Consider the following 57,671-nt stretch of genomic DNA (forward strand, 5'->3'; position numbering starts at 1 on the left):
GGCACAGCCAAGTTGCTTGAGACTGAAGTGGCTGTATTGATTTAGCGGTTTTTGTTTATTAGCGGTTTTTGTTTAAAAATAACAAAAGTGTATTTTAAAAGCCAAAGATGTGAAGTTGAGAGTGTTATGAGTCAACAGCCTGAGCGGGTCGAAACAACGAAAAGAGAGAGTAGAAAGGCGTCTTTTGCTTTAACGCCTAATGCATCTACATTGTTTTGGGCGGATTTTAAGTGGCTACTGACTTGGGTAATCATTGGCGGTATATCTGGATGGTATCTAAACTCTCTTGCTTGGGGCATCGTTGCTGGTATGCTCTGCTTTTATATTTGGCGTGCCTATGCTATGGAGCAATTTTATAAATGGCTTAGTGGCTCGTTGACGCTCCCACCACCTGATTTTTCAGGTAGTCTCTCTTTTGCTGCCAGTCAATTGTACGAAAGTAAAAAGCAGGAGCAGATTACCCATCAAAAAATGATGGGGTTGGTCAAAAAAATACGCAGTTCGCTATTAGCTCTGCAAGATACAGTGATATTACTAGATAGCAATGACAGGCTTGAGTGGTGGAATCAAGCTGCTGAAAACTTGCTTGAATTACGTTCTGAGGATCAGGGGCGTAATATTCTTGAACTCATCGAAATTCCCGAGTTCCATGATTACTATACTACCGTTACCTCGCCAAATGAGGGGATTAGATTAACCTCGTGGCGAGATTCCACTCGGTTCTTACAGTGTGAGGTTACTCACTTTGGTAGTGAGAAGCTGCTAATTATATATGACGTAACCCGTTTGCAGCATCTGGAGCAAATGCGTAAAGACTTTGTGGGTAATGTATCGCATGAGCTACGTACACCGCTTACAGTACTTATGGGTTACATTGAAACTTTCTCAGATCAGCCAGACTTAGATCCAAAGTGGCGCCGTGGATTTAAATTAATGACTCAGCAAACTCGGCGCATGAATAGTATTATTAATGATTTACTGCTGCTTTCACGCTTAGAGAATGAGGAGATATCTAGTGAAGCCTGTGTAGATATTCCCCGTCTATTAACTCATATTTTTGATGATGCCCAAGTATACAATAGAGAGTATGGTCATTTAATTGACTTACATATCGATTCTCAAAAAAACCTATATGGTTCAGAGACTTATCTGAATAGTGCATTATTAAATTTAGTGACCAATGCCATTAAATATACCCTTAAAGGCGGCGAGATTAGCATTTCGTGGCAAGAGGTTAAAGGGGGATGTCTGTTTTCAGTGAGTGATAATGGTATTGGTATTGCCGAAGAGCACATTGAACGCTTAACAGAGCGTTTTTACCGAGTAGATAGTGGTCGTAGCCGAGCGACAGGGGGCACAGGCTTAGGTTTAGCCATTGTTAAACATGTGCTGTATCAACATGGTGCAAAGTTGACTATTGAATCGACATTAAATAAAGGCTCAACTTTCCATGCCTTTTTTCCAGAAGAGCGGGTTTGCGGTGAGAGCATTACTAATTCGCAGTAACGCTATAAACATTCAGTAAAAACGTATTAAATCGTACCAACGTTAAGCTTCATCAGCCCTAACCGTAACAAAGATAAAAATACAAAGACCTAAAAAGAGCCCATCCAAGTAGGACGGGCTCATCTTTATTTCACATATATCATATAGGGTTTCATGCTTATATCTTCATATCAATGCTTCAGCTTTTACTGGCAGTGGGCTGAGGATTGGTATGGAAATTAGTGTTGAACGCCACCAGCACCATGTACATGACCATGGTTTAATTCGTCTTCAGTGGCTGCACGCACTTCAACGATTTCTACGTCAAAGCTAAGGGTTTTGCCAGCTAATGGATGGTTTGCATCAACCGTTACCGTTTCGTCATTGACATCAGTAACGGTTACTAGCATCACTTGACCTTCAGCTTCTGATTGGAACTGCATGCCAGGTTGGATATCGTCAACACCTTGGAAGTTTGAACGTGGCACTTTTTGTACCGCTTGTTCTTGGTATTCGCCATAAGCATCAGCAGGCGCTATAACGGCAGTTAATGATTCGCCAGCAGACTTCCCTTCAAGCTCTTTTTCAAGACCGGGAATGATATTGCCATGGCCATGAAGGTAGGCTAGAGGCTCGCCTTGCGACTGGTCGATAACATTGCCTTGGTCGTCTTTAAGCGTGTAGTTAAAACGTACTGCCGTATCTTTTGCAATTGTTGTCATAAAAAATCCTAAATTATAAGAGTTCGGTAAATCATTAAAAAAACACAATAAGTAAGGGTTCACACACGCACTGCCATACCTTTTTTATTGCCTTGTTTAGTAGATTGTGATGCAGGTTAACGGTTTCAAGTCTAATATTCAATAAAATTTAAAAAATATTGAGTTTTTAAGAGAATGAATAAGTCATTGATTAGTTAACATTGAATAAGAAGGACATTTAGCCGTATTAGATAAGTTGCACTTTACCGAGTGTGGACTTACTATAAATACAGCCCTAAGCTATTTAAGCCTTTTTAACTTAACAAATAAACATAACATTTATATGAATCAAACCTTATGATAACTTCTAATAAAACATTAGCTCACACCCAACCGATAAGCTATCGTTTCGACTTTAGCCGATTTACCCAACATCTGGTCGATGTTACCTTAACGTTTGTCGCTCATCAAGACGCACCAACATTATGGTTGCCTGCTTGGATACCGGGTAGTTACTTAATGCGCGAGTTTGCACGCAACATCACCGCGGTTCATTTCCAAACTCACAAAGACGATAAAGGTCAGCTTGGCAATCTCTTACGCGCGAACAAGCTAAGCAAAAACGAATGGCAGTTAACGGATCTGAAGTTTGGAGAGACCGTAGAGGTCACTTACGAAGTGTACTGTTATGATTTATCAGTACGCACAGCCTATGTCGATCAACAGCGCTTGTATGGCAACTTTACCTCACTTGCGCTAGCGGTAGAAGGGCTAGAGGATTTGCAAGTTAACGTTACATTAAGTGTTCCTCAAGCTTTCTATGACTTACAACATGATAGTGACAATCAAAAACAAGTCAAAATCGCTTGTGGACTAAAACATACTCATATCCATAACGATGCCCAGTATTATTATCATCTTGAAGCCGATAATTATGCCGAATTAATCGATTATCCGTTTGAGATTGCCCCACAAGACGAGTTTGATTTCATCATACATGATGACAGTCACAACACCATTGCCCATCGTTTTTATATTGCAGGCAAGCACACAGCCAATATGGGCAGACTGCAACAAGATGTGAACCACATCTGCCAAACCTATCTAAATTGGTTAGGTGATGCCCCTTTTAAAGACTACACCTTTATGACCTATGCCAGTGGCAACGACTATGGCGGGCTAGAACATATTAACTCAACCAGCCTTGTCACCCCACGTAGCGACTTGCCAACGCAACAAGAAGCCGATGAACCTAGCGAGGCCTACCAACGCTTTTTAGGCTTATGTAGTCATGAATATTTCCACTCATGGTGGGTGAAAACCGTTCGTCCTGATGTGATGCTTGACGTTGACTTACGCCGTGAGGCATACACACCACTACTATGGGTATTTGAAGGCTTTACGTCATACATTGACGACTTTATGCTACAAGCCTCAGGCGTGGTCAACAAAGACAGCTATCTTAAATTGTTGGGCACACAGATTAACCGCTACACCCAAACTCATGGACGTCATTTGCAAAGCGTCGCAGAGTCCAGCTTTGATGCGTGGATTAAGCTATACCGAGCCGATGAAAATACGGGTAACGCAGGCATTAGCTATTACAACAAAGGGGCGCTAGTTGCCTTATGTTTAGACCTCACGTTGAGGCAGCATAGCGATGGCAAATACCGTATTTTTGATGTGGTCAAAGCCTTCTATGCCAAAGCTAAAGCTGAAAATAACAAACGCATCGGTATGGACAATGATAATCTTGAAGCGGTCATTGGTCAGTTTATCGACAAACAAATATGGCAAGACTTCAAAGCCCGTTATGTTGACGGCGTAGAAGAGTTACCAATCAAGCAGCTACTTGAGGCCAATGGCGTTATTCTTAGCGTTGACGATAAAGACAACACCTTAGCGTGGGGCATTGCGGTTAGCGAAACCTCAGAGGGGTTAAACGTCAACAAAGTATTGCGTGATAGCGTGGCCAGTGAGGCAGGGTTATCAGCGAAAGACATCATAGTTGCGATTGACGGCGTTAAAGCGACCAAAAAACAACTACAAAGCGTTGCAGAATCGAATCTTGAAGCTATTGAGTGTCATGCGTTCCGCCGTGATGAGCTAATGACCTTTACTGTGGCCAATAAAACTCAATCGGGCATTACCGCCAATCCTAGTTTAGAAAAAGTGAGTTTGAGTTTAAACGACTCAGGGTATGAGCAATGGTTGACGCCTAGCTTTGTAAAGTAGTTTTGTGAAATAATTCTTTGGCGTCTTTGCTGAAGTCATTTTATGACGTCGTTTTTTGTAATGGTTTAGGAGCTAATCCAGCTTTACGCTACTATCTTGGTTGGTACTGCGGCGTGCGCTAATGATACGTGTCGTTCCTGCTTCACGATAACGCCACTTATCAAGCGCACGCACCGCAGTACTGCACCAAGTATATCCGCTTCAATCTGGGCTAAACGACCTCATTAGGGCAACGGTGGTCTTTAAATTTGATAATTTATTTTGGATTCAAAGGGTTTAATTCATCCACAGCCCTTCCTTTACAAAAGGAAGAGAGCGCAATTTTCTAGCTAGGAGCTAAGCTACACTAGAATCAATCGCTTACTACGTACCTTCGTTTTGAAAAGTTGTTTTTTTAAAAACAGTGATGGTTTTGGACTTAATTGAGTTTCAAGTTATTAAGTATTTGGAGTTTTATCCAAATTGCTAATTTGAGATATTTATAAAAGAGTATGACGGATTAAAATATGCTATCAGTTCAACATATAGCCTTTGACGATCATAAAGATGTCACTGAACCTGCTAAAGATTTCGATGAGTTTGAGCTAAATAGTGATTCTTTCGACTTAACAGTATATTTGACGATAGGTAATGAAGAAGCAGGTAGTAATTATTATTTTCACGTAGATAGTTATTATGATAGTGGTACTGATAAACCCATTATTAATAATTATGAGGTGTATTTTCGTCAAAAGGGCGAGTTTTCAATGAAATATTTTGATAAGTATATTTTATTAAATTTTATTAACGAATTGGTTGTTAATAATTTTAAGCGGCTGGGTTTATATGAGCAGTCTGCAGCTCTCTCGAACTATTTTCACTGGGAGTATGATAATTATAAAGATAAATAAGGGTAGGACTTGTATTTTAAAAAAGTTTTACTTCGATAATAAGCATGGTATGGATTAATAATAGCGCAACTCGCAAGATTATTTTACAAACATAAATACAGTCAGTCTGCTGATTTTAAAGAAGTAATAGTTTATTTTGGGTAAAAATCATACATTGTGACTATAGCTTCTTATATCATAATGAAAACCCAAACTCATCAAACCGACTATCAGACGCCCAGCGATATTCTGTTTCTTTAGCCACTTGCTGTGCAAGCTCAATACCATACCTATCCGCAATAAAACCCAACGCCATATCCATGCCTGCACTCACGCCAGCAGAGGTGTAGTATTTACCATCGACCACCCAGCGGGCGTGTTTAATCCAGTTAACGCTATTAGATTGTGATGTTGCCCATTCCCAAGCTATTTTGTTGGATGTCGCTTGCTTGCCATCGAGTAAGCCTGCTTTCGCCAACAAAGCACTACCCGTACAAACAGACAATACCCACTCAGCGGTATCAGCAAGTTGACGTAAGTTTTCTAAAAATCGAGTATGATTAATCTGCTTTCGAGTACCTAGTCCACCAACGATCAGTAAAATATCGGTAGGGTTCGGTAAACTGGTAACAGAGTGAGTCGGCACGGATACACCGTGGGCATTATGAACTAACCCGCCGTTTAGGGAACAAAACTGAACAGTATAACGGTCATTGAGTCTGCCAAACATCTCAACAGGGCCGAAGAGGTCTAAGGTTTCGAAGTCATCAAATATCAAAGCGGTTATATGTTGCATGATGTTTAAGTCTCGACTTTATCTGTATTTAGCAAAGCGGGGTTGGTAAGGGCTACCTTTTGTGACGTTATACACTTTTGTACCGGCAAGTAGAGTTTGAGTCAATAAGCTTTCAGTGATTTCTTTTAATTTCTTGTGGTTGGTTTTGTTTGGTTTCACTGATTGGCTACCTAATAAATAAGTCATCATTTATGGGATTTAACACTTAAGCTTAAAAAATATACTGCATTATAAAGATTTTCTTTTAGAATTTAGGTATCATTTGATATTTTAAATTCAACCTCATACTTTGGTAAAAAGCGCACTATGTCATATCATCAGCCTCTACAAGGCGCGTTTTGGATGGTCATAGCAGGCTTCCTGTTTGCTATTATAAATACCACCATTCAATACTTAGGTATCAACTTCGGTCTAGGCTCAGCTGCGGCAGTGTTATTTCAATATGGCATTGCGCTTCTGTTGTTTTTGCCATTAATGCGGACAGGTACTATTCGAGCGGCGGTCAAGTCCGACTTTAGAGTGTTGCATGTTATTCGAGTGGGCTTTTCAGTGATTGGCATTCAATTGTGGACATGGGCGCTGGCGTATCCGGTACCGATTTGGCAAGGGATTGCGCTACTGATGGTATCTCCTTTATTTGCCACCGTGGGGTCGGGGCTTATCTTGCGTGAGTCGGTCAGTATGGTGCGCTGGGTGGCAACATTGGTGGGTTTTGTCGGGGCAATGTTGGTATTGCAGCCGTGGTCAGATGCGTTTATGTTAGCCAGCTTGCTACCATTGGCGGCGGCATTTTTTTGGGCCTGTGCCTCACTGATGACCAAGTTTACTGTCAGCCACGATACGCCAAGTACCCTTGTATTTTATTTACTGGTATTAATGCTGCCGTTTAACCTGTTGTTTGGCATACCGCAGCTATTATTACCAAGTGATTGGCATATTTGGGGTTTGTTAATATTGGCAGGCGCATTAACCGCTTTCGCACAGTGGGCAATCGCTAAAGCATACTCGGTGGCGGATGCGTCTTTTGTGCAGCCCTTTGATCATATTAAGTTGCCATTGAATGTGCTGGCAGGGTTTATTGTGTTTGGCTGGGTACCACCCGGTATGCTTTGGGTAGGCTCTGCATTAATCATTGCGTCTGTGGTATTTGTGACCCATTATGAGCGTCGTCGTAACCCTGTCGAGGTGTTGTGGGAAGATACGCATAAAGAGGGTGAAAAGTAGGCAGCCGTCTCGAGTAGACGGTCGTCTATGTTAGTTGGTTACTTGGCTAAGCAAAACTAGGCCAATTCATAGACCCAAATATCCAATAGACATCTGAGTAGGAAATGAAGCAATGAGTAAAAGGTTTAATACAACAAACAAGATATCCTTTTCTCATTGCTAATAACCATCCTATGATTCCTAACATTAGGTAGATAAAAAGTGTGGCTAATCCTACCGATCTTAACGAGTTAATTCCACAAATCATATTCTTTGAAATAGACGACATACTAAGCCGAAAAGGTGCTTGAGTGGTGGTCAAGTGACTGCAGAGAGGATTTAACGTCTATGCTAATGCCATCACTATCTTTTGAGTACGAGCCAACATTTCAGCCATATCAACGACTTCACAGTTATATTGGTTGGCATATATTTGTGCATTTTGAGGGTTGGTAAATGCTTTTGTTCGACAGCAAAAGCAAGCCCGTATTGACTCATTCATTTGTGTGTCGCCCAGCGGAAAACTAAACCAGCAGTCATTACAGTTAAACGCTGTGCCATCAAATTCAATCTCAATTTTAGTATTGCTAATAGGGTCGACGGTATGAATGGTGGCGGATTTTCCTACGAGCTTGGTAATAAAAAAAGCATCCCAAATACACCAAGCGAAAACATTAGCGGATGACCATTCAATAACGTGTTCAGTGGCATTATTGTTTTTATCATCAATATAATGAGAATTTTGGCATCCGAAACAGGACGTTATCCTGCCAGCATGACTGTCAATGCATAATGATGCGTGAGTACTATCTTGCATGATGAGTTGATAGTCTTGTGTATTCGGAGATAACCCTTGAGAAAACTGCTCGTATAAACGTTGTAAGCTTTGTTTGGCAATAGGTTTTAGCGCTTTTATATCGTCAATTAATAAGTGATATAGACTTTTGGAGCTATCAACAACAAGTACGTCCATAAATATTTTCCAGTATATAAAATGTTATAACATAACATTTTATATACTGGTTTATCGTGATGCAACTAAAAAAAGCTTCTCGGTTGTGAATACACCGTGAAAGTCAGCGTCTCGGTATAAATAAACCGGTAAGAACGTCTGACTGATAACTCCTTTTATTAAAATTTGCATACGCTTAAATAAACGCCTTAATAAATGTTACCTTAATCCCAACTCTTTTAAACGCTTATGGCTTAAATGCACCCGCACAAACTCGCCAACCCCTAAATTACCCAATTCAAATCCAGCCACTGACCAGCGGATAAGTCGCAAGCAGGGTAGGCCGACATGCGCGGTCATCCGTCTAACTTGACGGTTTTTACCCTCATAAATGGTCATCATCAGCCATGAGTCGGGCACACTTTTACGTTCGCGTATGGGCGGGTCACGTTGCCATAATGGCATGGGTAATTCGTCTTCACTGACATGCTTAACCTCAGCTGGAAGCGTTTTGCCATCTTTTAACACCACACCGTCTCGTAATTGATTCAGTTGTTCTTGAGTTGGGATGCCTTCGACTTGCACCAGATACGTTTTACCTTGTTTGCGACCCTGATTGGCTTTGGGGGGATGGGTAATGGCTTTATTGACCTGACCGTCCGAGGTCAAGATAAGCAGTCCTTCACTGGTGGCATCTAATCGACCTGCCACACGTAGCGACTTATCGGTAAAGAACTGTGATAACGGGGCAAATTTATTATTAGCATCGTCACTAAACTGGCTTTGTACGCCGTAGGGTTTGTTAAAGAGGATGACGGATGACATATATATTTCGAATAGTTGAAAGAATAGATCAAGTTTACCATGACCTAAACATTAGGGGCTGTATAGAATTGATTCATGGAACTGGCGGAGACTATTTTTTAGACAATATGCAGTGAAATTTTCGACGCTTAGTCATTCTAAGTTAGACAATTTCGCAATATATTGGCAAAAAATAGTCCCGCCCTCACTCGAGCATAGCTCTTGCCTTGCGAACAGGCAAAGCAATGCTTTGCTTAATCCGTTCTCAGGGCTGATGCTAAAATTGCCCTAGACGGTGTTGCAAACCTCGCTAAGGTCTGGACATTATCTTCGGTTTACGCCTAGTCTAGAACACCTTTAGCTATCAGCAGTCCTAATTAATCAATTCTATACAGCCCCTAAGTATAAAAAAGCACCCCGAAACGTATAGCTTCAGGGTGCTCTTGTCATGGTTTGGCAAGGTGGTATCTACTAACATGACATATTTAAGTCAAAACTCATTATTTCGGTTAAGCTCATAAAATCCCTCCCCAACCCTCCCTTTAAAAAGGGAGGGAGCTAACTTTTTAAATATTTAACATGAAAAAAGTTTTTCTTTGAATAGGAGGGTTTTATATTGTGTGTAGCGTGGTTGGTAATCTACGGTGATACTAAAGCGACGCAATAGCATCATTAAGCGTGGTGCTTGGGCGCATGACACTTTCTGCTAACGATTCGTTAGGCAAATAATAGCCCTCAATATCAACTGGGTTCCCCTGAACATCATTTAACTGCTTGATAATAGACTCTGCATTATTTGAGAGTGTTTTAGCAAGCGGTGTAAATTGCGCTTTTAGCGCATTGTCTTGGTTTTGCTCGGCTAATTCCTGCGCCCAATACATGGCCAGATAGAAGTGACTGCCACGAGTGTCTAATTCGCCTACTTTACGAGAGGGAGATTTATTATTTAATAAAAGTGTTTCGGTAGCTTTATCAAGCGTATCAGATAACACTTGTGCTTTAGTATTGTCATGCTTTTCCGCCAAGTACTCCAGCGATACTGCTAAGGCTAAAAACTCGCCTAAGGAATCCCAACGTAAGTGATTCTCTTTGAGTAACTGTTTGACATGCTTAGGCGCTGAGCCACCGGCACCGGTTTCAAACAAGCCGCCACCCTTCATCAGGGGAACAATAGATAGCATTTTTGCGCTCGTGCCCAGCTCTAGAATAGGGAACAAGTCAGTGAGGTAATCACGCAACACGTTACCCGTTACAGAGATAGTATCTTTCCCATTGACTAGACGTTCAAGGGTATAGTGAGTGGCGTCCTTAACCGACATGATGCGAATATCTAAATCACTGGTGTCATAGTCTTTTAAATAACGCTCGACTTTCTTGATAAGCTGCGCATGGTGTGGGCGGTTTTTATCAAGCCAAAAAATAGCGGGTGTGTTACTGGCTTTAGCACGAGACACTGCTAGCTTGACCCAGTCTTGAATAGGGGCATCTTTGACTTGAGACATACGCCAGATATCACCTGTCTCTACGCTGTGCTCAGTTAATACCTTACCATCCGCATCTATCATGCGAACCATACCATCCGTTGTCATTTGGAATGTCTTGTCATGCGAACCATATTCTTCCGCTTTTTGTGCCATTAAACCTACGTTGGGCACCGTACCCATTGTGGTCGGATCAAAAGCACCATGCTCTTTACTAAATGCGATGACTTCTTGATAAAGGCCGGCATAGCTACTGTCTGGGATGACCGCTTTAGTGTCATGTAGCTTACCGTCAGGACCCCACATTTGACCGCCACTGCGAATCATCGCTGGCATGGATGCATCAACAATGACATCACTGGGTACATGGAGGTTGGTAATCCCTTTATCAGAATCAACCATTGCCAAAGCGGGGTTGCTTTTATATATTGAATTAATATCGCCTTCAATCTCTTCGCGTTGCTCTAAGGGCAACTCTTCAAGTTTAGAAAGTAGATTGGCAAACCCATAATTGACATTCACATCCAGAACTTTGAAGGTATCGCCATACTTTTCAAATAACTCTTTAAAATAAACTCTAACCGCCTCCCCGAATATGATGGGATCAGAGACTTTCATCATGGTCGCTTTTAGATGCAATGAAAGCAGTATGCCAGATTTTTTGGCATCGGCGACTTGTTCTTCCAAAAATGCTGTTAGCGCCGTTTTACTCAAAATAGAGGCATCGACAATCTCGCCTTCAAGCAGAGGTGCTGGAGATTTAAGCTCGGTAACGTTGCCATCTTTACCAATAAACTCAATTCGATACTCAGTCGCTTTTTCAATGGTTATAGATTGTTCAGTAGCCGCAAAGTCGCCTGAGCTCATGGTGGCAACATGAGTTTTGGAGTCAGGAGACCACTTGGCCATGGAATGCGGATGGCTTCTTGCAAAAGCTTTGACTGCTTTTGGTGCACGTCTATCAGAGTTACCCTCACGCAGTATGGGGTTTACTGCACTGCCTTTAATTTTGTCGTATCGTTTACGAACGTCTTTGTCCTCATCACTCTCGGGATGGTCAGGGTAATCAGGTAAAGCATAGCCTTTACTCTGTAACTCTTTAATAGCCGCTTTTAATTGTGGAATAGACGCGCTGATATTAGGCAATTTAATAATATTTGCTTCAGGCTCATTAACCAGCTTACCCAATTGCGCTAGGGCGTCAGGAATACGTTGTTCTTCGGTCAAATAATCAGCAAAAGAGGCAATAATTCGTCCCGCCAGTGAAATATCACTGGTTTCGATCTCAATATTTGCTGTTTGAGCAAACGCCTTAACAATAGGCAAGAAAGATAGGGTGGCAAGAGCGGGGGCTTCATCGGTTTTTGTATAAATAATTTTTGACATTATGATTGTCTATTCCTTTAGCAAGTTGTTAATTAAAAATTCGAAAGGTAGGTCAATAGCGATATGATATTAATGCAAAGATTTAAAATTAGAGTCGTTTAATAACTCACATAGGTATTTTAGTAGAGACGCTTAAGACTGGTATAAAAGTTTATTGAGTTAAAATTTAGCTAAATTATATCATTTAACTTGCTTTTGAGGGTATTGGAAACGCTTATGACACGTTAACCGACTACACATTCGATACGATGTCAATATAGTATAATGAACGAGGTGTCTCTTGTTTACTATAATGACTGATATTAATTTATATTAAACTATTTAGAGCATTTTTAACTAAAAAATGCATTTAATAAAAATGCATTTAATACATTGATATGTTTGAGTGTTTAAGTTTGACAATAAACAACACCCCAAGAATCTACTGACTCTTGGGGTGTTGTTTATTGTTTCATTCAGACTCAAAAGTTGGTCATAATTTAACTTATAACCTGTATTCACAACCTATGGTTGACTATTTTTATCTATAATAAGCCACTACTTCGTTAAAATTAGGATTAAATAGAATGACTATTCAACCTGCGCTTTTAACTTGATGGTGTCTCGTATTGACTCATTTTATTCAAAAAATCCTTCAACGTTAGCTTATGAATACAGGTTCTGATTATTGTCCAATAATAAAGCCTTTTAATACAGTAGACCTATTAATGAATAAGTTAGCTACTGATTTAACTAATTTAATTACAGTGTGGCTAATGTGTCATTAAGCAATTTGCTCGGGCGCATGACACTTTCTGCTAACTTTTCATCAGCGAGGTAATAGCCCTTAAGATCTACAGGCTTACCTTGAACGTCATTTAGCTCTTTAATAATGGCTGCTTCATTACTGATTAGTTTATCGGCAAGCGGGGCAAATTGTGCTTTTAAATCTGCGTCTTGATCTTGTGCGGCAAGCTCTTGCGCCCAGTACATTGCTAGATAGAAGTGACTACCACGGTTATCAAGCTCACCTGTTTTACGTGAGGGTGATTTGTTATTTGAGAGTAGTTTTTCTGTCGCTTTGTCCAGAGAGTCGGCCAGTACTTTCGCTTTGGCATTATTATCGTTTTTAGACAAATGCTCTAAAGATTCAGTCAATGCCAAGAATTCGCCTAGTGAATCCCAACGTAAATGGTTTTCCTCAAGCAGCTGTTGAACGTGCTTAGGCGCAGAACCGCCTGCACCAGTCTCAAACAAACCACCGCCTTTCATCAAGGGTACAACGGACAACATTTTGGCACTGGTGCCTAATTCTAGAATTGGGAATAAGTCGGTTAGGTAATCACGTAGGATATTCCCTGTGACCGAGATGGTATCAAGACCTCTAGCAACGCGCTCTAAGGTATAACGCATCGCCCGAACCTGTGACATAATTTTTATTTGTAGACCTTCGGTATCATGGTCTTTTAGGTAGGTTTCAACTTTTTTAATTAATTCATTTTCATGGGGTCTATAAGGGTCTAACCAGAATACGGCTGGCGTATTTGATTCACGGGCACGGCGCACCGCAAGTTTAACCCAGTCTTGAATAGGCGCATCTTTGACTTGACACATACGCCAAATATCACCCTCTTCCACCCGTTGCTCAAGTAAGACCTCATCGGTATTAATGTCCACAATACGAGCCATGCCTGCATCACTAGACTCAAAGGTCTTATCGTGAGAGCCATATTCCTCAGCTTTTTGTGCCATTAGGCCAACGTTAGGTACAGTCCCCATGGTTGTTGGATCAAAATTACCATGCCATTTGCAGAAATTAATCATCTCTTGATAAATACGAGCAAATGTAGACTCCGGCATCACGGCTTTACAGTCATATAAGTTGCCATCGGCACCCCACATTTTACCCCCATTACGAATCATAGCGGGCATTGAGGCATCGACAATAATGTCACTTGGCGAATGGAAGTTAGTGATGCCTTTTGCAGAGTCAACCATAGCTAGGCGTGGGCGATGCTCTTGACAGGCATGTAGATCGCGTTCAATTTCCTCACGCTTTGAAGTGGGTAGGTTTGATATTTTATCGTACAAGTCTGCCATACCGTTATTAACGTTAATACCTAACTCATCGAACAGATCACCATGCTTCTCGAATGCGTCTTTGTAATAAATTTTAACGGCATGTCCAAATACAATCGGGTGCGACACTTTCATCATGGTCGCTTTTACATGCAGTGAAAACAGAATGTCTGCTTCTTTACAATCTTGCATTTCACGCTCATAAAAATCTAATAGCGATTTTTTGCTCATGAACATAAGGTCGATGACTTCTTTGTCTTGTAACGCTATTTCTGGTTTTAATATCTTCTTAGTGCCATCATCAGCCAACAGCTCCATCCGCACGGTACGGGCTTTATCTAGGGTCATCGACTGTTCGCCATGGTAGAAGTCGCCACTATGCATATGAGACACGTGGGTGCTTGACCATTGTTTCCATTCGCCCATTGCGTGAGGATGTTTGCGAGCAAAGTTTTTTACTGCTTTAGGCGCACGGCGGTCTGAGTTACCCTCACGTAAAACAGGATTGACCGCACTGCCTAACGCCTTACCATAACGCTTACGAATCTCTTTTTCTTCGTCTGTTTGTGGATCTTCTGGAAAATCAGGCACAGCGAACCCTTTGCTTTGTAGCTCTTTAATACAGGCTTTAAGCTGCTGAACAGATGCACTAATGTTTGGTAATTTAATAATGTTGGTATCTGGATCCTGCGTTAATCGTCCCAGCTCAGCAAGATTGTCAGGAACCCGTTGTTCTTCAGTTAAATAATCGGGGAATTCAGCCAATACTCGTGCTGCAACAGAGATATCACTTGTTTCAACCGAAACGCCTGCTGTTTTGGTAAATGCTTTAACAATAGGCAGGAATGAGAAGGTGGCTAGGGCTGGGGCTTCGTCGGTTTTTGTATAAATAATTTTTGACATAGGTTTTATTTTATCCCTTTAGGTTATAGTTGATACAGGTTCTTAATTATTATCTAATAATACAATATAAAAATGGACTGTGCGGTTAAATCGAATAAATAAGAAGCAAAAATAAACAAAGTGTCTTATTAAAAAGTTTCTTATTAAAAAGTCTCTTATTAAAATATGAAACTGACTAGAGCATCGCCTTGGTTGAATCTGCCCTATACATAATTATATCATTTAACCTAACTTAACTTAAAGTGACTTGCCGGCGCTATGGCGCTATATAGTTATAAGCCTATCGTAAATGTTAACTAAAAATCCAGACAAATGTTACCTAATGTGGTTGGATAGATAAACTCTGTAACAGTTATAGCTAGTCATCTAGCGTACTATGCTATTTTTTTACATCATACCTACCGAAGTGTTACCTGATAGGGATAATACAATTAGGTACTATAAGGGTTAGCTTATTGTTTAGTGTGTTATTAGTAGTCGAAAATGAATGTTTTAATACTTGCTAGTGGCTGTATATAATTCAAATATTAGCCTTAAAGGCACTAGAAAGGCACCAGAGAGAGATCTATTAGGTTAGACTATAAAAACTGGCATTATTTCATTATAGATATAAGATAGAGACTTTGTTTATTATACTTTGGCGATCTATCGGAGATAATTTTATAAATTTGTTAGGTTAAGTGTTAATGTTTTAACTTTGTTTTTACAGTTTTTATTCATGTTTTTGCCGCTGTTTCAATCAATACTTCTTTCACTATTACCTAATAATTAATACCTGACTTATGACTTATTCCTATGCGCTGACTCAAGATACCGATTGGCAAAATCGCCCCCAATGGCAAGTGCCAGATACACCCTTTATGTCATTTAAATATTGGCAAGCCCTTACTCATACGGGTGCCATTGGTGCAGAGTCAGGCTGGGTACCTTTGTATGTTCTTATCTATAAAGATGATATCAATGCGCCTGTTGCAGTAATGCCGTTATTTATTAAAGGCCATCATCAAGGTGAATACGTATTTGATCATGCATGGGCGGAGGCTTATGCCCGTTATGGTGTCGATTATTACCCCAGATTAGTGACCAGTGTGCCGTATACACCAGTGAGTGGAGGGCGGTTTTGGCTAGCTGAAGGCGCAACGCTAGATAACGACATTTGGCAAACTGCAATAGCCGCAATAGACGAAGTAGCCAAGCAAACTGGCGCCTCAAGCTGGCATGGTTTATTTATCGAGCCAGAGCAAGTTGAAATAAATAAATCGTTACCCAGAACACTATTTAAGCATCAGTTATTAGAACGCCAAGGCTGTCAGTTTTTATGGCACAATCAAAATTTAACCCAGCTAGATTGCGATGGTAAGCCTCAGCCCTTTGGTAGTTTTGAGGACTTTTTGTCTACCTTGACTGCTAAAAAGCGCAAAAATATTCGAGCCGAACGTAAGAAAATAGCCAAGCAAAAATTACGTTGCCAGATTAAAAAAGGTAATGAAATCACAGAGCGTGACTGGGAGATTTTCTATCAATGCTATGCCATGACCTACGCTGTACGTGGTCGTTATCCATACTTAAATCAAGACTTCTTTGATCAAATAGCTCAAACCATGTCAGGCAATCTAATGCTGGCACAAGGGATAGACGAGACTGGCAATATCATAGCCAGCAGTTTATTCTTTTATGATGATCCGGCGCAGCCCAATGCAACCTTATATGGACGGTATTGGGGCTCGCTTGAAGAGTATGACAGTTTGCACTTTGAGCTATGCTACTATCAAGGTATCGAGTTTGCCATCGAGCAAGGTTTGCAAAATTTTGACCCCGGTACCCAAGGCGAGCACAAGCTTATTCGAGGCTTTGTGCCGACCAAGACCTACTCTTTACATCGTATTTATGATGATCGATTTGAACCCGCCATTGTCAAGTTCTGTGAGCAAGATCGCGACTATATGTATCAATATCGCAGGCAAGCTCATGAATCATTGCCATTTAATATTGATAATATGCCTCAGTTTAAAGGCTGAGCCAAAATTACCATTCATTAAGTTAAATTTTAATAAAACTTTTTACCTACCCTCTTTTCCCTAAGCCTTCATGCCGTATCCGATTATGCAACTCAATCAATCTAATAAAACTTGAAATACTGTTTTTAGTTTAAAGGACAATCAAACAATGGTCGCAGGGTCTAAACTTAGGGATAACAAAAATCTCTTGTCAGAAGAAACCCTACTTTGGCTAACCTCCGACGGTTCATTGACGGCGTTATTAGAAGATAAAGCCGGTCAACCTTTAAAAGTCGAGCGCACCTTTGAAGGCTATCGCCCGTTAACGTTGCCTCAAAAAAAACAGTTGGGTTATAAAGGGTACCAACTGAATCGTCCTATGCTGGCATGGGTGCGTGAGGTATTACTCTATGGCAATGCTACTATGCCGTGGGTGGCTGCGCAAAGTGTATTTCCGCTGACAAGCTTAGCGGGGGAGGCGAGACGGCTCAAATATTTGCAGGGTACGCCTATTGGCTATGTGATGTTCAAGCGACAGGCGACCTTGCCGAGTCAAAGAGTGATACAGTTGACACCACAAGGTTGGCGACGAAGTACAGTCTATCAGTGGCACCATAGACAGATATTAATTAGTGAAACCTTTTTGCCAGAATTTTTTAGCTAAAAAGCCTATAAAGTTGCAGATAGCTTATTTTGGTATTTTTAAGAATCAGCGAAACCTTAAAAACGCCATATTCGGGCGGCGTTTTTGTCTATTTTCAGCCTAATTTCATGTTACACTTATTGCCTAATGTGCGAAGTTGCCACCCCCTTAAAATATCTCGTTAAGTGAGGCTAAGTACCTACTTAGACTGGACTTATAGGTTTTAAGATTGAGAATAGACGGTCGGTTGGTTCAGCGCTTGTATTTTTTATATGTCAGCGATGACTTATTTATAGGAAAACAATATGTTTAAAGATATTAGTATTAAAGATTATGACCCAGATTTATATCAAGCCATGGTGTCAGAAACCGAGCGTCAAGAAAGCCATATCGAGCTTATCGCCTCAGAAAACTACTGCTCGCCAGCAGTGATGGAAGCGCAAGGCTCAGATTTGACTAATAAATACGCCGAAGGCTACCCAGGCAAACGCTATTACGGCGGTTGTGAATATGTCGATATCGTTGAGCAATTGGCCATTGATCGTGCAAAAGAGCTATTCGGTGCTGAATATGCCAACGTTCAGCCACATGCTGGTAGCCAAGCGAACTCAGCGGTATTTTTAGCGCTATTAGATGCGGGCGATACTGTATTAGGTATGAGCCTTGATGCGGGTGGTCACTTAACACATGGCGCTCATGTGAACTTCTCTGGTATTAACTATAATGCCGTACAATATGGCTTAATCGAAGAAACGGGTCTCATCGATTATGATGAAGTAGAGCGTTTGGCACAAGAGCACAAGCCAAAAATGATTATTGCAGGTTTTTCAGCGTATTCACAAGTTGTTGATTGGCAACGTTTCCGCGATATCGCCGACAAAGTTGGCGCTTACTTCTTTGTGGATATGGCGCATGTGGCAGGTCTAGTAGCCGCTGGCGTTTACCCAAGCCCAGTACCTTTTGCAGATGTGGTAACAACAACAACGCATAAAACCTTGCGTGGCCCTCGTTCAGGTTTAATTTTATCTCGTGATGACAAGCTGGCTAAAAAGTTAAACTCAGCTGTATTCCCAGGCAACCAAGGTGGCCCGTTAATGCACGCCATTGCTGCAAAAGCGGTTTGCTTCAAAGAAGCCTTACAAGATGATTTTAAAACGTACCAGCAGCAAGTGGTTAAAAACGCACAAGCAATGGCAAAAGTCATCCAAGAGCGTGGCTATGATATCATCTCTGGTGGTACTGAAAACCACTTGATGCTTATCAGCTTAGTGAAGCAGGAAATGACGGGTAAAGAAGCGGATAAATGGCTAGGCGATGCTGGTATTACGGTCAATAAAAATGCCGTACCGAATGATCCTAAATCCCCATTCGTCACTTCAGGCATTCGAATCGGAACACCTGCTATTACTACTCGTGGCTTTAATGAGGCGCAATCTAGCGAGTTAGCAGGCTGGATTTGTGATGTATTAGACAGTCGTGGGGATGAGCAAGTTATCGCTGATACCCGTAAAAAAGTACAGGCTATTTGCAAAGAACTGCCTGTTTATGAAAGCAACCAGTAGTTATTAATATTAATAGTTAATAAGCTTATATAACATATTGGTTTGCTAATAAAACCGCTTAGATAATTGTCTAAGCGGTTTTTTTTATCACTTATAGATTATTAAGTTCTTATAGATTATTGAGTTTAGGGCGTATGGAACCTTACTCTACAATAAGCTTTTACAATCAGGTTTTTTTAAGCTTATTAAACCCTTTTCTAACTCTACCTATACCTTTGTAAAGAGAGGGTGTTCAACTTGTTAAGTAAAAACGTTAAATCATAATATCGACCTTGAAAACTATGGTTTATTCTAAATCATAGTTTATTCCAAATTAGACAACAATAACATCATCCCTAGCAGTCCTAAAATTACACCTATGACACGGTTGATTGCCACCTGTTTGGTCAACATTTTTGCCCGTATTGAGCGCTGTGAAAACAATAAAGCAACTATAGAAAACCAGATAAAATGAGCAAATGACATAAATGCGCCATAGCTCATTAATAGCCACTGGGGGGTATTTATGCTTACAATTTGAGTAAAGGTGCTAATCACAAATAAAGTCGTTTTCGGATTTAGTGCATTGGTAAAAAATCCGTTTCTAAAGGCGAGCCATCCGTCTATAGCTAATGAACTGGCTTTTTCTGTGATAGGGGACTGAGTGAACGTTTTATAGCTTAGATAAATAAGATAAAACGCCCCTATGTATTTGATAATATCTAAAAAGTTAGGCACAACTTTCATAATCAGGTTAATCGCAACTAAAGTATAAGTGACATGAACCAAGACCCCTAGTGCAATCCCTATAGAGGTGAGTACACCTATTAAGCGACCATATAGATAGCTATTTTTAGTGACTACTGCAAAATCTGCACCTGGACTAATCACGGCCAGAATGGTGATGGCGATGACCGCAAAATACTCTGACATTGATATTCCTCAACATAACTTAAAGTAGATAAGAACTGATGACACTCCGAATTAAGTAGTATGTTGACATACCTTTAGGTAGACTAAAATTGACTTATTAACATCATCTACTATGAGTTTTTGGCATGATTGAAAGACTATCTTTAAATGGATTGAAGTATTTTTATTACGTTGCGACACATGGCAGTGTTACTCTGGCTGCCAAAAAGCTATTCGTGACTCAAAGTGCTGTCAGCAAGCAAATCAAAAATCTGGAAGATGAACTCGGTTTCGCACTGTTCAACAGGGTGAAAAAAAACCTAATATTGACTCAAAAGGGAGAGCAACTGTTTACCTGTTGCCAGCAAGTATTTACTCAATTAGACCATTGTTTATTGAACTTGACTGCATTGCCGTCAAACTCGAAACAATTGGTTTTATCTTGCGAGCCTACATTAGCTATGAAATGGCTGATACCTAGGTTAGCGAGCTTTAATCCGTTGGATAACGGTTTTGAAGTAGTATTATTAACGGGTGGGGGCAGTATAGACTTGCATAATAGCCCTGTTAATCTAGCGCTACGACGCAATGATTTTAATTGGGGAGAAGAGGTTATTTATGAAAAAATGGCGGATGAATATGTGGTGGCAGTATGCAATCCGAACATCAAAGCGAGTAATAAACTTCTATTATCATCGTCACGACCACAGCTGTGGCATCAGTTGGCGCATTCGAAGTTGTTAACGGAGGAATTATTAACCTATGAGCACGTCATTTTAGACCATTTTTATTTATGTATTGAGGGCGCTTTAGCAGGGCTTGGCACCGCAGTGGTATCGAGTTATATGGTTGAAAAAGAGCTATCGAGTGAATTATTAGTCAAGGTGCAGCCGCCCATTGTGGATAGCTCATCCTATCATTTATTGTCAGCTACCCCTTTTTTTGAGGACGATAGAAAGATGATATTCAAAAAGTGGCTTAAGCAAGAAATGAGAGACAGTGAAGCGACTGTGTTAAACTTTCATCATTAATACTAGGTCTCATGAAGGAACCAATAATGCTAAAAATACACGCCCTATATCATGTCGATTTCGAACATCTGAGTTATATCAAGCAATGGGCAGATGATAGAAGTCACAGCATTACGACCACCCGTTTTTATGATAATGACGCTCTACCAGATCAGGATAGCTTTGATTGGCTTATTATTATGGGTGGACCGATGAGCATACATGATGAGGCAGAGTTTCCTTGGTTAAGTGAAGAAAAGAGATTTATCAAACAGGCTATCGAGGCGGGTAAAACGGTCATTGGTATCTGCTTAGGCGCACAGCTGATTGCCGATTGTCTAGGTGCCAAAGTTGCTCCCTCTGGTGTCAAAGAAATAGGTTGGATGCCTATTGAGTTAACTGAGGCGGGCAAGCAGCATTATTTATTACAGGATTTGCCAAAACAGGCGTTTAATGTCTTTCATTGGCATGGTGATGGGTTTGATTTGCCAAAAGGCGCGACACCTATTGCTCAGTCAAAGTTTTGGAGCAACCAAGGATTTATTTATCAAAATGAAACTCATAAAAAGCTAAATACATGGATAATGGGTTGGCAATGTCATTTCGAAGTTGTACCAGAGAGTATGGTTGATATGGTTCAACAAGGTGAAGACTATTTGAATAATGCGCTATTAACTAATCCTGAATCGGTTCAAACAGCGGAAGAGATTCTTGAGTTAGGTAAACAGTTCATTCATGATAATAATACTTGGCTGACTACCATTTTGAACCGTATGGTAGATTGTCAAAAGAACTAATTAGTGCAACCAAAATTATTTAATGTATAGGAAATTCATACAGAGAGAATCAGTCAGTTTAATAAACTGTCCTAGTATTTAGAGAGTAGGAAGTTAGAGAATAAGAAGCTAGGTTAAATCTCATAACCTAGCTTCTTTATGCAAAACATTCTAGATATATACAGGTTTAAAGAGTGACTAAATACCCTACATAAACGGTAGGTTTACAAAGATCTGAAGTACCGTTGCATTAACAATATCCACGAAGAATGCGCCAACCATAGGTACAATCAGGAAGGCTTTTGGCGAGGCCAAATAGCGATCGGTAACCGCTTGCATATTGGCAATAGCCGTTGGTGTTGCCCCCATTCCAAAACCGCAATGACCTGCTGACAATACGGCAGCATCATAGTCTTTACCCATGATTCTAAAGGTTACCAGATATACATACCCAATCATCACTACAGTTTGCACAATCAAAATGATGAGTACTGGGCCTGCCAGATCTGTCAATTGCCATAGTTTTAACGACAAAAGCGCCATCGCTAGAAATAAACTTAAAGACGCGTTACCGATCACATCAATGGCTCGGTCGAACATATCAAAGTCAAATACCATCGTTAGCACATTACGGATTATGACACCGCCAGCCAATGCCCAAACGAATGTGGGTAAATCAAACCAAGTTCCTTCGCCGACAACCGTCATAATTTCGGCAAAGGCTAAAGCGGCCGCAAACAAAGCCAAAGACTCAATAGTAGAGGAGGCCGTGATTAGACGGATATTATCAGGCTTTTCAAAAATCTCTTTATTTCTATGAACATCATCCTCATTGTGTTTGGTGCTATACAGCGATTGTTTAGCAGCCAGTATCTCTGTTTCACTAGGATTTGGATTCTCAGGGGTGGGCTTAACACCCATTTGATTAATGAGTCGACGTGCTACTGGACCACCGATTACCCCACCAGCGACCAGACCATAGGTAGCAACGGCAATACCTAACGTGGTTGCACCAACTACGCCATATTGCTCCTCTAGCGTAATACCCCAAGCACCCGCTGTTCCATGCCCCCCCGTTAGGGCGATGGAACCTGTCACTAGTCCTAACAAGGGATCAAGTCCAAGCACACTCGCCATTGAAACACCGACAATGTCCTGTATAACGATAAAGACAGAGACGACAGCGGTAAAGATTAATAACGGTGTACCCCCTGCTTTTAATCGGCCAAAGTCAGCACTCAAGCCGATGGATGCGAAGAACATTAGCATACATGCGGTTTGCAACTCTTGCTGAAAGTTAAAGCTATAGCCCCAAAACATATTAAGAGCATATACAATAATAGCGGCTACTAAACCCCCTGCCACAGGCTCTGGGATATTAAAATCTTCTAAAAAATTAATTCTTTTAACCAAAAATCGGCCAAGTAGCAAGACTAAGGTGGCTAATATCAATGTATAGTAGCCATTTAAAGTCACTTCCATAAGTTGCTCCTTTATAAATATAGTAAAAAGAATAAATATAGTTACTAATAAATATTGTTACTAATAAATTACAGTTATTAAAAAAGTTACTAATAAAAACGTACTAAGAAAAAAGCTGCCTTAATTTGGAATGGAGTAAGTATCCTTTCAAATCAAAGTTTGCTTAGCAGGGTTTATATTTTCCGTAATACTAAATTATTATCTAATACTTGATTTAACATATAGGAGCCTAGGAGCCAAATAAAACTAGGAGTTAAATGAAATAGGAGGCAAATAAAATATAGCCTATCAGCAAAATAAGCTGAGTTCAAAGAATAGGTCTGACCGAGTGTTAAGCCTGTGCTAGGGTAAAAGATAAAGCTAATTTGATCATAAGAAATACATAATCAGTAGAAAAGATTTAAATAGGGCTGAAATTTTAGAATTATAGCAACTTTTTAGTATAGTAGGTAAGTTAACATTATGATTCATAAGGTAAAAACAAACCGTCATCCGAATAGGGTTAGAAAACCAATCGGCGTGTGTGTAGAGAGGCATAGAGAAAATGAATAGTGAATAATGATATTAAAAAACGCCAGCAAAAGCTGACGTTCTATATTTTATTTTATATCTTCTATATGTTATATAAAGTAATGATGGGTAATCATTGAGCACTAGCAAAAATTTTTGTCTTATTCATTAACCACGAACCTCACCATGACCATATACTATCCACTTTTGGGAGGTTAAACCATTTAGACCCACTGGGCCACGGGCGTGAATTTTATCGGTTGAAATACCAATCTCGGCACCTAGCCCATATTCAAAACCATCTGCAAAACGACTTGAAGCATTAATCATCACACTGGCTGAATCGACTTCACGGATAAAACGCTGCGATTTGCTGTAGTTATCAGTAATGATGACGTCGGTATGATGACTTCCATGGGTATTAATATGGGCAATGGCTTCATCTAAGCCATCAATAACTTTGATAGCGAGAATAGGGGCTAAGTACTCAGTATCCCAATCCTCATCATTGGCATCACTTAAATGTCCTGCAAGCTTGGCGTTGTCTTTTAAGATGGCTTTAGCATTAGAGTCTAAACGTAGCTGCATGGCATCATCTGCCTCAACGATTGCTTCAGCAATTTTAGGCAGTAGTTCATCAGCGACGTTTATATCAACCAGTAAGGTTTCCATCGTATTACAAGTACCATAACGATGGGTTTTCGCATTAACACTAACTTCTACTGCAATTTTAGGATCGGCATCGCTATCAATAAAAGTATGGCAGTTGCCATCTAAATGCTTAATAACAGGTACTTTTGCATCTTGAGTAATACGTTTAATAAGCCCTTTACCACCGCGAGGTACGATCACGTCTACATAATCTGTCATAGTAATCAGTTCGCCGACAGCAGCACGGTCGGTCGTTTGTAATACTTGGACGCCATATTCAGGAAGCCCTGATTCTTTTAGTCCCTCTAAGATACATTTAGCAATAGCTTGATTTGAGTTAAACGCTTCAGAACCGCCACGCAGTATAATGGCATTTCCTGATTTAAGGGCTAGAGAGGCGGCTTCTAAGGTCACATTAGGACGTGATTCATAAATCATGCCTATCACGCCTAAAGGCACACGCATTTTACCCAGCTGGATGCCAGAAGGACGAAATGTCATATCAGTTACCTCACCAATCGGATCAGGCAGGTTCGCCACATCTTTTAAACCTTGTAGCATGGATTCAAAGCGGGATTCGTTTAGCTCTAGGCGGTCAAGTAGGGCCGCGTCTAAATTATTTTTATCGCCGTTATCCATATCAGTTTTATTGGCGGCTAAGATATCTGCTTTTGACTGTTGAAGTTTGTCATGGATGGTCAATAGGGCTTTGTTTTTGACCCCTGTATTAGCAGCTGCCAGAAATCTCGATGCTTCTCTGGCCTGTTTGCCTACTTGCTGCATGTAGCTTTTAATATTCGTAATGTTCTGTGTCATTAGTTATCCCTAAGTAAGTCAACGTATTTGAGATAGATTAGCTTATAATTTAGTCACAATTTTGCTATTTAACATAAAACAAATATCCATAATAGTAAAGGGCATGTAACAAGGAGTAACTACCAGTAAGATAAAGTATTCGTACAATCAAAGTTATTTTAACTATCGTGATTTTAAACGTTTGGTCTTCAAGCTTAATGATAACTAAATATTCCTTGCATATAACTTACAAACCGTCACAAACTTTTTCCAAACTAGGCTAATAAGTGCATTTTATAGTTTGTAAAGTATCACTGTAAAACATGAGATTCTTTATGAAATAAACGGTATAGACTTCAAATGAGAGAGGTAATCATATGCGTACACTAAATGTATCATTATTTTCAAAGTTAGTTTTAGTTTCGGCATTAGGTATCGGTGTTGCTGCTTGTAGTTCTCAGAAAGAGGATGCAGAAGCTCGTGGCGATATTGAAACGCAGAGCACACCCCAAGACCAAATTGTGGAAGATCAACTCGAGCAAAATCAAGCGGATAAGATGCAAAACGATATGCCAAATGACTCTGATATGCCTAATACCTCTAATGATGCTCCTAATGCTTCTGATGAATCAAATGAAGCTAGTGAATCTAAGAGTATTAATGATGCCGCAGTTAGCGAAATTGATAATATTGATAATGCTGATGTTGTTGATGGTACTGAAAAAGAGGAAAATATTTCGACCTATTAATTTGTCCATTACGCTCTATAGTGGTTAATCTTTTAGTAATTAGTTTTTAATCTATAAATTACCTATAAGTTAGGTTAAGTTCACTTAGGGTTTCTTATAGTGATAAATACCTATTACTCTTAATACCTATTACTCCTAATGCCTATCACTCTTAATGCCTATCACTCCTAATATTGCCAATATGGTTGGGGTTAGCCTTTACCATATTGGTATTTTTTTAAAGGCGTATTGACGATTGCTGTAGGAATGTTTTATTGCAAAATTGTTTTATTAGGGCGTGTCCTCAATTCGTACAATTGCATTTAAATGGGCTAAAAATAGCTAAATCTTGTCATACCACGTCAAATAACGGGGAAATATCTCGATATTTACCTATTATTTTCCTTGTCTGACTGCGTTTTATCTTATTTTTATCTCCATCTTCAAAATGAGGACACGCCCTAAGAATTAATATTTTTTGGTAATAGAGTGGCATTAAACGGTATAAATTATTTTGGTCTACAGCGATAACTTAAGTTGCTATAATATAAATCTAACTTCTGTTTTAAATCACTATGGATCAACCCTTTCATTATGCCGCTAAATACATCAGATCGCTCAATTGCCCTAGATTTGCAAAATATTCATAAGAGCTTTGGCTCACTTGAGGTACTAAAAGGTGTGTCACTCACAGCATATGATGGCGATGTCATCTCTATATTAGGCTCATCAGGATCTGGTAAGTCAACTCTTTTACGCTGTATCAATTTACTGGAAAGTCCAAGTCAAGGTAGTATTACTTTAGGTAATGAGTCACTGGAATTGGTCGCTGATAAATCGGGTAACTTGCGTGCTGCAAATAAAAAGCAGCTTGAAAGCTTTCGAGCGAGAATAGGTTTTGTATTTCAAAACTTTAATCTATGGCCGCATAAAACCATCATCGATAACATTATCGAAGGGCCTACCCAAGTTTTAAAAATTAGCAAAGATCAGGCGATAAGTGACGCTGAAGTGCTGCTAAACAAAGTCGGTTTATTTGATAAAAAAGATGCCTATCCGGCTAATTTATCAGGTGGTCAGCGCCAACGTGTTGCCATTGCTCGCGCATTGGCAATGAATCCTCAAGTATTATTATTTGATGAGCCAACATCAGCACTAGACCCTGAATTGGTCAATGAAGTACTGGCAGTAATGCGTGATCTTGCTGCTGAGGGGCGTACTATGTTAATTGTGACGCATGAAATGCGCTTTGCGCGCGATGTGTCGACTCAAGTGGTTTTTTTGCATCAAGGGCGTATTGAAGAGATGGGCACACCACAGCAAATTTTTGATAATCCAACCTCAGTGCGGGTGCGTGAATTTATGGCATCGCATCGTGCAGATGCTAATACGATACCACCTGCCACTTCTGAGGTTTTAATATTAGATTAAGTCGTCTATTGTGTCATTTATATGTATTAAGTGGTATTGAGTAGAGGTAAGCATTGAGGTTCAATGCTTACCTCTTTTTTTAAATATAGTTTGAGACACGCTAGCAAACATTAATGACAAAATTATGACCAATCAATCGAAATAGTTTGTTTTTACAACTACTGTAAGGTATTATTTTTGTATATAAACTTTGCTCAATCATTATTGTTACCCCTATTTTTGTCAAATAAAGTCATTTTAAGACTTGCTAACAATTTATAATCTGCTCTGTGATATCGACTTAATTACCTTTGGCCGGTTATTAGCAGATTAATTATGTTGCGCAAAAGTTAATGAATAATTTAAGCCACATTTGGCTATGGAGAAAGAAAGTATGAATTTTTTAAACACCCCGCTATGGAGTACAAAGCCAGTGAGTAAAAAGCTATCTCGTACGATGTTGTCTTCCATTGCTGTAGCAAGCATCGTTAGTTTAGTAGGATGTTCCCAACCCGCTGATGAGACGACAGCTCAAGACGAGGGGGCGGCCTCTACCGGTGAAGCTAAGTCTATTCGCATTGCAACAGAGGGTGCGTACCCCCCATTTAACTATACCAACAATGATGGTTCTTTAGGCGGCTTTGATATCGATGTGGCAAATGCTGTGTGCGCGCATATGAAAGCAGAGTGTGAAATAGTTGCCCAAGATTGGGACGGTATTATCCCTGGTCTTTTAGCTAATAAATATGACGCTATTGTAGCGGGTATGTCCATCACACCTGAGCGTTTAGAAAAAGTAGACTTCTCTGAACCTTACTTTAAAAATACGATGGTATGGCTTGCTAAAAATGATGGTAGTTTTGATCCAAATAATATTTCAGGAAAGGATTTAGGCGGACAGCGCTCAACGACATTAGGCGCTTATCTACAAGATAATTATGATGGTCAAAATGGCAACACTGTTAACTTGTATGACACTTATGAAAATGCTTATCTTGATCTAAAGTCCGGTCGTGTCGATGCAGTATTGGCTGAGAAAGTATCAGCAGCAGATTGGTTACCACAAAACCCAGATTATGGTGTCATTGGTAATGAGATTGATAACAATGACAACATTGGTATTGCGATTCGCAAAGGTGATGATTTAAAAGCTGATTTCGACGCAGCAATTACAGCCTTACGCGACAGTGGCGAGCTTGAGAAGCTTGAACAAGCAAATTTTACTAAGTAGTAGCAGTAGCACTTAAGTCTTTGAGTGCTTAAATCGTTGAGGTTGATGTAGTCCAGTATAAAGTATAAGTAGTAATCCTTTATACGGACTTAACAGCTTCACAGCCACTATTAAACATATCTCCCTTATGATGACGATCAGGATGACAAGATGACACATGTAAAGACTGACAAAAAATGGGCGCTACTACCCCTTGCCTTATCAGGGTTGATGCTTGCAGCTTGTAACAATAGCAGCACGCAAACTGAGACAGAATCAGACAATGCTACCAAAGCTGAACAACCAGCTGAGACGATTAGAGTCGCTACTGAATCAAGCTATAAACCTTTAAGTTATACCGATGCTGATGGAAAATTAATTGGATTTGAGATTGATCTAATGAATGCCCTGTGTGAAGAGATGAAAGCAAACTGCGACATCTCATCGCAAGAATGGGATGGGTTAATTCCAGGACTGCAAGCCAAAAAGTTTGATGCAGTTATTGCTGGTATGTCCATTACGCCAGAACGTTTAGAAGTTATCGACTTTACTGAGCCTTATTTAAATAACGGTTTAATCTTTGTCGCTAAAAAGGGCGATGATATAAGTATTGATAATGACCTAAGTGGCGTCTCAGTAGGGGCACAGCGTGCTACTATTGCGGCCCAATACATTGAAGACAACCATCCCGATGCAAAGATCAACCTATATGATACGCAAGAAAATGCCTATCTAGATTTATCCTCAGGTCGTATCCGTGCTTTATTATCGGATAAGGTAACCGCTGCCAACTGGTTGCAAAGTACAGAAGGTAATGACTTTGAGCAAAAAGGCGATGAGTTTAGTGCAGATGATGCAATGGGTATTGCTGTGCGTAAAGGCGATGAATTAGCAGGCAAGTTTAATGAAGCGATTGCTGCACTAAAAGAGAATGGTAAATATGATGACATTGCAGCCCCATATTTTGGTACGGCTAGCACAGCAGCAGCGCAACAAGCAGCTGCTCAATAACACGTTGTAACTGTAAAGAAGCCTGAAACACTATCAAATCATATTCAGCTTAGTTGATATTAGTTAGCTAATGTTAGTCGGATGATAGCTACGGGCATGATTAAATGCGTACATGCGTAAATGTGTATAAGGTAAGTGAGATTTGAGTAGTCTATGGGCGGTTATTAATTATATAACCATTTTCAGACTACTTTGACTATATACTAGGTTCGTTATCTGTATGTCAGGGTGGCGGGCATAATTTTGGAGACATCAATGCTAAAAAAATTGTCAGTCAGAGCTAAGCCAGTCAAGTTTAGATCGGCCATAGCTGCAACAGCCGTGACTACAACATTGACACTATCAATATTTATGACAGCCTGTAGTAATGCTACTGAGACACAAGAGACGAAAGCTAAACAGGAAACGTCTGAGTCAAATAGTGAGGTAGTACGTATTGCAACAGAAGGGGCTTATGCTCCTTTCAACTACACAGATGCCGAGGGTAACCTAGGTGGCTATGATGTAGATATTGCAAATGCACTTTGTGAAGAGATGAAGGCGTCTTGCACTATAGTCGCTCAAGATTGGGATGGTATTATTCCTGGTCTTAAAGCAGGTAAGTATGATGCGATTGTAGCAGCGATGTCGGTTACGCCAGAGCGTCAAGCGCAAGTGGATTTTACGGAGCCTTATTTCACTAACTCATTGGTATTTATAGCCAATAATGATAGTGACTTTGATCCATCAAATGAAAATAACGTCAATAGCAGCCGCATCGCAGCTCAGCGCTCAACCATTTCATCTCAGTGGTTAGAGGAAAACTATCCCCAAGCTGAGGCCCAACTTTACGATACTCTTAATAATGCGTTTTTGGATTTAGAAGCAGGGCGAGTCGATGCTATGGTCTCTGATATGCTCCCAGCAATCGAGTGGTTAAGCAAAAATAAAACTGGCTTTGAGCTCAAAGGTAAAGCCATTGATATCGATGATAATCTTGCGATTGCCGTTCGTAAAGGCGATGCCATAAAAGAAAAATTCGATACGGCATTAGCGGCTATAAAAGAAAATGGTACCTATGATCGTATTACCAATGAGCATTTCCCAGTACCTGCTTCTGCTGAGTAATACATGTTGGCAATAAATAATTTGTAGACATATCAGGTCGTGTCCTCATTGACAGCAATTTGCAATTGGCAGTAATTTACATTTTATAGGTCAAAAATGGCTAAATTTCTGTCATGCGAGGTCTGTTTTCTAGCCAATATGACCCTATTATCTGCTAAATCATTCGTGTTTAACGATAACTTATTTCATTTTTACCCTCATAATCTAAATGAGAACATGCCCTAGTTATGCGGATAAAGGCCTCAGGTTATTATGGGGCTTTTTTTTATGATTAACCTTGGGTTATTAACCATATGACATAACTCAATACCATATGACATAATTCAATAATGCTACCCAACTGGCTCAGGTTAACCTAGGGTTTAAAAGGGGAATAGGCTTAGGGTATCAATCTTACGCTTAACGTAACCCATCATAGTATGTTAGAATTCGGCGCTTGCGTCGTTATCCTAAGATGAAGACTTATCTTAAGATAACGACGCATCAAGGCATCCAGCTATTTGATTGGTTTATTCTATAATTTGAAAGCTGGTTTAGTTAAAATCCCCACATCATTATCATCTACTACTTTTACTAAATAGGTGTTTACCCCAGTGTTTGATTTGCAAGGTTTTGGACATCTCTTACTTAATGGCTCGCTGATTACGATCAAGCTTGCTCTATCTAGCCTTGCGATTGGATTGGTATTGGGGCTGCTTGGTGCAACTGCCAAACTGTCCAAAGTGTGGATTTTTCGAAAAGTTGCTACTATCTATACAGCAACAATGCGTGGTATCCCTGAATTATTACTGGTACTTTTTCTGTATTATGGTGGCTCCATGCTCATCATGGCAGTACTCAGCAAATTCGGTTACACACAATATGTTGAGGTCAGTCCATTTTTAGCCGGTGTGTTAGCCTTGTCCATCGCTTTTGGTGCTTATGCAACCGAAGTGTTTCGTATGGCAATACAAGAGATACCAAAAGGGCAGTGGGAAGCTGCTCAAGCAATTGGAATGAGGCCTACTCAATTGTATTTTCGCATCATCGTACCCCAAGTATGGCGCTTGGCACTACCGGGTTTAGGTAATTTGTTTTTGGTTCTGTTAAAAGATACGGCACTAGTTTCTGTTGTTGGTCTAAAAGATATTATGTATCACGCATCACGCGGTGCCCAAGCAACGCAGCAAGCCTTTACTTTTTATATGGCGGCAGCGGTTATTTACTTAGGTTTAACTATTATTGTTACCGCGTTAATGATGTTTATGGAATGGCGAGCCAATCCAGCAGAGCGATATGCTAAACGGTTGAGTAAAGAGCAAGTACCGCAATCACTGAACGCAGCTAAAGGATAGGACGGTATCATGGACTGGAATTGGCAAGTCATCTTTAAATACCTCCCTGATTTATTAGGCGGTGTGGTACTGACAGTTGAGCTGGTAGTCATGTCAGGGATACTGGGGCTGTTTTTTGGCTTAATTTTAGCGTTATTGCGTTTGTCTAACAATAAGCTGGTACGTGTTATCCCTTTTCTATATATCTTCTTTTTTAGAGGAACGCCGTTACTGGTACAAATCTTTTTAATCTATTATGGTCTTTCACAATTTGAATTTATAACAGAGTCATTTTTGTGGGAGCCCGTGCTTAAGCAGCCATTTTGGTGTGCTATTATTGCGTTTACGCTAAACACCAGCGCCTATATTGCTGAAATTATTCGCGGCGCAATTCAATCTATTCCACCTGGAGAATTAGAAGCTGCCGATGCCATTGGTATGTCTGGTTGGCAGAAGTTAACTCGTATTAAGTTACCGCGTGCATTCGGTATTATGCTTCCGGCTTATAGTAATGAAGTCATTTTTATGCTGAAAGGTAGTTCGCTTGCGATGACTATTGCTCTAATGGATATTACTGGTATTGCAAAAACAATTAGCGCCCGTACTTACACTATTTTTGAGCTTTATTTTGCAGCAGGTGTCATCTATCTTATATTATCTTGGGTCATTCTGTTGTCCTTCAACTTATTAGAAAAACGCATGAATCGGCATAGTAAGTATGTGCCCCCAGAGGCCGCTACTGGCAACATCTCGTAACGATATGAACTCTTCATAAGCTAAATTTTATTTAAGCTAAACCCTCTGTAGGGTCATAAATACCATCAATGATTATGCTGAGTTTCCCTTATAAAAATGCGCTACAATTAAATGGCTTATTGATTAACACATTTAATATAAAGGGAGCTTATCATGCTTAAATCGCCACACTTATCATTAGTAAATGATATTGCCAAAGAGATTAATGAATCTGCTCACGAAGATGAAGCAAGAGCACTCGATATTCTCAATCCACATAACATCAAACCTATTGGCAAAGTTGTTTGTGTTGGGCGCTCTTATGCGGCTCACGCTACTGAACTTGGTAATGCCGTACCCACCCGCCCGATTTTATTTATAAAACCGGGTTCAAGTGTCATCTCCACTGATGATGTTGTACCCAGTACAGTGACTGATAGCCTGCGTAATAAGACCTATTCGGTGCATTATGAAACTGAGTTATGCCTATTAATTGGTCGAAGCTTAAAGTCGGCGTCAGTAGACGAAGTGAAAAATACAGCAGGGCTGATTGATGCGGTAACCTTAGGGCTTGATTTGACCCTGCGTGACTTGCAAACTGAGCTTAAAGAAAACGGACATCCTTGGGAGCGGGCCAAGTGTTTTGATGGCTCATGCGTACTTGGTCCTTGGATTCATCCTACAAAGTTTGGCGACTTTACCCGTACGAAATTCCAATTACTCATTAATGACACTCTTGTACAAGATGGTGATACCTCCCTAATGCTATTCCCAATTTATCAATTGATTAGCGAGATTAGTCACGCGTTTAGCCTGAAAAAAGGTGATGTCATTATGACAGGTACACCAAGCGGAGTAGGAATGCTCCATTCAGGAGATAAATTAACCTTAAAACTGGGTGGGCATACGTGGCAAGCTCATAGCGAATAGCTAATTGTTAATAGTAAGGTCTGACCAGCTAGAAGCTTAAACGCTGGGTATTAAAACGGATGATTAACATAAACAAAGTATTTGAAGGCCGCCTTTACTTAACAAGTAAAGGCGGTTTTTTGATGTATAAAGAAGCAAGTCATCAAAATGTCATCACATGGTCACTCAAGGTTAACATTGGTTACATAGAATAATTATTGGTTAGAAATGTGTAAGTAGCTCGCAATTATACCTAGGTGCGTGGATAGATATTACTAGGTTGTAATGTCTTTAGATTCACAACCCCAATGAGAAAGAATATTAGGACAAAAATATGACTATCAAATTTAAGCTTGCAGCATTAACTGTGTCAATCTTATCAGCCACAATGCTATCTGCTTGTAATGATGACGATTCGGATTCAACCCCCTCTGATCCTGGTGTTGATGTGCCCACAGAATCATCATTAAAGCGTATTGCCACAGCACCTTTAGGTGCTGAGTTCACTGGTATTTTTGTTACTGATAATAATGAATTGTTTTTTAACGCCCAACATCCCTCTGATGATAATTCAATTGCAGATGCAAATAACAAGGTATTTAACAAAGGTACAGTTGGTGCAGTTTCTGTCTCTGTAAATGATGTGGTTGATGCTGATGAGCTAGGCTTACCGAACACAGCTGAAGAAAAACAGGTTATGAGAGTAGCGGCTGGTAAATACCAAGTATTGACTCAGCAAGGCGATACAACCGAAACCGGGACAAATATCGGTTCAATCTTAATGAAAAATGGTAAAGAGTTAAAAAGTTCAAACGACCCAGACTTTAACGGTGTAATCTCTGATGGTGGTAATGGTTATTACCTTTATACAAACTGGGAAGATCGTCCAGGTGGTATGAGCCGTGTGCATTTATCTGACTTTAAGATGGGTAAAGGGTTTAGTTCTGTTAAAGCGGAAGGCATGCTTAACTTTGATTCGGTTAACGGTACTTGGGTTAACTGTTTTGGCACAGTCAGCCCATGGGGTACACCATTAACGTCAGAAGAATTATATTTTGATGATACGGCTGATTGGTTTGATCCAACCGCTGATTATTTCAGTAATCCAATGTCTGTCGCTTTGTATAAAGGGTATATTGATAGCAAAGATGCCGTACCTACTGCCAATACACAGTGGGCCAATCCATATGATTATGGCTTTATTACTGAAATCGGTGTTAACAATACCGCTACAGCGATGAATGTAAGTGATGTAGAGGTTAACAAGCTTGAGTTAATGGGTCGTTTCTCACATGAAAACTCAGTTGTTATGCCTGACAATCGTACTGTATTTTTAAGCGATGATGGTACTGGTACGGTGTTCTTCAAGTTTGTTGCTGATAAAGCTGGCGATATGTCAGCTGGTACCTTGTATGCTGCTAAAGTTACGCAGACAGGTGGCTCTGACCCTGCTAAAGCTGGCTTTGATATCAAGTGGATAGAGCTTGCACATGCCAAGGAAGCAGATATTGAAGCAGCAATTCGTGACTACGATGGCACTCTTGGTGAAGCCAAACACATTACTGATGAAGAAGTTGTTGCGTGGGCAAATGGCGATAGTAAGCACACGGACAATCGTGAAGCGTTCTTAGAGTCACGTAAAGCAGCTGTTGCAAAAGGCGCTACAGGTGAATTCCGCAAAATGGAAGGGGTAAATATCAACTATAACTTGGCCAAGTCACAGTTAGAAGCAGGTAAGCCTGCATTCATGTATATGGCAATGTCAGAGTACACCAAAACGATGAGTGATGGTGAAGGCGACATTCAACTAGACGGTAATCATGGTAAGTGTGGTGTTGTTTACCGTATGAAGCTAACAATGAAAGATGGCCTAGTCGATACCACGCGTATGGAGCCAGCAATTGTTGGTGCAAATTACGATGAAAACGCCCCAGCCAACCAGTGTGGTACTGATGGTTTATCTAACCCAGATAACTTAGTTGTCCTAGATGATGGTCGTATCATTATCGGGGAAGATACCAGTAATCATGAAAACAACATGTTGTGGGTATTTAGAGATGCTAACGCTAAGTAATTTGATAATTGCTTATAGTCTAACCACCTTTGAATGGTTACGGTGTTTAATTCGCTTAACGGCCTAGTCGTACTTGCGCTTGCTTGCCCTGTAACCATTTTAAAGTTGGTTGGCTATAGAAGCTCATATCGATTTACTTGATAATTATATTGTTAGGTCTAGGAAGCCCGCTTTCTAGACCTTTTTCTTTCTAATTTTTATTTTTTAACTAACCAAGATTTATTGTTTTAAGCGTGTTAACGGTGTCAGCGACACACATCATATAGTAGAAAAATAGGTGAGCGGTATAGATTAGAAACAGAAATTAATAGTGTGATATTCATTAATAGATATAAACCGATTTTAAATTTATAAGACTTAAAATATGAAACTTAAAATAGAAACTAAAAAAGACGCATTGATTCAGCATACCAATAATCAACATCCCAACAGATGGATACTAAATTCTAAATTTTTAGTGGTGTCTATAAGTATGGCACTTGCCATGGGTTTAACTGCCTGTGGCGGTGATGATTCAGCCAGTTCTAATGTAGATGACGCTCCTTCTAATGGTAACAGTTCCGATCCAACCAATAGGCCAGATAATACGCAGGATTTATTGGCCTCATTGAAATTTCCTGAGAGTCCTGAGCTTTATAAGCAACAGTCTCAGCAGCCTTTAGTTGCGCCGACTACTAACAAAATATACAACGTAGAAGCAGTTATACCACCACAGTGCTATACCAAGCATGAAGAAAAATATAACCCTTGCATGACCTGCCATCAAACTTATGAGATGCTTTCAAGACCTAATGCGATGAATGATGGTAACCTTCAACAAGAATATGCCTTTTCAGATGTGGGAGTAACAAACCATTGGCAGAACTTATTTGAAGACCGTACCGACCGTATTGCTAAGATTAGCGACCAATCAGTAATTGATTATATTTATACTGATAATTACTCTCCATTGGTGGAAAAAATTAACAGTATTGGCGACTGGAATGGCTATGTGCCTGACATTAAAGATTTGCATTTGGGTGCTGAAGCATTTGATGAGTTGGGTTTTGCGAAAGATGGTAGTCATTGGGTTGCTTTTAATTACAAACCATTTCCAAGCACCTTTTGGCCAACTAATGGCTCAACAGATGATGTGATTGTTAGATTGCCTGAGGCGTTTCGTCAAGGGTGTGATGGTTTGGAATATAGTCAAGATGCTTACATTGCTAACTTATCTATTATGGAGATGAGTATTAAGGATTTAGACAGCATCAGTACGCCGCCTATTGATGAGGCTAAAGTTTGCCGAGACTTAAATGGCGATAACCAACTAGAGGTGGTTACCCAGATTAATGCCCAAGATACCTATGTTGGCGGTGCCAAAGATATTAAGACTTATAAAATGCTTTATCCCCAAGGTATTGAGTTCATTCATAGCGTGCGTTATGTGGGAATAAAACAAAATGGCGAGATATTTAATCCCCCTCGCTTTAAAGAGCTTCGGTACATGAAAAAGACACAATTTTACAATGAGGCTAATTTGCGTTCACGCTATGACAATGAACATCAGGAAAAACGTGATGAAAATCTACCTAAGTATAACTTTAAATTAGATCAGGGTACTACAAACAATTTTGGTTGGACAATACACGGTTATATTGAAGACCAAACTGGTTCACTAAGACGGCAAACGGAAGAAGAGACTGCATTTTGTATGGGATGTCACACGACAATAGGGACTACTATTGATCAAACGTTCGCCTTTCCACGCAAAGTGACTGGTTCAGCAGGTTGGGGTTACATCAACTTAAAAGGCATGCCGGACGTGCCCAATAAAGGTATGAATGTTGGTGAGTTCTTAAACTATATGCAGGCCGTTGGTGGCGGCGATGAGTTTAGACAAAATACTGAGATGCTAAGCCGATGGTTTGATGATAATAATCAGCCAATAGTTGAAAAAGTAAAAGACAAGGATGTTTATTCACTGATTACCCCAAGTATTGAGCGTGCCTTAGACCTCAACAAGGCATATATGACTATTGTTGAGGATCAAGACTTCATCCATGGACGTGATGCTAATATAACCAAAGCTACCAATGTTTATGAGCAGGTAGATGGTGCAACTGCGCCCGTGTTGCCTAAAGATAAAACTCGCAAATTTGATATGCGATTACAGTGGTAACTTGAGTTTGGTGTTTTAACCTTAGAGTTTTAAATTGTTTGCATTTAGGAAGCCCCTTAAGTTTGATGCTTAAGGGGCATTTTGTATTGACTAAAATAAGCCTTAAACAAACTTTTTAATCAAAAATTTCTTGAACATCAGCGTTATTAAACTTGTAAATTGAACCACAGAATCCGCAATCCATCTCAAATGTGCCATCTTGTTCTTCTACAATGGCTAAAGCCTCGGTTTCGCCAATTTGTTCAATAGCCATCTCACACTTGTCACGTGAGCAGGTACAGCCAAATTCAAGCATTACGGGGTCAGGCACTACTACCTCTTCTTCATGGTATAGTCTATAAATGATTTCACTGGCATCAAGTGTGGTTAATTCCTCAGGCTTTAAGGTGCGGGTTAATACCGTTAAGCGCGTCCACAAATCGTCAACAATGCCAGCATCTTCATCTTGCTCAACCTCAAATTGTTCTTGTGCGCTTCTGGGCAACATTTGCACCAAAATACCGCCCGCTTGTAAACCGTCACACGCCAAGTTAAATAGTGTAGGTATTTGAGCGGACTGTTGCTGATAATGCGCCAAACATTCTGCTAAATTATCGTGGTTACGCTCAACAATACCCTGATAAGCTTGTCCTTGTTCAGGTTGAATATTAATAAACAATACCCCCTTACCCACATCGCCAAGCTCAGAAAAAGCCTCATTCGCAGTTGTTTTTTCTGCCCACACGCGTTTTTGTTCGTCAGTCTCGTTCTTCCAACTAGCAAGTGCTCGAATGATACCTGAATGATCACACTCTGCCATTGCCCAATTAAGTAGACTATTGGCATCAGACGATTGTAGCTGGATCGATAGCGTACCATCAATTTTTAATGTACCAATTAACAAACTGGCCGCTGTCAACATCTCCCCAAGTAACCGTTTGATAGATTCAGGATAATCTTTTTGAGAGGTAATGGTAGCGTAGCTATGTTGCAGGCGTACCACGTCTCCGCGTACAGGGGAGTCTTCAATAAAAAAGCGTTGGCGTAAATCAGTAGGATGAGTCATATAAGTCTCTTAAAGGTCATGATAATCTAAGATATTCAATGTGCTTTATATTGGGATAAAAGTGAGTTTATCAATGCTGATTTTTGATGCCCATAGATGACCGTATAAAGCGAAAAAATTCACGATAACTCAAAGTAAAATGGTTTTTTAAAGCAGATAAGCAAAAAAACTGAAAGAGATTGATAATGAGTGAGTAGGTGTTTACTGATACAATGATTACTAACTTTAAACGAGGTATTTATAAAGTGAAATAGGCATGCTTTGAAGCACTTATGACTCGAAGCACATATTAAATAGTAGGGTAATACCTCGCCTAATCTAGCTTATTAATTAACTTTAAAATGATACCGCTTATATTTCAGCTTAGAAGAACACCATTCAAAAATTATAATGTTAAGGAGTAGTTATGTCGATGGAATCAAATCAGGCAGGTGTCGTTGTTATTGGTGCAGGGTTAGCAGGCTGGGGGGTTATTGATGCTATCAGAGCTAAAGATAAAAATATCCCAATTACTCTGATTACCTCAGACAATGCAGATCGTTACCATAAACCCATGCTAACTATGGCAATTAGTCAAAATAAATCAGCCGCAGATTTGGTTCGAGCCACAGGTGTAGAGGCTGCAAAAACTTCTGGTGTGACGCTATTAGCAAACACCTATGTGACCCAAATTGATAGTCATAGTCAGCAAGTACAGGTTCGTAGCGTAGCGGATAAGGATACGCAAACTGACACTAAGGCTGATGTTACAACGCGCGCTATTAAGTATGATAAATTAGTCTTAGCAATGGGTGCTCAGCCTATTTTCCCCTCCAGTTTACCGAAAGATATCGTATGGCATGTTAACCATATTGAACGTTTTGGCCAGCTTCAGCAAGCGCTAGAAAAGGGGCCTCAAAAGATAGCTATTGTCGGTGCTGGCATGGTGGGTACCGAGATTGCTGAAGATTTGTTGAAGGCAGGACATGATATTACTTTAATGGATTTAAACAATGCCCCATTAGCACAAATGTTGCCAGAAGCTGCGACAGCACGTATCAAACAGGCGATTGACTCACAAGGTATTCACTTTTTGGGAGGGTCTTTGGTTCAATCCGTGACTAAGCTTGAAAATAACCAATTGCAAGTGGTGTATGCCAGTATCAACGATGAACAACATCCTCAAACGATAGTGGTTGACCATGTTATCGCCAGTACGGGTTTAAGTATTGATGCAGCACTGCCCGAATCGGCTAATATTGAGTTCGATAAAAGAACGGGTATTAGAGTCGACGAGGCTACTTTACAAACTTCACAACCTAATATCTTTGCCATTGGCGACTGTATGTCTATTTCGGGGGTGCCTTGCCGTTATGTTGCTCCTCTTCGTTCGCAAGCCGCGACTATTGCTGAGCAAGTCTTGACAGGTCAAGCAGAAGATGTGCAATATCAGCCATACGTTCATAAGCCACCAATGATTCGCCTAAAAAACAAAGCCATTTCGGTTATAGTGACGGGCGTGCCTTCTAATACTGGGAACTGGCAGGTTGTCACATCAACAGATGATGAATTAGTCATGGTGCAACTGGATGAACAAGATAACACCACTGCTAACGTAACGATTAAATCATAACCATGCAATCATAATCATTCAATCGTAGCTATTAATTTATGACTGTTAAACTAACTATTAAATCGCCAATAGCCTCATTCAAAACATAATATATAGGATCTAAAAAATTAAACGATACATTATGTCTCAATATGGTTGACAATAGTGTTAACTAGACTTTATAGTAATGGCTATTAAAAGTTATATTTGCAGGGTCATTGTTGTTTGGTTATTGCCCTATACAGTGATGAGTATGGGGTAAAGGCAGGATGAGGGCTGATTGTTGTAACACGGAGTAACAATAATCAGTGTATTGCTGCCCCAAACATTTGGCTTTAGCTGTTAAGTTATTTCATCAATTACTAGGGCTGATTTCAGGTTACCCATGACGCCTTATTTTATACTGCTATTTGTAATACCTATTTGTAATATCTATCTTTCTTGTAATGCCTATCTTTCATAGGTAAGTAACAAAATACAGTTATTCTAAGAAGTCTAAGTTAAGTTAAGCACTATAAATTTAGTCGTAAATATAACTAAGTTAACGTTTGGGTAGGTAAATTTTATACTGCCTTAGTTAACGACAAAAATAATCAAACGAAAGGATTCGTTATGTCTGACTCTACTAATTCAGTAGTATCTAATGCTTCTATAAATAACCCCACTCTTGATAACGTACTTGATAGTCTGGCACGCATTAATATGGGTGCTAAATCTGCTAATGCTCCTCTTAAAAAAAGCTATGACAAAGGCCCTACTGTTCCATTAATTGAAGCCACTATTGGCGATTTCTTTGATGCTATTGTTGCTAAATATCCAGAGCGTGAGGCCATTGTTTCCTGTCATCAAAATATCAGGTGGACTTATAAACAGCTTCAGCGTGAGGTCAATCAATTGGCAAGCGCCATGATTGAGATGGGGCTTTCTATAGGCGACCGTGTTGGTATTTGGTCGCATAATAATGTTGAATGGCTGTTAATGCAATTAGCAACTGCCAAAGTAGGGGTGGTATTGGTTAACATTAATCCTGCCTATCGCAGTTTCGAGTTGCAGTATGCCTTGAATAAACTGGGCTGTGCAGCATTGGTGCACATGCGCCACTTTAAATCGAGCGATTATGCGTTAATGATTCGGGAGCTTTGCCCTGAGATTTATCATAAGGATTATTACCAGCTAGATCTCGTAGAGATTCCAACAATTGAGCGTATTATTTGGATCGATGAGCCAGGTAATGATGAAGACTTTAAATATATGCAAAGGTTCTCAACCTGGATGGCAGAGGGTAGTGCGGATGATCCTCGAGTTGCTGAGCGTCAAGCACAGCTGAAAAATACCGATCCAATAAACGTGCAGTTTACCAGTGGTACGACAGGAACACCAAAAGGAGCGACACTCACACATCGCAACATATTAAATAATGGATACTTTATTGGTGAGGCAATGAGTCTGACCCATGAAGATCGTTTATGTATTCCCGTGCCGCTATATCATTGCTTTGGCATGGTGCTTGGTAATTTAGCTATTTTAACCCACGGAGGATGTATCGTATATCCAAATGATGGGTTTGAGCCAAAAAGTGTATTACAAGCCGTGCAAGATGAGAAGTGTACTGGCTTACATGGCGTGCCGACTATGTTTATTGCTGAACTAGACCACCCTGATTTTGATCAATTCGATTTGTCTACATTGCGCACAGGTATTATGGCAGGTTCAAGTTGCCCAATTGAAGTGATGCGCCGAGTCATTGATAAAATGCACATGGATGAGGTAACTATTGCATATGGCATGACGGAAACCAGCCCCGTATCTTGCCAAACCAATCAGCATACCCCGCTGGATAAGCAAGTCTCTACCGTTGGTTTAGTACAACCCAACTTGGAAGTTAAGATAGTTGACACTGAGACGGGCGAGATTGTGCCAATCGGCGAAAAAGGCGAGCTACTTACCAAAGGATATTCAGTGATGAAAGGCTATTGGGGTAGCCGATTTAAGACCAAAGAAGCGATTCAAGATGGCTGGATGCACACCGGCGATTTGGCCACGATGGATGAAGATGGCTACGTGAAGATTGTTGGGCGTAGTAAAGACATGGTTATTCGTGGCGGCGAAAATATTTATCCCGTCGAGATTGAAAACTACTTATATAGACACCCAGATATTTTAGATGTTCAAGTGGTTGGGGTGCCAGATAAAAAGTATGGGGAAGTTTTGGCCGCATGGATTATCACTAAGAAAGGCCATTCTTTAACTGAAGAGAGTGTCCGTGAGTTTTGTAAAGATCACATTGCTCATTATAAGATACCAACCTATTATCGTTTTGTAGAAGAATTTCCAATGACAGTCACAGGAAAGATCCAGAAATTCAAGATTGTCGACATTATGAAACAAGAGTTAGGGTTATAGTTTTCCTTGTCCTATTCTTTTTAAAAATTTACAGCCGACTTAGTAATAGCTTTAAACATATAAATATTTAAAAAATAAAATACTGTTAGGGTGGGTTATTCGCTGACTTATCAGATGATAGGTCTTAAGTACCCCTCAAACACCGTTGATAAGGGACGTCATGAGCACCATTACCAGTAAACTTAGCCCAAATTCTAAAGATTTTGTAGAGAATACAGCAGCCATGCAGGTCATTGTTGATGATTTGCATGCCCACCTTTCAAAAATTGCGCAGGGCGGCTCGGAGCGTGCCAGAGCTAAACACTTAGCACGAGGTAAATTATTACCGCGTGAGCGGGTTGAGCGCTTACTTGATCCCGGTACGGCGTTTTTAGAAGTCGCCCCAATGGCCGCGTATGATATGTACGATGCTGATATTCCTGCTGCTGGCGTGATTGCTGGTATTGGCCGTGTTAATGGTATCGAATGTATGATTGTGTGTAATGACGCTACCGTTAAAGGTGGTACATACTATCCAATGACGGTAAAAAAGCATTTACGCGCACAAGAAATCGCTCAGGAAAATAACCTGCCGTGTATATATTTGGTGGACTCAGGTGGCGCTAACTTACCAAATCAAGATGATGTGTTTCCAGATAAAGAACATTTTGGTCGTATCTTTTATAATCAAGCTAATATGAGCGCCGCAGGTATTCCGCAGATTGCTGTCGTCATGGGTAGCTGTACAGCGGGGGGCGCTTATGTGCCTGCTATGAGTGATGAGTCTATCATTGTTAAGGAGCAGGGCACTATATTTTTAGGTGGTCCACCATTAGTCAAAGCAGCAACGGGTGAGGAGGTAACCGCAGAAGATTTAGGCGGCGGAGATGTGCACACTCGTTTGTCAGGGGTTGTTGATTATTTAGCAGAAAATGATTTACACGCGTTATCTATGGCGCGTGACATTGTGGGTAATCTAAACCGCAAACCCAAACAGATACCGAATCAAATTGAACCCCGTGAGCCTAATTATGATGCCAAAGAGCTTTATGGTGTCATTCCCACGGATACCAGAAAGCCGTTTGATATTCGTGAAATTATTGCTCGCATTGTCGATGCCAGTGAATTTGATGAGTTCAAAGCCCGCTTTGGGACAACTTTGGTTTGTGGTTTTGCCTATATTGAAGGCATGAAAGTCGGAATTGTGGCTAATAATGGTATCTTGTTTAGTGAGTCCGCCCAAAAGGGCACGCACTTTATTGAGCTGTGCTGTAAGCGCAATATCCCATTGGTATTTTTACAAAATATTACCGGCTTTATGGTTGGGCGCAAGTATGAAAATGAAGGTATTGCTCGTCATGGTGCCAAGATGGTAATGGCGGTTGCTAATGCTCAAGTCCCTAAATTCACGGTCATTGTCGGTGGCTCATTTGGGGCAGGTAACTATGGCATGTGTGGACGTGCCTATAGCCCGAGATTTTTATGGATGTGGCCGAATGCGCGAATTTCAGTAATGGGCGGAGAGCAAGCAGCGTCAGTATTAGCGACTGTGAAGCGTGACAATTTCGAGCGCAAAGGCGAAGAGTGGAGCGTGGAAGAAGAAAATGCATTCAAAGCGCCAATTTTAGAGATGTACGAAAAACAAGGGCATCCTTATTATGCCTCAGCAAGATTGTGGGATGATGGGGTTATTGATCCAGTCGATACGCGCAAGGTGTTAGCTCTAGGGTTAAGTGCGGCTTATAATGCTGAAATTAAAGAAACTAAGTTTGGTGTGTTTAGAATGTAATCTGCTTAACCCTAATTTTTACTAAGGTTTCCTAGTAAGCCGCAACTGGTAAGACACAACATATCCTCCGCCTTCATGTGATGAACTGAATTTAATAAACCCGATGTAATTGGCCTGATAATGTGTAGGCTACAGAGAGAATGCTATGGCAAACCCAATTGACAACAGCACGTTTAGCACACTGAACATTGCTATCGAGGATAAGGTGGCTACGGTAACCTTGTCACGTCCAGACAAGCGTAATGCGTTTAATGATGAAGTCATTGCTGAGTTAAATCGAGCATTTACTGAGCTTGGCAATGATGATGAGGTAAGAGCGATTGTTCTAGCTGCTCAGGGCACAGCCTTTTGTGCGGGTGCAGATTTAAGCTGGATGCGTGCGATGGCGGATTATAGCCGTGAAGAGAACTTAGCAGATGCCGATAAACTGGCACAAATGCTTAAGGTAATTTATGACTGTCCAAAGCCAACTATTGCCGCTATTCAAGGGGATGTTTATGCCGGCGGTGTTGGCTTAATTGCTGTCTGTGATGTGGCCATAGCGGTTGAATCCGCTAACTTTTGCTTAAGTGAAGTACGTTTGGGCTTAGCACCTGCAACTATTAGCCCATATGTTATTCGTGCGATGGGTGCAAGAGCCTCGCATCGTTACTTCTTAACGGCAGAAGTATTTGATGCGGCTGAGGCTTATCGCATTGGGCTGATTCATGAATGTGTGAGCTCAGATGAGCTTAACGATACCGTGGCCAAAATTTGTAAAAAATGGCGTAATAACAGCCCCAATGCAATCAAAGAATGCAAACAAATATTGCACGATGTGGCAGGGCATGACATTGATGATGATCTTATTGACAAAACCGTAGCTGGCATTGCCGATATCCGTGCTTCCGATGAAGGTAAAGAAGGGGTGCAATCTTTTTTACAAAAGCGTAAGCCTAATTGGCTGGCTTCTTAAATATAGAAGAGCATACTATGATTCATGGTAAATGTTTGTGCGGTGTTACTGAATTTGCATGCGACATTCAGACCAACCCTTTGAAAATTTATCAATGCCATTGTTCGTTATGTAAAAAGCAAACAGGCTCCAGCTCTAATTCAGCGACTATAATTCCAATGGCTGATTTTAAATGGGTAAATAAGGGACAGATAAAAAGCTGGCAGAAAGAGACAGGGTTTAGCGCACACTTTTGTGGTAACTGTGGTTGTCCTGTCCCTAATTTATTCGCCAATCAGTACTACTGGATACCTATTGGCCTACTTGAGATAGATAATCCTGAGGCGTCTGTAGAGGTCGTTGCTCACTTATGCTTAAGCACCAAGTCTAGTTGGCATCAAATCGACTTAGAATCAGAGTCAAAATCAAAGCCAGAAAAATTTGAAACATTACCTGATTTTAAACACCTACTAAAGCTTCTCTCTTAAGTAATAACCATAGGTATATGCAAAGACTAAACGATTTAATAGCACGCTCATCATTATTAGCATCAGCATATTACTAATTTTGTAAGTTTCTAGATTAAACGATAAGGACAGTCATGTTTACTAAGATTTTAATTGCCAACCGTGGTGAGATTGCTTGCCGAATCGCCGCAACAGCCAAACGCATGGGTGTGCGTACAGTTGCTGTATATTCAGAGGCTGATCGTTATGCTAAACATGTGAATGCGTGTGACGAAGCAGTATACATTGGTGGTTCTGCGCCTAAGGATAGCTACCTTAAAGGTAATGTACTTATTCAGGTTGCCAAACAAACAGGGGCGCAGGCCATTCATCCGGGGTATGGTTTTTTAAGTGAGAATGCGTCTTTTGCACAGGCGTGTGAAGAGGCGGGCATTACCTTCATTGGGCCACCAGCTTCTGCTATTACCGCAATGGGCTTGAAGTCAGAATCTAAACAGCTAATGGAAACGGCTGGCGTGCCGCTTATTCCCGGTTACCACGGTGCTAATCAAGACCCTGACTTCTTGCAGAGTGAGGCCGATAAAATTGGCTATCCTTTACTGATTAAAGCCAGCTCTGGCGGTGGTGGTAAAGGCATGCGTTTGGTTGAACGCAGTGAAGACTTTAAAGAGCTATTAGAGTCCTGCCGCCGTGAGGCCATTACCAGTTTTGGTAATGACGCGGTTCTCATTGAAAAATATGCTTTAAAACCTCGACATATTGAAATTCAGGTATTTGGCGATAGTCATGGTAACTATGTACATTTATTTGAACGCGATTGTTCCGTACAGCGCCGGCATCAAAAGGTATTAGAAGAAGCGCCAGCACCAAATGTTGATGAGGCCATGCGTGAGGCTATGGGTACGGCAGCCATTAATGCTGCAAGTGCGGTTAACTATGTAGGTGCAGGTACGGTTGAGTTTATCGTTGAGCAACGTGTCTCTGATGATGGCCAAGTAGACATGAATTTCTACTTTATGGAGATGAATACACGTCTGCAAGTCGAGCATCCTGTCACTGAAGCCATCACTGGCGTTGATTTAGTAGAATGGCAATTACTCGTTGCTGCTGGAGGTAAACTGCCAAAGCGTCAAGATGAGCTAAGCATCAATGGACATTCAATCGAAGCTCGATTGTGTGCTGAGAACCCAGACAATGATTTTTTACCTGCAACAGGAAGCTTGTATACCTATCAAAAGCCTGAACATAGCCAGTTTGCGGTAGATTCAGTTCGTATTGATGATGGTGTTGAAGAAGGTGATGTCATTAGTCCATTTTATGACTCGATGATTGCTAAACTGATTGTGCATGCACCAACCCGTCAGCAAGCTTTAGCCAAGTTAGATCAAGCTTTAGCATTAACTCGCATTGTTGGTTTACCAAATAACGTCGCATTCTTACGCCATGTTTTGGCAACGGACTCCTTTAGTCAGGCTAACCTTGATACAGCATTGATTGAGCGTGAAAAAGATGTTTTATTTGATCAACAACCATTACCATTAGTCCAATTAGTGACCAGTGCAGTGGTGCATAAACTGTCAGAAGAAGCTGATGCATTAAAAACAGCCAGTGCTCTGTCCCAATCAAATGATCCGTTCAGCCAGCTAAATGGCTGGCGGGCTTATACAAGCTATCAGCGTTATTTCAGCTTAGTGTTAAATAATGGTCAAACCGATGAGCATTACATAGCGGTTATTAGTGATTGGCAGGAAGTGGATGCTAGAGGAAGCCAGCAGGAGGACCAATTAAGTCAGCGTTTTAAATTGAGCATTAAACCTGTTGAAACGTCAGATGCGATTGCTAACCAAGCCGATGCAGAAGATTTAAGTGGGGCTGTGTTTAATGACATTGTTGAATACATGAATTCAGACGCTAACTCTTATGTATTATGGTTAGATAACCAGCGTTTAAAGGTTCAAAGTTGGAAAAATAATGAAGAGATCCACGTATTTAGCGATAATGGTAGTGGGGTTATTACCCTTGTCGATGCGATGGCACATGTGGGCGAAGATAGCCAAGCTGTGGGTAGTTTAAAGTCTCCAATGCCGGGTCAGGTCGTTGCTTTTAAAGTAGCCGCGGGTGACACGGTTAAGCAGGGTCAAGCACTGGCTGTTATTGAGGCGATGAAGATTGAACACACTATCAATGCACCGGCGGATGGCGTCGTAGCAGAGTTGTTATTTGCTCCCGGTGATTTAGTAGCAGATGGTGATGAGTTACTTCGTATTGATACTGAAGAGTAAATCTATCATTCGTTAAAAGTAGTATCAAAAAAAGTAGTATTACCAGAAGTAGCGCCATTTTATCGCATTCATTAGGCCTCACCTTAGCCTAGCTTGTGCCTTGTTTCTTGAAATTATAATTTTTTGTGCGATATAGAATTGCGATATAGAATAAGGCCATACGCTAATATCCGATTCAAAAATTAAAGTAGCTACAACAGAGTAGCTAAAACAGAGTAGTTATAAATAATAGTAGCCATAAAAATTCGCAATAAACAGGCTTGCAAGCATGGCAAATAGTAGAATTAGCAAGTTGGCCACTGTTTAATTACCTTCTTGGACAGATATAAGATGTCTTATGACCTGCTACAGGCCGTAGCTTACAACAGAGTATAAGTAATGAATTATCCAGATAATGTTCTTATTATTGAGGTTAGCCCACGTGATGGCCTTCAGAATGAGAAGCAGAATGTACCGACAGATGTGAAATTTGAATTAATAAACGGCTTGATTGATGCTGGTATTAAAAAGCTTGAGGCTACTAGTTTTGTCTCGCCAAAGTGGGTACCTCAGATGGGCGATAATAGCGCGCTTATGACGCTCATTAATACCGAGCGTAGAAAAGACGTCTGTTATTCAGTATTAACGCCTAATATGAGAGGCTTTGATAATGCGCTTACTTTTACGCCAGATGAAGTGGTCATTTTTGGTTCGGCCAGTGAGACGTTTAGCCAAAAGAATATCAACTGTAGTATCGATGAAAGTATTGAGCGTTTTGCGCCAGTTGCAGCTGCTGCTAAAGAAGCTGGCATAAAAGTGCGCGGGGTTATTTCTTGTAGTGTCGGGTGCCCTTATGAAGGAGAGATTTTGCCAACTCAAGTCGCTTATGTTACCAAACGGTTAGTCGAAATCGGTGCCGAGCATATTGGTGTGGCAGATACCATTGGTGTTGGTACCCCAATCAAGGTTCAAAATGCGCTAAAAGCAGCGATGGATTATATTGATGTTTCCGATATTTCAGGGCATTTTCATGATACCTATGGTCAAGCCTTAGCCAATACATTAGCAGCCCTACAATTGGGTGTACGTCAATATGATACCTCTGTAGCTGGCCTTGGAGGTTGTCCTTATGCGAAAGGTGCAACGGGTAACGTCGCCACTGAAGATGTGGTTTATATGTTACATGGCATGGGTATCGAAACTGGCATTGACTTAACTAAGCTCACTGCAACTGGCCAAAAAATAAGCGAATTTTTAGGGCGTGCTAACGGCTCAAATGTGGCTCGTGCGTTACTTAGTAAGTCTAAGTGATTTAATCAGTCTTAATAACGCAAGTAACATAAGAGTTACTTATGTAACAGTCAATAAGAAAGATATTTTGTTGATAAAAATAAAGAAATATGATGAGTAGGGTGTAAGCCCGTAACATGCCCTAAAACATTAAGATGAATTTAATCATCAGCATTTACAATGGATAGTCATTTTGAAAGACTGCTTCCAATTATTTTATAAGGATATTTTATGAGCACAATCGGTTTGAACTTTGAGTTAGGCGAAGATATTAACGCCCTTCGTGATGCTGTAAAAAGCTTTGCAGATAATGAGATTGCCCCACGAGCTGCTGAAATAGATAGTAGTGATGAGTTTCCAATGGACTTATGGGAAAAAATGGGCGATATGGGTCTGCATGGTATCACGGTACCTGAAGAGTATGGCGGTGCTAATATGGGATATGTTGCTCATATGGTGGCTATGGAAGAAATTAGTAGGGCTTCAGCATCGGTTGCTCTTAGCTATGGCGCACATTCAAACCTATGTATCAATCAGATTAAACGTAATGGTAATGAGGCGCAAAAGCAAAAATTCCTACCAAAGCTGATTGCAGGTAAGTTTGTTGGGGCGTTAGCCATGAGTGAGCCCGGGGCTGGTTCAGACGTTGTTAGCATGAAGCTAAGAGCAGAAGAAAGAGATGGTGGCTATGTGCTTAATGGAACTAAAATGTGGATTACCAACGGTCCAGATGCTGATGTGATGGTGGTATACGCCAAAACAGAGCCTGAGCTTGGCGCTAAAGGTATGACTGCATTTCTAGTCGAAAAAGGTATGCAAGGGTTTGGTACAGCGCAAAAACTTGACAAACTCGGTATGCGGGGTAGTCATACCGGTGAGATGACGTTTGATAATGTATTCGTGCCAAAAGAAAATATCTTGGGCGAACTTAATCAAGGTGTTAAGGTGTTAATGAGTGGCTTAGATTATGAGCGTGCCGTTTTAGCTGCTGGGCCTATTGGTATCATGCAAGCGGTAATGGACAATGTGGTTCCATACATTCATGATCGTAAGCAATTTGGTCAGTCAATTGGCGAGTTCCAATTGATTCAGGGTAAAGTGGCGGATATGTACACTATCCTACAAGCGGGCCGTAGCTTCTTATATACCGTTGGTAAAAATCTAGATATGCTAGATAAAAAAGGTGTTGGTCATAGCCGTGAGGTACGTAAAGATTGCGCCAGTGTTATCTTGTGGTGTGCGGAAAAAGCCACGTGGATGGCAGGAGAGGGTATTCAGATATTTGGGGGTAATGGCTACACTAATGAATATCCACTGGGTCGTTACTGGCGTGATGCAAAGCTTTACGAGATTGGTGCAGGCACGAGTGAAATTCGCCGTATGTTAATCGGTCGTGAATTATTTAACGAAACCAAATGATTTGACGCACGTGACCCAAATAAGATATCGGCTACTTGTTTAGCGAGCATGTTTAATAAGAAAACCCCCAATCTGGTGATTAGGGGTTTTCTTTAATTTAGCCCAGTAGAGTATCAAGGTTATTAGAGGAGTGAAAAATAAGTCTAAGTCTAAGTTTATTATTCACTCATATGCCGTGTATGGCCTTTCTCAAATAGATTTGGGTTGCTAATGGTTTTTCCAGCGGCTATCTTATAATGCGATGAGTTAAAGAGCATTTGTGGAGTAAGTATTAAATTGGCGCTTGGATTACCTACATTTGAGACTTCAACTGTGTGAAAATCTGGGGCAATAAACCTACTAAATAAGTAGTGTTGATGTGTATTAATACTAAAGGTATAAGTATCATTAGTAATCGTGTAGGTGTAGATGTTAGGTCTACTATTATCTGTATTGATTGTATCTTGAGGGTCGTAATACTCAGTTATTTGTCTATTAAGCCCTGCTTCAAGCACGTTTACGAAATCTTTCATGGGACGTGTAGGGGATGCGGAAGAGGTAGATGTAGAAAAAGGCGATTTTAATTGACCAGATGCTATTAAATGATCCGATGTAGATAGTGAGGCCAGTTGACTTGGTGTTGCTATGAAGACATATAAGGGGGTGTCCGATTCGCCTTGCAAGGGGTAGTGTCCCACTTTGCTTTGGTAGTCTTCAATAGTCGCCACCCAATACTTAAGATGACGTAACCTTACAATATCTGCATCTTTTTGAAATAGTTCAGACTCTTTTTGAGCGTGCTCCGAGATTTTTTCCTCTGCGCTAAGCGGGGCTTTATCCTTATTCAAAGATATTATAGCGATTAGTACTAATCCGATTCCGATTACCACAAGTGCAGTATTGAACAATGTTTTATTGGTTCTATTCGAGAAGACAGCCATTCATTATTGCCCAATATTTACGGTGTCGTGGAGGTAACCCTGTAAAAGAGACTACAGAGGAAATAAAATCAGATAAAAAACCCAGCCTAAAGCTGGGTGATACTCAAAATGTAAGCCGTTTATTCATTTATTGAAGGGCTCATTTTCCCATTATTTAGATTGAAACCAGCTGTTTGCTTGGTTACGAGCATTGGCGATATCAGATCCTGATAAATTCAAAGCCAACTGCCCAATCTTACCGCGTGCTTTGGTACGTACTTCATCATTCAGCATACCGTCACGAGCAGATAGTTCATACCACTTATAGGCATCAACAAGCTTTCTCTGTTTCTCATCAATAAGTGCTAAGGTGTAACTGGCACGGTTATCCCCACGCTTGGCTGCTCTTTCAAGCCAATAACGGGCTTGTTGTTCATTGACAGCAACCCCTTCGCCTCGTGCATACATGATGCCAAGATTTAGCTGAGCAGGCGTCACATTTTGCTTTGCCGCACGGGTGTACCATTCAATCGCTTTAAGCGGGTTTTTAGTGACCCCAATACCCTTTTGATAACGTTTGGCTAAATAGAATTGGGCATGATCGTTACCAAGGTTTGCACGTGCAGTTAGGTCATTTACACTCATCATCTCAAAGCGAGATGTATCTAATGGAACATTCGCAACCAGATCAGCTTGGGCTAAGCCTGCAGTTGAGAATAAAGTAGCAAAAACAGCAGCTTTTAAAAGTTTCATAAGAAATCCAACAACAAAATTAGCGTCATAATGAATGAAAGCACCAAAGCTCGGCTTTTTAGCTGATACTGTATTGAGCGGCGGCACTTATATTAAACAAAACGTATTAAGAAAACATTAAACAATGGTATTCGTAATTTAACAGTGTCTAAAGATTTAGATATAGTTAATTAGGGTAAGCCACTACACAAAGGCAGTGAAAATTACACACTACTAAAAAACGATAACATAGCTTAACACCGCCTTTAAGCAAACTCAAATGCAACTAGGGTAGTTTTACTTGAAAAAATGTGAAAAATATTAAAATAATTACGTGAATCGTAACAAAATAATACAAGCAATAATCTAGTATCAAATATGAAATGAATGAGAAATGAGTAGTATGAATTAGGCATGATTTAGCCGTCTTCTAACTGAAGAAAGTCATCACTGGTTTCGACTATTTGCTAATTCTATTGCTAACGCTATCTAAAATATTTTCAAGGAGTTATCAGGTAGACTTACTACGTATACAAAAGCTAGCGAAGTATACAAAAGCTAGCGAAATATTTGTTCAGCTATCTTTTAGTTAAACCATACCCGTTTTTATTTTTCGTATCAGACGGTCAAATATGCGTCTAAAACCATACTAATGAGATTTATTCTGGCGTTATTATTCTAGCGTTATACAGGTATCAAGTTTAGTCATTCAATAGCAATTATTTGCGCGTACCTGCTCTCTTAATACCAAACCAAACCCAATAATCTTTATTAACCCTTTCAAACATCAAGCTCTTTCAAACATAAATCCATTTTTAACATCAAGCAATATTCTTTTGTAGATTAGTGTATTCAGGGTTAAGGTTCTATCGCTTAGTCACTCGATATATGGCAACATCTGCCAATAAGTTTGGCGCTTGGCGTATGAAAGTTCGCATGAGAGAAGAGCGTTTTAGACCAAATCGATCTGCTGAGTCGGTCACTGCAAAGCGGTTGATAATACTAATGTCATTATCAGCACATAGCTTTTCGAAGTCTTTAAAAGTGCATAAATGGATATTTGGCGTGTTATACCATTCATAGGGTAGGGCTTCTGACACTGGCATTAACCCTTTTATACCGAGATGTAGGCGGTTTTGCCAGTGAGCAAAGTTTGGGAAGGTAATGACGGCCTCTCGGCCCACACGGAGCATATCAAGAAGCAATTTATCTGGTGCTTTAACGGCTTGTAGTGCCATAGCCATGACGACCGTATCAAAGCTGTTATCTGCAAAACGAGCCAGTCCGTCGTTTAAGTCTTGTTCGACAATATTCAGACCTTTTGATATGGCTTCATTAATTTTATACTCATCTAATTCTAAGCCATATCCGGTTACTCCCATCGTATGCTGTAAGTGTGCCAGCAGAGAGCCATCTCCGCAGCCGAGATCTAATACACGCGAGTGCGGCGCAATCCAGTTTTTAGCAAGCTCATGATCTATTCTCATGCGGTATGCTCCTTTTGAGTTTGCCCAATTTTCTTCTGGTTTAGAGCGTCTGAATTTGTTAAAAACGGCGCGTCTAAAAAGCCCTTAACTGCACCCATATAGCGCGGAATGTCAAATAAAAACGAATCATGACCATGCGGTGCATCAACATTAACATAGCTCACTGGTTTTTTATTAGCCATTAAAGCATCGACAATTTCTTGAGAGCGCTCTGGAGAAAAGCGCCAGTCAGTGGTAAATGAAACTACTAAAAACTGACACTGTGTATGGGCTAGAGTTTGTTTTAGCGCTTCTAAATCATCAAGGTCATCATCCACATAGTCTCGGGTAGGATCAAAATAATCAAGCGCCTTGGTCATTAATAAGTAAGTATTGGCATCAAAGTTTTCGCTAAAACGCTCGCCTTGATAGCGCAGATAGCTTTCAACTTGAAACTCAATATCATAACCATACATAAATTTCCCAGACTTTAAGTCACGACCAAATTTTGCTTTCATAGCATCATCTGTGAGGTAAGTAATATGACCCACCATACGTGCTAGGATTAGTCCGCGCCGAGGGTACGTGCCCGCTTGCAAGTAGCGACCCTCTTTAAAATCGGGGTCTGATAGTATGGATTGTCGAGCGACTTCATTAAATGCAATGTTTTGAGCTGAAAGTTTTGGTGTACTCGCAATAATCACACAGCGTTTAAGTCTATCAGGGTAGTCAACTGACCATTGTAGCGCCTGCATCCCGCCCATTGATCCACCAACAATAGCATGCCAGACGTCAATACCTAAGCGATCTGACAACATGGTTTGAGTCACTACCCAATCTTTAATGGTAATGAGTGGAAAATCAGGGCCATAGGGAACATTTTCTTTGCTTGCTGGATTAGGTGTAACAGGACCAGTTGACCCATGACAACTGCCAATATTATTTAAGCAAACCACATAATAGTGATTGGTATCTATGGCTTTACCTGGACCAATCATGGTGTCCCACCAACCAGGTTTTTCATCGTCAGCACTGTGGTAGCCAGCAGCATGATGACTGCCCGATAGTGCGTGACATATTAATATGGCGTTTGACTTATCTTTATTGAGAGTACCGTAGGTTTCATATACTAGATCAAACTGTGACAAAGTGCGATTGCACTCCAAGGTCAAGGGTGTGTCAAAATGCAATGTTTTCGGCGTTACTATACCGACAGAGCGGCCTACAGAATCGTCTAAAGAATTACCTAAAGAGTCACTCTCGAAACGGGCAAAATTGGAATCATTTTGGGTCGATTGGATGCTCAAAGTTACCTCAATAGAATTAATAGAAATAGGGTCAATTAGAAATTGCGATATTAAACATACAGAATATGACAGAAAGGGAGTAGTGATTTCTAACTCGTCATTATAAACTATTATTGTAGGTGGATAGCTAGGTAAGTACAACTTCAATGGCCGTTTGTTAATACGGGGTTGTTAATTTAAGGCTACTGTTTTGGCAAACTACCTTGCAATAATGATAAACTGGCACTCTATTTTGCCATTGGAAAAGTCAGTGACTGTGTATCAAGTATATATATAAATATTGGCCCCTGTTTTTACACCAAGTTATAACATCATGACATCCAACCATTTTAAATCATTTTAGTTTATTGAGGACATCTGCCAGATATGAAACCTAGCCAGCCACCTCGAATAGCTGTTTTGCTTGTTAACCTAGGCACACCAGATGAGCCAACGGCACCAGCAGTACGTCGTTATCTAAAGCAGTTTTTGTCCGACCCTAGGGTAATTGAAATACCGCAGTTTATATGGGCAATTATTTTAAACCTGTTTGTATTACCCTCTCGTCCTAAGCGAGTGGCACATGCCTATGCTAGTGTATGGGATGGCGATTCTCCAATACGTAAAATATTGAATTTACAAGTGGATAAGCTGCAAACTCGATTGCAGGATAGTATCACTCCGTTTAGAGTTTCTGTACATCCAGCGATGACCTATGGTAATCCAGGTTTGCCAAATGTTATGGATAAGCTGCATCAAGAAGGCGTAGATCACTTTGTCATTTTGCCTCTGTTTCCTCAGTACTCAGCGACTTCGGGTGGCGCAGTATATGATGCTCTTACGAGATGGACACTGAAGCAACGTAACTTGCCTAATTATACTATTGTTAAAGATTATTTTGCGCATCCACTTTATATCAAGGCCTTGGTAAATTCGATACGCCGTTTTCAGGCAAAGCATGGTAAACCTGAAAAGCTGATGTTTAGTTTTCATGGTATCCCACAGCCTTACGCTGACAAAGGAGACCCTTATCCTAAGCGTTGTAAATGTACAGCAGCACAAGTGGCAAGTGAGCTGGGTTTAAATGAAGATGAGTGGATAACCAGTTTTCAGTCACGTTTTGGTAAACAAGAGTGGGTCAAGCCCTATACGGATGTAACGCTAGAAGAGTGGGGTAAGGCGGGTGTGCGTTCGGTACAAGTTATCAGTCCTGCATTCTCCGCTGACTGTTTGGAAACGTTAGAAGAGTTAGCGATGGAAAATCGTGATAACTTTATTAAGGCGGGAGGTGAAACGTATCATTATATCCCTGCTTTAAATGATCATGAAGATCATATAGATTTAATGGAAGCATTGGCTAAGCCACTGGTCGCAGGGTGGGCAGCCACCCTACAAGGATGGGCATAAGCTCTATCATTTCTAAAGGGTTATAGCATTAAGCTTGTTTCGCCTGAGAAATCCAGTTCTACTTAGCGTATTAGCTCGCTAGCCTTGCACCGGTTTTAATACTTTTAACACTACTGTTAGCACCGGTTAACCAGCGCTTTGAACCAAATAGTAAATAATAGCTCTATTATTCTTTACATTTGTATTGAGGATTTAGGTATCGTGTATATTTATAACAAAGCACCGCCACTTTAGGGCGGTGTTTAGTTAATTGAATTATAGTTACTCATAACAAGGCTGTACCTTATCATTACTCTTTATCTCACTCATTATCTAATTTTTATAAATAACGAACTCTCATAATTAAACCTAATAACTACTGATATTCAAAAATAACTATTCATCTTCTAATCAAAATAACTATTCATCTTCAAAATAATTACTCATCTTCAAAACTATGAGCAACCGCATCTTTATCAGCAATATCACGAATAGTAGGGTAGTGTTTATCATCTAAGGTGTCTTCTACTAATACTTCATCGATGCGTGATTCATCAATATTATGACGATGCACTTCAGTCAATCCAGAGTGTACTTCATCGATAAGATTATCAGGATCAATACTATTTGTATCTGTAAGGGCATCTATGATGGACTCTTCAGAATTTGTCAGCTTATCTGTATCTAGATCTGATGAATCAGTTGCCATTGGGTCGTTCATCGGTTTACGTACACCTTCGTGAGATAGAGTACTGCTTACTAGATCAGGTTGAGGGGTTTTAGGGTTTTTCATAGTGTCATCCTTTTACTTATAAATTTATTAACGACATAGTGTTTATGTATTACTTGCTGCTTACTACATACTAAATTTCTGGT

44 protein-coding genes and 1 pseudogene are annotated in these 57,671 nt (G+C 40.4%); 29 read left to right on the forward strand and 16 right to left on the reverse strand.

All coding sequences use genetic code 11. From position 1 onward, the window contains the following. Positions 1–126: 126 nt before the first annotated feature. The gene (gene phoR, locus AC2SLN_RS00495; RefSeq protein WP_486550308.1) at positions 127–1,506 is read left to right on the forward strand and encodes a phosphate regulon sensor histidine kinase PhoR; all 1,380 of its coding nucleotides are present in this window, start codon (positions 127–129) and stop codon (positions 1,504–1,506) included. Between the two features lie 218 nt (positions 1,507–1,724). Here phoR and AC2SLN_RS00500 read toward each other — a convergent pair whose 3' ends face one another. Beyond that, a complete protein-coding gene (locus tag AC2SLN_RS00500) occupies positions 1,725–2,207 on the reverse strand; it encodes an FKBP-type peptidyl-prolyl cis-trans isomerase (protein ID WP_486550306.1) in 483 nt (160 codons plus the stop codon). Between the two features lie 336 nt (positions 2,208–2,543). Here AC2SLN_RS00500 and AC2SLN_RS00505 point away from each other — a divergent pair, with 336 nt between their 5' ends. Next, positions 2,544–4,421, forward strand: a complete 1,878-nt coding sequence (locus tag AC2SLN_RS00505; RefSeq protein WP_486550304.1) for a M61 family metallopeptidase — start codon at positions 2,544–2,546, stop codon at positions 4,419–4,421. 506 nt (positions 4,422–4,927) lie between these two features. Then, a complete protein-coding gene (locus AC2SLN_RS00510; protein ID WP_486550303.1) occupies positions 4,928–5,311 on the forward strand; it encodes a hypothetical protein in 384 nt (127 codons plus the stop codon). A 175-nt stretch (positions 5,312–5,486) separates the two neighbouring features. Here the strand turns inward: AC2SLN_RS00510 and AC2SLN_RS00515 are convergent, their stop codons facing one another. Both AC2SLN_RS00515 and AC2SLN_RS00520 read right to left on the reverse strand, forming a co-directional pair. Then, positions 5,487–6,086 carry a DJ-1/PfpI family protein gene (locus AC2SLN_RS00515; protein WP_486550301.1) on the reverse strand — a complete coding sequence of 200 codons (600 nt, stop codon included), beginning with the start codon at positions 6,084–6,086 and terminating at the stop codon, positions 5,487–5,489. An 18-nt stretch (positions 6,087–6,104) separates the two neighbouring features. Next, positions 6,105–6,245, reverse strand: a complete 141-nt coding sequence (locus tag AC2SLN_RS00520) for a hypothetical protein (protein ID WP_495057347.1) — start codon at positions 6,243–6,245, stop codon at positions 6,105–6,107. A 147-nt stretch (positions 6,246–6,392) separates the two neighbouring features. On the opposite strand from AC2SLN_RS00520, the gene AC2SLN_RS00525 reads away from it, so the two are divergent. After that, complete coding sequence (locus AC2SLN_RS00525) at positions 6,393–7,310, forward strand: DMT family transporter (protein WP_486550297.1); 918 nt, start codon at positions 6,393–6,395, stop codon at positions 7,308–7,310. Positions 7,311–7,635: 325 nt separating this feature from the next. On the opposite strand, the gene merB is transcribed toward AC2SLN_RS00525, so the two are convergent. The 4 genes from merB to AC2SLN_RS00545 all read right to left on the reverse strand — a co-directional run bounded on the left by merB (position 7,636) and on the right by AC2SLN_RS00545 (position 14,873). Continuing rightward, a complete protein-coding gene (merB, locus tag AC2SLN_RS00530) occupies positions 7,636–8,262 on the reverse strand; it encodes an organomercurial lyase (protein ID WP_486550295.1) in 627 nt (208 codons plus the stop codon). 198 nt (positions 8,263–8,460) lie between these two features. Continuing rightward, positions 8,461–9,066, reverse strand: coding sequence for a pseudouridine synthase (locus tag AC2SLN_RS00535; RefSeq protein WP_486550294.1), 606 nt, complete (start codon positions 9,064–9,066; stop codon positions 8,461–8,463). A gap of 629 nt (positions 9,067–9,695) precedes the next feature. After that, positions 9,696–11,912, reverse strand: coding sequence for an NADP-dependent isocitrate dehydrogenase (locus AC2SLN_RS00540; RefSeq protein WP_486550292.1), 2,217 nt, complete (start codon positions 11,910–11,912; stop codon positions 9,696–9,698). A 741-nt stretch (positions 11,913–12,653) separates the two neighbouring features. Continuing rightward, the gene (locus AC2SLN_RS00545; protein ID WP_486550290.1) at positions 12,654–14,873 is read right to left on the reverse strand and encodes an NADP-dependent isocitrate dehydrogenase; all 2,220 of its coding nucleotides are present in this window, start codon (positions 14,871–14,873) and stop codon (positions 12,654–12,656) included. A gap of 782 nt (positions 14,874–15,655) precedes the next feature. On the opposite strand from AC2SLN_RS00545, the gene AC2SLN_RS00550 reads away from it, so the two are divergent. From AC2SLN_RS00550 to glyA, 3 genes are all read left to right on the forward strand, one after another. Next, entirely contained in the window at positions 15,656–16,891 is a 1,236-nt protein-coding gene (locus AC2SLN_RS00550; protein ID WP_486550288.1) for a GNAT family N-acetyltransferase, read from the forward strand. Positions 16,892–17,078: 187 nt separating this feature from the next. Next, the gene (locus tag AC2SLN_RS00555) at positions 17,079–17,534 is read left to right on the forward strand and encodes a chorismate--pyruvate lyase family protein (protein WP_486550286.1); all 456 of its coding nucleotides are present in this window, start codon (positions 17,079–17,081) and stop codon (positions 17,532–17,534) included. Positions 17,535–17,818: 284 nt separating this feature from the next. Next, positions 17,819–19,075, forward strand: a complete 1,257-nt coding sequence (gene glyA, locus AC2SLN_RS00560) for a serine hydroxymethyltransferase (RefSeq protein ID WP_486550285.1) — start codon at positions 17,819–17,821, stop codon at positions 19,073–19,075. Between the two features lie 303 nt (positions 19,076–19,378). On the opposite strand, the gene AC2SLN_RS00565 is transcribed toward glyA, so the two are convergent. After that, positions 19,379–19,987 (reverse strand): LysE family translocator, encoded by a 609-nt coding sequence (locus AC2SLN_RS00565; protein ID WP_486550283.1) that lies wholly within the window; start codon positions 19,985–19,987, stop codon positions 19,379–19,381. Between the two features lie 125 nt (positions 19,988–20,112). On the opposite strand from AC2SLN_RS00565, the gene AC2SLN_RS00570 reads away from it, so the two are divergent. Together AC2SLN_RS00570 and AC2SLN_RS00575 are read left to right on the forward strand one after the other, a co-directional pair. Then, complete coding sequence (locus AC2SLN_RS00570; protein WP_486550282.1) at positions 20,113–20,997, forward strand: LysR family transcriptional regulator; 885 nt, start codon at positions 20,113–20,115, stop codon at positions 20,995–20,997. Positions 20,998–21,023: 26 nt separating this feature from the next. Further along, positions 21,024–21,773 (forward strand): type 1 glutamine amidotransferase, encoded by a 750-nt coding sequence (locus AC2SLN_RS00575; protein WP_486550280.1) that lies wholly within the window; start codon positions 21,024–21,026, stop codon positions 21,771–21,773. Positions 21,774–21,959: 186 nt separating this feature from the next. On the opposite strand, the gene gltS is transcribed toward AC2SLN_RS00575, so the two are convergent. Continuing rightward, positions 21,960–23,234: a sodium/glutamate symporter gene (gene gltS, locus AC2SLN_RS00580; protein WP_486550278.1), complete on the reverse strand. Its 1,275-nt coding sequence runs from the start codon at positions 23,232–23,234 to the stop codon at positions 21,960–21,962. A 678-nt stretch (positions 23,235–23,912) separates the two neighbouring features. After that, entirely contained in the window at positions 23,913–25,211 is a 1,299-nt protein-coding gene (locus AC2SLN_RS00585) for a glutamate-5-semialdehyde dehydrogenase (protein WP_486550276.1), read from the reverse strand. A gap of 356 nt (positions 25,212–25,567) precedes the next feature. On the opposite strand from AC2SLN_RS00585, the gene AC2SLN_RS00590 reads away from it, so the two are divergent. The 10 genes from AC2SLN_RS00590 (at position 25,568) to AC2SLN_RS00635 (ending at position 37,848) form a co-directional block, all read left to right on the forward strand. Continuing rightward, entirely contained in the window at positions 25,568–25,939 is a 372-nt protein-coding gene (locus AC2SLN_RS00590; RefSeq protein WP_486550274.1) for a hypothetical protein, read from the forward strand. A 573-nt stretch (positions 25,940–26,512) separates the two neighbouring features. Continuing rightward, a complete protein-coding gene (locus AC2SLN_RS00595; protein ID WP_486550272.1) occupies positions 26,513–27,349 on the forward strand; it encodes an ABC transporter ATP-binding protein in 837 nt (278 codons plus the stop codon). A gap of 436 nt (positions 27,350–27,785) precedes the next feature. Continuing rightward, entirely contained in the window at positions 27,786–28,559 is a 774-nt protein-coding gene (locus AC2SLN_RS00600) for a transporter substrate-binding domain-containing protein (RefSeq protein ID WP_486550320.1), read from the forward strand. A gap of 150 nt (positions 28,560–28,709) precedes the next feature. After that, positions 28,710–29,549, forward strand: a complete 840-nt coding sequence (locus AC2SLN_RS00605; protein ID WP_486550271.1) for an ABC transporter substrate-binding protein — start codon at positions 28,710–28,712, stop codon at positions 29,547–29,549. A 255-nt stretch (positions 29,550–29,804) separates the two neighbouring features. Next, positions 29,805–30,656: an ABC transporter substrate-binding protein gene (locus tag AC2SLN_RS00610; protein ID WP_486550269.1), complete on the forward strand. Its 852-nt coding sequence runs from the start codon at positions 29,805–29,807 to the stop codon at positions 30,654–30,656. A 593-nt stretch (positions 30,657–31,249) separates the two neighbouring features. Further along, positions 31,250–31,990, forward strand: coding sequence for an ABC transporter permease (locus tag AC2SLN_RS00615; protein ID WP_486531643.1), 741 nt, complete (start codon positions 31,250–31,252; stop codon positions 31,988–31,990). A gap of 9 nt (positions 31,991–31,999) precedes the next feature. Next, on the forward strand, positions 32,000–32,725 hold the full coding sequence (locus AC2SLN_RS00620; protein ID WP_486550267.1) for an ABC transporter permease: 726 nt from the start codon (positions 32,000–32,002) through the stop codon (positions 32,723–32,725). Between the two features lie 153 nt (positions 32,726–32,878). Beyond that, positions 32,879–33,634 (forward strand): fumarylacetoacetate hydrolase family protein, encoded by a 756-nt coding sequence (locus tag AC2SLN_RS00625; RefSeq protein ID WP_486550265.1) that lies wholly within the window; start codon positions 32,879–32,881, stop codon positions 33,632–33,634. Between the two features lie 313 nt (positions 33,635–33,947). Beyond that, a complete protein-coding gene (locus AC2SLN_RS00630) occupies positions 33,948–35,687 on the forward strand; it encodes an alkaline phosphatase PhoX (RefSeq protein ID WP_486550263.1) in 1,740 nt (579 codons plus the stop codon). Between the two features lie 364 nt (positions 35,688–36,051). Beyond that, a complete protein-coding gene (locus AC2SLN_RS00635; protein ID WP_486550261.1) occupies positions 36,052–37,848 on the forward strand; it encodes an Aq_1262 family (lipo)protein in 1,797 nt (598 codons plus the stop codon). Between the two features lie 115 nt (positions 37,849–37,963). Here AC2SLN_RS00635 and hslO read toward each other — a convergent pair whose 3' ends face one another. Beyond that, positions 37,964–38,893, reverse strand: coding sequence for an Hsp33 family molecular chaperone HslO (hslO, locus tag AC2SLN_RS00640; RefSeq protein WP_486550260.1), 930 nt, complete (start codon positions 38,891–38,893; stop codon positions 37,964–37,966). A 406-nt stretch (positions 38,894–39,299) separates the two neighbouring features. Here hslO and AC2SLN_RS00645 point away from each other — a divergent pair, with 406 nt between their 5' ends. From AC2SLN_RS00645 to AC2SLN_RS00685, 9 genes and pseudogenes are all read left to right on the forward strand, one after another. Then, the gene (locus AC2SLN_RS00645; protein WP_486550259.1) at positions 39,300–40,505 is read left to right on the forward strand and encodes an FAD-dependent oxidoreductase; all 1,206 of its coding nucleotides are present in this window, start codon (positions 39,300–39,302) and stop codon (positions 40,503–40,505) included. A gap of 681 nt (positions 40,506–41,186) precedes the next feature. Then, entirely contained in the window at positions 41,187–42,887 is a 1,701-nt protein-coding gene (locus tag AC2SLN_RS00650; protein WP_486550319.1) for an AMP-binding protein, read from the forward strand. A 160-nt stretch (positions 42,888–43,047) separates the two neighbouring features. Then, the gene (locus AC2SLN_RS00655) at positions 43,048–44,655 is read left to right on the forward strand and encodes a carboxyl transferase domain-containing protein (RefSeq protein WP_486550257.1); all 1,608 of its coding nucleotides are present in this window, start codon (positions 43,048–43,050) and stop codon (positions 44,653–44,655) included. Positions 44,656–44,800: 145 nt separating this feature from the next. Continuing rightward, positions 44,801–45,610 (forward strand): enoyl-CoA hydratase/isomerase family protein, encoded by an 810-nt coding sequence (locus AC2SLN_RS00660; protein WP_486550255.1) that lies wholly within the window; start codon positions 44,801–44,803, stop codon positions 45,608–45,610. 17 nt (positions 45,611–45,627) lie between these two features. Then, positions 45,628–46,077: a GFA family protein gene (locus tag AC2SLN_RS00665; RefSeq protein WP_486550253.1), complete on the forward strand. Its 450-nt coding sequence runs from the start codon at positions 45,628–45,630 to the stop codon at positions 46,075–46,077. A 113-nt stretch (positions 46,078–46,190) separates the two neighbouring features. Beyond that, positions 46,191–47,747 (forward strand): annotated as a pseudogene (locus AC2SLN_RS00670) (acetyl-CoA carboxylase biotin carboxylase subunit); the annotation flags it as partial. Between the two features lie 390 nt (positions 47,748–48,137). Next, positions 48,138–48,338, forward strand: coding sequence for an acyl-CoA carboxylase biotin carboxyl carrier protein subunit (locus AC2SLN_RS00675; RefSeq protein ID WP_486531679.1), 201 nt, complete (start codon positions 48,138–48,140; stop codon positions 48,336–48,338). Positions 48,339–48,716: 378 nt separating this feature from the next. Then, on the forward strand, positions 48,717–49,628 hold the full coding sequence (locus AC2SLN_RS00680) for a hydroxymethylglutaryl-CoA lyase (protein WP_486550251.1): 912 nt from the start codon (positions 48,717–48,719) through the stop codon (positions 49,626–49,628). 210 nt (positions 49,629–49,838) lie between these two features. Continuing rightward, on the forward strand, positions 49,839–51,026 hold the full coding sequence (locus tag AC2SLN_RS00685; protein ID WP_486550249.1) for an isovaleryl-CoA dehydrogenase: 1,188 nt from the start codon (positions 49,839–49,841) through the stop codon (positions 51,024–51,026). Between the two features lie 158 nt (positions 51,027–51,184). Here the strand turns inward: AC2SLN_RS00685 and AC2SLN_RS00690 are convergent, their stop codons facing one another. From AC2SLN_RS00690 to metX, 4 genes are all read right to left on the reverse strand, one after another. After that, positions 51,185–51,946 (reverse strand): hypothetical protein, encoded by a 762-nt coding sequence (locus tag AC2SLN_RS00690; RefSeq protein ID WP_486550248.1) that lies wholly within the window; start codon positions 51,944–51,946, stop codon positions 51,185–51,187. Positions 51,947–52,096: 150 nt separating this feature from the next. Then, on the reverse strand, positions 52,097–52,678 hold the full coding sequence (locus AC2SLN_RS00695) for a tetratricopeptide repeat protein (RefSeq protein WP_486531657.1): 582 nt from the start codon (positions 52,676–52,678) through the stop codon (positions 52,097–52,099). An 845-nt stretch (positions 52,679–53,523) separates the two neighbouring features. After that, entirely contained in the window at positions 53,524–54,144 is a 621-nt protein-coding gene (gene metW, locus AC2SLN_RS00700; protein ID WP_486531658.1) for a methionine biosynthesis protein MetW, read from the reverse strand. Beyond that, positions 54,141–55,331, reverse strand: coding sequence for a homoserine O-succinyltransferase MetX (metX, locus tag AC2SLN_RS00705; RefSeq protein ID WP_486550316.1), 1,191 nt, complete (start codon positions 55,329–55,331; stop codon positions 54,141–54,143). Before metX ends, metW begins: the two co-directional genes overlap by 4 nt. A gap of 465 nt (positions 55,332–55,796) precedes the next feature. Here metX and hemH point away from each other — a divergent pair, with 465 nt between their 5' ends. Further along, a complete protein-coding gene (gene hemH / locus AC2SLN_RS00710) occupies positions 55,797–56,816 on the forward strand; it encodes a ferrochelatase (RefSeq protein ID WP_486550246.1) in 1,020 nt (339 codons plus the stop codon). Between the two features lie 418 nt (positions 56,817–57,234). Here hemH and AC2SLN_RS00715 read toward each other — a convergent pair whose 3' ends face one another. Then, a complete protein-coding gene (locus AC2SLN_RS00715; protein WP_486550245.1) occupies positions 57,235–57,588 on the reverse strand; it encodes a hypothetical protein in 354 nt (117 codons plus the stop codon). Positions 57,589–57,671: the final 83 nt, after the last annotated feature.

This window comes from Psychrobacter sp. CX90, assembly GCF_057396305.2.

Bases quoted from the DNA above. Each gene is read 5' to 3' on its own strand.
- phoR (WP_486550308.1), top strand. From the start codon at position 127: ATGAGTCAACAGCCTGAGCGGGTCGAAACAACGAAAAGAGAGAGTAGA.
- AC2SLN_RS00500 (WP_486550306.1), bottom strand. From the start codon at position 2,207: ATGACAACAATTGCAAAAGATACGGCAGTACGTTTTAACTACACGCTT.
- AC2SLN_RS00505 (WP_486550304.1), top strand. From the start codon at position 2,544: ATGATAACTTCTAATAAAACATTAGCTCACACCCAACCGATAAGCTAT.
- AC2SLN_RS00510 (WP_486550303.1), top strand. From the start codon at position 4,928: ATGCTATCAGTTCAACATATAGCCTTTGACGATCATAAAGATGTCACT.
- AC2SLN_RS00515 (WP_486550301.1), bottom strand. From the start codon at position 6,086: ATGCAACATATAACCGCTTTGATATTTGATGACTTCGAAACCTTAGAC.
- AC2SLN_RS00525 (WP_486550297.1), top strand. From the start codon at position 6,393: ATGTCATATCATCAGCCTCTACAAGGCGCGTTTTGGATGGTCATAGCA.
- merB (WP_486550295.1), bottom strand. From the start codon at position 8,262: ATGGACGTACTTGTTGTTGATAGCTCCAAAAGTCTATATCACTTATTA.
- AC2SLN_RS00535 (WP_486550294.1), bottom strand. From the start codon at position 9,066: ATGTCATCCGTCATCCTCTTTAACAAACCCTACGGCGTACAAAGCCAG.
- AC2SLN_RS00540 (WP_486550292.1), bottom strand. From the start codon at position 11,912: ATGTCAAAAATTATTTATACAAAAACCGATGAAGCCCCCGCTCTTGCC.
- AC2SLN_RS00545 (WP_486550290.1), bottom strand. From the start codon at position 14,873: ATGTCAAAAATTATTTATACAAAAACCGACGAAGCCCCAGCCCTAGCC.
- AC2SLN_RS00550 (WP_486550288.1), top strand. From the start codon at position 15,656: ATGACTTATTCCTATGCGCTGACTCAAGATACCGATTGGCAAAATCGC.
- glyA (WP_486550285.1), top strand. From the start codon at position 17,819: ATGTTTAAAGATATTAGTATTAAAGATTATGACCCAGATTTATATCAA.
- AC2SLN_RS00565 (WP_486550283.1), bottom strand. From the start codon at position 19,987: ATGTCAGAGTATTTTGCGGTCATCGCCATCACCATTCTGGCCGTGATT.
- AC2SLN_RS00570 (WP_486550282.1), top strand. From the start codon at position 20,113: ATGATTGAAAGACTATCTTTAAATGGATTGAAGTATTTTTATTACGTT.
- AC2SLN_RS00575 (WP_486550280.1), top strand. From the start codon at position 21,024: ATGCTAAAAATACACGCCCTATATCATGTCGATTTCGAACATCTGAGT.
- gltS (WP_486550278.1), bottom strand. From the start codon at position 23,234: ATGGAAGTGACTTTAAATGGCTACTATACATTGATATTAGCCACCTTA.
- AC2SLN_RS00585 (WP_486550276.1), bottom strand. From the start codon at position 25,211: ATGACACAGAACATTACGAATATTAAAAGCTACATGCAGCAAGTAGGC.
- AC2SLN_RS00590 (WP_486550274.1), top strand. From the start codon at position 25,568: ATGCGTACACTAAATGTATCATTATTTTCAAAGTTAGTTTTAGTTTCG.
- AC2SLN_RS00595 (WP_486550272.1), top strand. From the start codon at position 26,513: ATGCCGCTAAATACATCAGATCGCTCAATTGCCCTAGATTTGCAAAAT.
- AC2SLN_RS00600 (WP_486550320.1), top strand. From the start codon at position 27,786: ATGTTGTCTTCCATTGCTGTAGCAAGCATCGTTAGTTTAGTAGGATGT.
- AC2SLN_RS00605 (WP_486550271.1), top strand. From the start codon at position 28,710: ATGACACATGTAAAGACTGACAAAAAATGGGCGCTACTACCCCTTGCC.
- AC2SLN_RS00610 (WP_486550269.1), top strand. From the start codon at position 29,805: ATGCTAAAAAAATTGTCAGTCAGAGCTAAGCCAGTCAAGTTTAGATCG.
- AC2SLN_RS00620 (WP_486550267.1), top strand. From the start codon at position 32,000: ATGGACTGGAATTGGCAAGTCATCTTTAAATACCTCCCTGATTTATTA.
- AC2SLN_RS00625 (WP_486550265.1), top strand. From the start codon at position 32,879: ATGCTTAAATCGCCACACTTATCATTAGTAAATGATATTGCCAAAGAG.
- AC2SLN_RS00630 (WP_486550263.1), top strand. From the start codon at position 33,948: ATGACTATCAAATTTAAGCTTGCAGCATTAACTGTGTCAATCTTATCA.
- AC2SLN_RS00635 (WP_486550261.1), top strand. From the start codon at position 36,052: ATGAAACTTAAAATAGAAACTAAAAAAGACGCATTGATTCAGCATACC.
- hslO (WP_486550260.1), bottom strand. From the start codon at position 38,893: ATGACTCATCCTACTGATTTACGCCAACGCTTTTTTATTGAAGACTCC.
- AC2SLN_RS00645 (WP_486550259.1), top strand. From the start codon at position 39,300: ATGTCGATGGAATCAAATCAGGCAGGTGTCGTTGTTATTGGTGCAGGG.
- AC2SLN_RS00650 (WP_486550319.1), top strand. From the start codon at position 41,187: ATGGGTGCTAAATCTGCTAATGCTCCTCTTAAAAAAAGCTATGACAAA.
- AC2SLN_RS00655 (WP_486550257.1), top strand. From the start codon at position 43,048: ATGAGCACCATTACCAGTAAACTTAGCCCAAATTCTAAAGATTTTGTA.
- AC2SLN_RS00660 (WP_486550255.1), top strand. From the start codon at position 44,801: ATGGCAAACCCAATTGACAACAGCACGTTTAGCACACTGAACATTGCT.
- AC2SLN_RS00665 (WP_486550253.1), top strand. From the start codon at position 45,628: ATGATTCATGGTAAATGTTTGTGCGGTGTTACTGAATTTGCATGCGAC.
- AC2SLN_RS00675 (WP_486531679.1), top strand. From the start codon at position 48,138: ATGCCGGGTCAGGTCGTTGCTTTTAAAGTAGCCGCGGGTGACACGGTT.
- AC2SLN_RS00680 (WP_486550251.1), top strand. From the start codon at position 48,717: ATGAATTATCCAGATAATGTTCTTATTATTGAGGTTAGCCCACGTGAT.
- AC2SLN_RS00685 (WP_486550249.1), top strand. From the start codon at position 49,839: ATGAGCACAATCGGTTTGAACTTTGAGTTAGGCGAAGATATTAACGCC.
- AC2SLN_RS00690 (WP_486550248.1), bottom strand. From the start codon at position 51,946: ATGGCTGTCTTCTCGAATAGAACCAATAAAACATTGTTCAATACTGCA.
- AC2SLN_RS00695 (WP_486531657.1), bottom strand. From the start codon at position 52,678: ATGAAACTTTTAAAAGCTGCTGTTTTTGCTACTTTATTCTCAACTGCA.
- metW (WP_486531658.1), bottom strand. From the start codon at position 54,144: ATGAGAATAGATCATGAGCTTGCTAAAAACTGGATTGCGCCGCACTCG.
- hemH (WP_486550246.1), top strand. From the start codon at position 55,797: ATGAAACCTAGCCAGCCACCTCGAATAGCTGTTTTGCTTGTTAACCTA.
- AC2SLN_RS00715 (WP_486550245.1), bottom strand. From the start codon at position 57,588: ATGAAAAACCCTAAAACCCCTCAACCTGATCTAGTAAGCAGTACTCTA.